The sequence below is a fragment of the Anaerolentibacter hominis genome, assembly GCF_032380675.1.
Taxonomy (GTDB): domain Bacteria; phylum Bacillota; class Clostridia; order Lachnospirales; family Lachnospiraceae; genus Anaerolentibacter; species Anaerolentibacter hominis.
Genome location: NZ_JAWDIX010000005.1, coordinates 115,343 through 173,013, shown reverse-complemented (window position 1 = coordinate 173,013; position 57,671 = coordinate 115,343). Strand labels below are relative to the sequence as shown.

The window sequence follows — 57,671 nt, the reverse complement described above, 5'->3', positions numbered from 1 at the left end:
TTTTCGTACCCACGTTCTGTGAAAACACCAGATTGGTTACATCAAACTTTAGTTCTTCCTTGGCGAGCCTGTAAAGATATTCCCCATGTTCATCCGGTCCAACCGTGGCGATCAGCCCGGCCTTCCCCCCTAGTCTGGCCAGCTGCGACGCCACATTGGACGGAGCTCCCCCCGGATTTCTTTCATAAGCCAGAATGCCCGGCTTGGTCTCTCCGATACAGGTAAAGTCCAGCATCAGGTCGCCGATGGAAACTAAATCCAAATATTTATCATCCGTCATCTGCTACTCCCTTTCCTATTATTATTCCAGATTGGCATGGTTTTTCCGAATGAGCCCGCCGGTGAGGCCATCCATCTCCATCCGGCAGGCAACCACACCGTCCAGAATCAGTGTTAAAGCGGCTTCTGAAAAATTGCCCTGCAAGTTCCCCTTCATAAATACCTCCGCCCGGTCTTCTGGATTATTCACCTCCGGAATCGGCGGGATCGCGACAACACAATCGCAGGCCCGGGGAATTCTGGCCTCCGGATGCATGGTAAGCACCGCGGTTCTGGCCCCATGCTGTTTTGCTTTATGTACCACGTCCAAAGTCACCTGGGTATTTCCAGAACCGGACCCCACAATCAGCAGATCCCCAGGCTGAATACTGGGCGTACAGACTTCCCCGACCAGATAAGTCTCATGGCCGGTCTGCATCAATCTCATGGCAAAGCCTTTCATGGACAGCAGGCTGCGGCCCGCCCCTCCGATAAAAATCCTTCCGGCCTTTTTTATCTCCTGTGCCAGGCTATCCGTCTCATTCGGGTCAATCCCCCCGATCATCTCACAAATTGCGTTCCACTCTGCCAGTGCGGCATCTCTTGCATTCATATTATCCCTCCATTCCCAGCATTGGAAAACAAGGCTCTCGTGAAGTCCCTTCCTATCCCTGCATGATCTGTTTCATTTCAAGTACCACCGCTCTGGGATCTTCTGCCTTCGCTATAGATGATCCAACAATCACAAGATCCGGCCGATGCAAAACGGCCTTTTTTAGTGTCTCACAGTTCAGGCCACCCGCCACTGCCACTTTGGTCCTGGAAACCGTTTCCCTCAGTATTCTAAGCGGTTCCTCCGGACTGGTGCTGGAAGCCACCGATACCGCCCGATGTATGCAGATATAATCGGCGCCCATCTCATCCAGCTCCGCCCCCCTCTGCGCAATCTTATCATCTGGTACCCCCATCATGTCCACCAGGATTTCTTTTCCGTAATCTCTGGCGGCTGAAATTGCCTGCCGGATCGTATCATCCCAGGTCCTGCCCGATACGGTGGTAAGATCAGCTCCGGCTTCATAAGCCATTTTCGCGATCCCATACCCGCCGTCCATTATTTTATAGTCCGCCAGAATCTTAACTCCCTGCAGGGCTTCCTTAAAGATACGGATTGCCCCGATGGGATTGGCGTAGCAGAATGGCGTTCCAAGCTCCAGTATATCAATCAGGTCTTTGACCTCTTCCGCGACTTTAAGCCCCTGTTCCATGGTAATATCGTCCAATGCCAGCTGTAATTTCATCTTAACTTACTCCCCTTCCTCTATACACTTGCTCTTTTTTTGGTTTTCAGAGAATCCACGTATACAACAACAATAATCAGAATTCCAAGTATTACCTGCTGCCAGAACGAATTAATCCCGTTCAGGTTTAAGCCATTGCGCAGAGTAGCTACAATCAGTGCCCCGACAATTGCTCCCAGGACGCTGCCCTCACCGCCTGCCATGCTGACTCCTCCCACAACAGCAGAAAAGATACCTTCAAATTCATATCCAGTCCCCGCAGAGGACTGTACCGATACCATTCTGGATGCCAGCAGTATTCCGGCAATTCCTGCCATAATGCCTGCCAGAATAAAGGTTTTGAGGGTGACCAGTTTTACATTGATTCCTGACATGGCCGCGGCCTCTTTGTTGCTCCCAATCGCATAAACACTTCTTCCGTATGTAGTTCTCTTAAGCAGGAAAGTCAGCAGTACGGCAAAGAATGCCACAACATAGACCGGCACTGGTATCCCCAGAAGCCGCCCGCTTCCCAAAAATGACACCTTGCTCACAGCCTCCTCCGGAGCAATATTCCGGATAGAAATCGTCCCGCCGTTATTTAACAGCTTTAATATTCCCCTGTATACCCACTGCCCGCCCAGCGTGGCAATAAAGGGAATCAGGCCCAGCTTTGTCACAGCGGCACCGTTCAGGAGGCCGCACAGGGCGCTGCAGAGCACGCCGATCAGCAGTGCCAGCCACAGATTCATCTTAAAGGTGGTTAATAATATAAATACGACTCCTCCGCTTAACCCTACGATGGAGCCCACCGAAAGATCTATGCCTCCCGCGATAATTACAAATGTCATGCCCATAGCCAGCATCATATAAACCGCCGCCGACAGCAGAATCTGTGTAAAATTAGCTGCACTCCGAAAGGATGGCGTAAACAGGGAAAGGAGTATAAATATCGCCGCAAATATGCCAATGGGTCCTAAATTTGACCAGGCACTGCTGTTTTTGATTTTTAGATAGAATTCCTTCATTTCATATCCAATGCATGCCATCTGCGGCCGGGCCGCTTACAGGTTCCCCTTGGCAGATGACAACCGCCCAGTTAAAAGGCTGAAGATGGGCAGTACGCAATCTCCTTCTTTTACAATTTCCAGCCCTTTTCTATTAATCCATATCTTCGCTTCCCGTTGCATAAGCCATAATCCGCTCTGAACTGATTTCCGTTTTGTTCAGTTCAGCAGCAACCCTGCCGTCCCGAAACACCAGCACCCGGTCGCTCATACCAAGGATCTCCGGAAGCTCAGAGGAAATCATAATAATGCCGATCCCTTCATCGGAGAGCTGATTCATCAGCTTATAAATCTCATATTTCGCTCCCACATCAATTCCCCGGGTAGGTTCGTCGAAAACAAGAACTTTCGCTCCCCGCAGAAGCCATTTGGCAAGAATTACTTTCTGCTGGTTCCCGCCGCTTAAATACTGCACCTTCTGCTTCATGCCGGGTGTTTTTACAGCCAGCTTCCCGCAGAATTCCTCCGCTTTTTTTCTGACTGCCCTGTCTTTCATGATGCCGTACCTGGAGAGTTCTTTAAGGGATGCCAGGCTGATGTTGTCCTCCACCGACAGGCCCAATGCCAGGCCATCCTTTTTCCGGTCTTCGGTCATATAGACAAATCCATTTTTGATTGCCTCCGCAGGCGTCCGGAAAAGTACCTCTTTTCCATTCATGAAAATCTCTTTGTGATCTACGGGATAAGCTCCAAATATTGCCTTCATGGCCTCCGAGCGCCCGGCTCCCACAAGTCCGGAAATCCCGAGAATCTCTCCCGCCCTCAGCTCAATATGCTCCACATTCAGTTTGGACTTATATCTGACCTGGTTTGCCTCGAATATTACATCCCCTATCTTCCGGCTGTACACCGGACAAATATTTGCCATGTCCCGGCCAACCATGAGCTTGATGATCTCGTCATTGCTGGTATCTTTATAGTCCATGGTTTTAATATGTCCTCCGTCCCGGAGCACAGTAACCCGGTCTGCAATCTGCTTCAGTTCTTCCAGCCGGTGGGAGATGTAAATAATTCCTGCTCCCCGCTCTTTCAAATCCCTGATAATTTCGAAAAGATGTTCAATCTCATTGTCGGTCAGGGAGGAAGTAGGTTCATCAAAGACAATAATCTCGCACCCGGAAGATACCACCTTGGCAATTTCAATCATCTGCCGTTCTGCGATGGACAGATTTTTAACTAGTGTGGTGGGCGCGATGTCCATCTTAATAACGTCCCTGAGGACTTTCTCCGCCTCCTTTACCGTCCATTTATCATCTATAATCCCTTTTTTGTTCCGAATCCGTCCCAGAAAAATATTATTAGCCACATCCAGGTGGGGGCACACGTTCAATTCCTGGAACACTACGCCGATCTTGTGCCCGATCGCATCCAGCGCTCCTGTGATTTTAACTTCCTTCCCGTCCAGCAGAATACTCCCCTCATCTGGCTGATAAACGCCGTATAATGTTTTGATCAGCGTCGATTTTCCGGCTCCGTTTTCCCCTACCAGGGCATGCACCTCACCTCTTCGCAGATCAAAGGACAGGTTCTTTAATGCTACCACTCCTGGAAACCGCTTGGTAATATTTCTCATCTCCAATAATTCCGCCATATGGTTCCCCCTTTTCTCAAATCCGGAAATGCCTCCAATCCGGCATTTCCGGATATACTATCCTGTTAAACCGGCTATTCAATATAGTCCAGGGGGAAGAGCAGCTTCTGCATTTCTTCTTCCTGCATCTTTTCTCTAAGCACTACCGTGGAACCGGTATCATTTGTCGTCCGCTCCAATTCCTCTCCCTGTATTGCTTTCAACGCCGCTCCAAATCCCAGATAGCCCATCTGATAGGGCTGCTGAACGGTAAGTGACTGGATGATCCCATCTTCCATCAGGGCAACAGTATCATTGTTCGCGTCGAATCCGCACAGCTTGATATCACTTCGATCCAGCTGAACCAAAGCATTGGCGCATCCGGCACTGCGTACCTCGTCTATGGCAAAGATGCCTTTTAAATCCGGGTTGGACTGGACGATATCAATCACCTGAGAAGTACATAAAGACATATCTGACTCAGAATAGAGAATTCCAAGAACCTCAACATCCGGATAGGCTTCCTCCATCCGCTCTGTAAATCCCTTTGCCCTGGCCGTGTTGCTGGTACTGGACGGACCGCCCGCAAAGATATGTACTTTGCCTTTCTTACCGATCAATTCAGCCAGTGTATCGGCTGTCTTTGCTCCCGCCACTTCATTATCTGTCGCAAAGGCGGTTACGTAATCCTCGGAGGAAATCAGAGTATCCACCAGAATAACCGGTATCCCCTGGGCCTTCGCTTCCTGGCACGGAGCAATCAATGCATCCTGATCAATCGGCGAAAGTACGATTGCGTCCGGTTTTGAGTTAATTACGTCATAAAGAGTATCAACCTGAACCGAAGCTTCCTCCTGAGAGGGATATATCACTTCATAATTAATGTCCGCTTCCTTTGCAGCCTGCTCAAACCCTCCAGATACAATAGTCCAGAAATCAGCGACTCCCTTTGGCACGAAAACAATTCTGTAATCCGCTTTATCCTCTCCCTCGTTCTGTGCATTTTCATCGTTCTGTCCTCCTGGATTATCTGTCTGAACCGGTTCCGTATCCTGAGAACTGCAGCCCACAGCTGTCAAAACCATACATACTGCCATAAACAGGGCAAATAACTTCTTTTTCATGTACAACCTCCTTATTTCTTCTCACTCTCACGAAAAAGGCTGCGGCCGCCAGCCATTTTGTGCATTTGTTAATCGTCTTCATCTATTAACCTGATTAATTGATTAATCCTATTATTTCATCATTTTTTATATTCGTCAATATTAATTTATTTTTTTGTTATGATTAACAATTATTTTATAAATTTCTGTACATATTGCATAATTTATAGACAATTATCAGGGGACCGAAGTGTTTCTTGACAGATATATGTGTTTACATTAGAATATAATTAACGCAGTTAATGAATTGACCAGAATGATAGAATTTTTTACCAGAAATGGAGATTAATATGAATGTTACGTCACAAGAACAAAGTTCGGGAAAGAATATGGGTGATATGCTGGATCTTAACCGTGCCCTTATTCTCCGCTACCTGCTGCAGAATGAAGGGTGTTCCCGGGCGGAGCTGGCTAAGTATACCGGCCTGAAACAGGCTTCCATTACAAAAATAATCAAAACCTTAATCGAAAATGGAGTTGTAAAGGAGACTGGATTTTCCGCGGGACAAAAAGGCAGGCGTTCCATCGGCCTCTCTCTCTCTTATTCCAGATATCATGTTATCGGTGTAAAGTTATCCTGGAGCTGTCTGAAGATATGTGTTTATGATTTTTTGGGAAATGCTGCGGAGGAAACGCTGTCGTTTCCCTTAGAGGAACGCTTCCATCTGCATCTGATGGATTATGTAGTGGATCTGATCGACCAGCATGTACACGCGCTGCTGAAAAAATATCCGACCATACTGGCCGCAGGCTTCTCCCTCCCCGGTCCTTTTGACCCCCGGGACGGGGTGATCCTCAACAACAGGACTCCGGGAAGCCATGAAATAATCACCATACCCATCTGTGAACGCATCATGGAGCGTCTGGAACTGCCCGTCTTTTTTGAACATGACGCGAACGCCGGGGCAATGGCATATTGGTGGTTTCATCTGGGCTGCGATCCCCAGAAGGTACTTCTGCATATATTGGCCAGCGAGGGTCTTGGAGGCGGCATCATTTCCAATGGTCATACTCTCACAAATTTCGGATCAAGAAAAACGGAATTCGGGCATATCTCTGTAGATTATAACGGACGGCTCTGTCCCTGCGGCAATCGCGGCTGCCTGTCGGAGTACTGCTGTTTCGAGGCAATACAGCGCCAGATCAAAGAGCAGCTATGCCGCTTCCCCGGCAGCGTCCTCGCCCAGTACAACGAAGTTACGCCGGACCAGTTTTTTCAGGCGGTTCACGGCCATGACCCTCTGGCTTCCGGCCTGATCACTGATATGGGCAGATATCTGGGGTATGGCTTGTGCAGCTTCATAACAGAATTTTGTCCTGACATTATTGTCATCAGCGATATCATGGCGGCGGGAGGAAATCTGCTATTAGACAGCATCCACAGCGTTATTAACGAACGGCTGTCTATTTTCTTTCAGAAACCAGAGATAGTGCTTTTGGACCCGCAATATGATCTTGTACTATTGGGAGCCGCTACAACAGCTATTCACAATGTGCTGTTAAATCCTACCCGTTATATGATTAACCGAAAAGCAGAATAAAAAGCAGAAGCACCGGAAAACTGTTGTTTCCCGGTGCTTCTGCTTTTTAAATACGTCATATTCTGTTATGTTTACTTACAGTTCCTGCAGCGCTTTTATAATACTGTCGATACTCTTCTTTGTAACTACAAAACTCCGGTTACCGTCTATCTCAAGGGTATAGAAGCTGTGATCATCATAAGGAAGAAAACTCCAGTTCATCTGTGCGCCCCCATCGAGGACAATCGTAATATGCAAAATAGGATCTTCGTCCTCAACCTTCTTTTTCATTTCGCTGTCAATTTTCAGATTCAGTACCTGATTGCGGACAGAATCAAACTTCTCCAGAGAAATTTTCTTACCGTTTAAATAGTAGTCTGCCTCGTCATCGTCCTTAATCTCAGCTTTCAGGTCATAGGTTTTTCCATTGTAATCCAGTCTGTAGCCGGATACACCTGCCAGATTTCCCCCGTAGAGCGCCTTGCTTACATAAGTATACGGGTCCATCTTCAAAAAGGCGCTGGCATCGGTATCGTTAAAGGTATTCACATTGTTGGAAAGACTGGTCTTCACATAATAATAGTGGTTCTCATCCTCCCCACCGAATTCTATCGTAAAGGATTTCTTTTCTCCGTTCTCCATATAATCCAGCGTCAAAACCAGTTCCGGATCGTCAAATCCGTACTTGGAAAAATCCTTGCAGTCGTAGGCGACGCACTCGGAAAAGACAATTTTGTTGAGCCGTCCGAAAAACAGTCCTAGTTTCAGCGTATCCGCATAGACAGTACCGGCGTAAGGCGCCTCGATACTCCACATATTAAAAAGCTGATCCGCGGAATCATTCTTTTCCAGTTCCAGGACAATGTCCCCCTTCTGGTGCCAGGACAGGGCAGTCACATTATCCTCGTCAAACTGAGGCAGTGTTTCCACTGTGGTCAGCTGTCCCGGGGAGCGGTTGACACTCTCATACAAGCCTTTGTCCATCAGATAAAGTGTATCATCGTCGCCGAACGTCCCATAGCAGCCCAGATCCGCGGGATTCTCATCCCCATAATTGATCCGGACCGTCTTGCCCTTCTTTAATGTCACCTCCAGAACCAGTCTCGGATCTGCCAGCCCGAACTGGCTGATGTCGGCATCCTCCACCTTCTTCTTGGCAATGACCTCCGTTAGTCCATTTAAAATCTCTGTAACCTTCTTTTGCTCCAGAACAGCGTCCGGGGTATTCTTATTCACCCACACATCCTGCTCTTTCTTGAGCTCAACCGGATCTTCCCCGGTCCGCCGGTAAGTTATCTGCTCTATATCTTCCGGAGCAATCCGGGCTAAAATAATTCCTTTCGCGGACTCCTCTTTCTTTGCTTTAAACACAGAAGCTCCGATATAGATGCCAACCACCGCTACCAGAACAACCAGCAGAAGAACCAGATTTCTCTTTCTCTTTTGCTTTAAGGTTGCCATTATCTTCTCCTCCTTTTAATCCAGATCACCAGACCAGAAGCAATAAAGATCAGCGGAATCACACCTACCACAATAATTGCCCAGGCCGTTACCTGGTTGCCGGTTGTGACAACATACTGCTGTTCCAGAGTTCTGACCGGGATAGAAAGACCTGCGCTGCCTCCCGTCATATAGGAAATGATACTGGTTGTAAATTCTGCATTGCCATACTGCCCGCCTGCCAGAATGGTATCAGAGAGGAAATAGCTGGTGGACATCACCCACATTTTCCCTGTCTTCCCATCCACGGTTTCTTCCGCGATAAAGGACAGCTTGAACGGGCCGTCCACATCGCCCTCTTCTTTGGCAGTCGTCTCAGATTTTGTATTCTTCTTTAAATATGCTTTGTCCGACGTGTAAAGCAATGTCTTTAAGGATACAGAAGAGCGCACCGTATCAAGCTCCTGCAGTCCTTCCGAGAACGGAACGATCATCGTCTGTCCGTCGGAAAACACCTTGGCAATCGACTCATGGAACCCTACCTTCGGTAGCAGATAAGTCGGATAGGAGCCCTGATAGTATTCCGGGTCCTCAATAATGACGCCCGGTTCAATTCGCATGCCATAATATTCTAACAGGCTGTCCAGATTCGGCGTTTCCTCTGTTGTATACTGAAGCAGGAAAATCACATTTCCGCCATTTTCCATATACTCTTTGATCCGGTCCGCCTCATCCTTGGATATATCATAGGAGATACCATTAAAGAGCAGAATGTCGCAGTCCTCCGGTATCGTGGAATCCACAAACATATTCAGGTTTGCCAGTTCAATATTCTGTTTGGATAATGTTGCCTTGATGGACTCGCCCAGAGCTGTCTCTCCATGGCCTCCCACATAGTACATTTTAGGAACATTGGTCGCCGTAACCCTCTGCAGCGCCGCCGTGATCTGTCCTTCTACATCCACACCGTTTACTTCAACATCCACGGTGGTATTTTTGTAGGTCAGCATATCATCATAGTCCACATATTTATATGCTCCCGTGTTTTCATTAACCACGATAACACTGTCGGATTTTACTTCTGCGTCGGTGTAATCTGACGCGAAATTAGGATACAGAACCGGGTCTTTCTGTACTACTTTGATTTTACTGGACAGGGAATTGTACTTGTCCACGATCTTCTTAATTGTATCCGCTTCCATTCCCTCCTGGGCGATATAATAGATCGTGATATCGTCTGTAATTCCCTTCGCCACCTCTTTTGTGGCATCGGTCAGAGTAAAGATGGAATTGGCACTGACATCCAGCTTCAAATCCAGTTTGCCCACCGCCAGATTTACAATGAGTACAATAACGATCACCGCAGCCATCATAATGGTACTGTAGGCACCGGAACGGAAATTCCGGCTCTTTACATTATACTGTCCGGAAGAAGTTGCTTTGGTATTTGGTGCTTCAATCTGCTCCCGGTCCTTCTGGTTCCCGGAGCCTTTTTTCTCAGATAACGCCATACTCTCTCCTCCCTCCTAATTCCATCTTCTCTTCTTGATGGTCTGAACCGTCAGGAACCAGAAGACGAACATAAGACTAATATAGTAAACGACAGATGCCAGATTCAAAATTCCAAGACCAAACTCACTGTAGCGCTCCAGCAGAGAAAACCAGTTTAAGAGCTTTACAACCAGGCCGTCATAAAAGCTTGGTTTAAATAAATACAAAGCGGTCAGAATCACCTCGCCCACACCGGCGATAATAATAGACACATTGATGTTCTTCATCAGCAGATAACTGATAATCGCTATCAGGATCAGAAGACCGCTCATAATCAGCCATCCGGCAAAATTGCCTGCCGGGATCATGCCGATAATAAACTGGATCAGATAAGTTACAAGAAAAACCAGGAACGAAACAACCGCCGCAATCACCTGGCTTTCCGTTGTGGACGAAATAAACATTCCGATTGCCAGATAGGCGCCGCCAAGCAAAGCAAAACCAAAAATATTCGCATAGGCCAGCGGGAAGTCCACATTGCCGAACTGGCTCAGTATAATCGGATACAGGCAAATCACACCGATAACAATTAAGTACAGAGTATAAACGGCGAAAAATTTACCGGTGATAATCTTCTCGATGGTAATAGGAGAAGTATATAACAGCTGATCTGTCTTGGATCTGGTTTCTTCCGCAATCATACGCATCGTAACAGTAGGAATTAATATAATAAACAGAAATGCCACCGACTGCAGAACATAGTCGAAATTGGCATAGCCGGCCCTCAGGTTGTAGGACACAAAGTAAATACCCACAACGATCAGAAAGAGTGCAATAAATACTACGCCGATCATAGAAGTAAAATAAGACCGAAGTTCCTTTTTATAGACCGCCCACATTTATGCTTCCTCCTTTTCCGGTTCATTTCCGGACTCTTCCGGATCTTTCAGATTTTTTGCTTCTGCTCCATCCATGGAAGTGGTCAGCTTAATGAAGACATCCTCCAGAGACATTTCCCGAAGATTCATCCCGTAAATCGGAACATTCGCGCCGGCAAAGGCATAAAATACCTTTTCCCTCACATCCGTATCTTCCTGGGCGTAAATATGGACATACAGCAGGCCCTCTTCCTCATCGGGCTCCGTCTCCACGCTGACAATCTCCGCGATGGAAGCCAGAATGTTTCTTACCGTCTCCTCATCCGCTTTCACGGAAACATCCAGGCTGTTCGTCCCGGACAAATGTCTCGCCAGATTCTTCGGTGTATCCCTGGCGATTAACTTGCCCTGATTAATAATCATAACCATGTCGCACACCGCGCTTATTTCCTGCATAATATGAGAGCTCAATATAACTGTATGGTTTTTACTTAAGTTTTTAATCAGATCCCTGACTTCAATAATCTGATTTGGGTCAAGGCCAACCGTGGGCTCATCCAAAATAATGATCTCCGGATTGCCTATCATGGCTCCGGCTATCCCCGTACGCTGCCGGTACCCCTTGGACAGATGCTTGATCAGACGGTTCTGGTAGCTGGTAATCTTGGTCAGCTCCATCGCCTCCGCCACGCTTCTGTTTTTCTCGGCCTTCGGCACGCGCTTTAAGTCCGCCACAAACAACAGGTATTCCTTCACCGTCATATCCACATAAAGAGGCGGTATTTCCGGCAGATACCCGATATTTTTCTTTGCTTCCTCCGGCTCGTCCAGAATATTGTGCCCATCTATCGTAACCGTTCCTTCTGTCGCCGATATATAGCCGGTAATAATATTCATTGTCGTGGATTTACCGGCTCCGTTCGGTCCCAGAAAGCCGAGAATCTGTCCCTTCTCTACGGTAAAGCTCAGATGGTCCACTGCATAATGATCTCCGTACTGCTTCACCAAATTCTCAACTTGAATCATTGTTATCCTCCATTCCGAAGCGTTTACGCCGCTTACAAACACCGGCACGCTCTGCGCACCGTCTTTCTGGCAAGGAATTTGTGACGCTTCGGCACAAATCCTTCATTTCTTTATTCGCTGTCAGATACCCGCTCCGCATCGTACCGGCACCTGAACCAATTCTATACTAGCAACATAATAAAGCATATTTGCGAAAAATTTGTGAACGCTTAACTTCTGCTATACTCTTTTGTGCGCTGATGCAGCATCGGTACCGAAAAACCGCCTAATTGCGGCCGAACTCGGAAAGCTCAAGCCCCTCGTTCCGCTCCAGCACCGTCCTGATACTCCAGGGATGCACAAATATCAACAGCGGATTTCCTTTCAGATCTCTTATCTTCTTCGTATCCGTCGTCACACTCAGACTGTCCACGTCAATTTCTTTATTCTCAATCCAGCGGATATGCTCATAGGGCAGCGGGTCCAGTCGGATCTCCACATTATATTCGGATTCCAGCCGGTATTTGAGCACATCAAATTGCAGGACACCCACAACTCCCACGATGATCTCTTCCATCCCAGTATTAAACTCCTGGAAAATCTGAATCGCACCTTCCTGGGCAATCTGGTTAATTCCCTTGATAAACTGCTTCCGCTTCATGGTATCCATCTGACGCACCCTTGCAAAATGCTCCGGCGCGAACGTAGGAATCCCTTCAAACTCTATGGTCTTTCCGGTACAGATCGTATCCCCGATAGAGAAAATACCTGGATCAAACACTCCGATAATATCCCCCGCATAAGCCTCTTCCACGTGCTTGCGCTCCTGGGCCATCATCTGCTGGGGCTGGGACAGACGGATCTTTTTGCCTCCCTGCACATGCTGCACTTCCATGCCCGCCTCAAACTTGCCGGAACAAATTCTCATAAACGTAATCCTGTCCCGGTGGGCTTTATTCATATTCGCCTGAATCTTAAATACAAACGCGGTAAAATCCTCCTGGAACGGATCTACCAGGCCTTCCTTTGACAATCTGGGCAGAGGAGTCGTCGTCATATCCAGAAAATGATTTAAAAATGTCTCCACGCCGAAATTGGTCAGAGCCGATCCAAAAAATACCGGAGACAGCTTTCCCCGCTGCACCTGTTCCAGATCAAACTCCTCACTGGCTCCATCCAGCAATTCAATTTCCTCCGCCAGCTTCGCATGCAGCTCTCCCGTAATCAGCTCATCAAGTCCCGGATCACCCAGCTCCGCCTCAATCGCCTCAATTTCCTTCTGTCCGTTATTGGCGGCCAGAAAACGGGTAATCTTCTTTGTCTGCCGGTCATAAACACCCTTAAAGCTCTTGCCGGAACCGATCGGCCAGTTAATCGGGCATGTCTTAATGCCTAAAATCTCTTCGATCTCATCCACCAGCTCAAATGGGTCGTTCGCTTCCCGATCCATCTTATTAATAAACGTAAAAATCGGAATGTGCCGCATCACACAGACTTTAAACAGCTTAATCGTCTGCGCCTCAACGCCCTTCGATCCGTCGATCACCATCACAGCGGAGTCTGCCGCCATCAGGGTACGGTACGTATCCTCGGAGAAATCCTGATGCCCCGGCGTATCCAGGATATTAATACAATAATCTTTATAGTTAAACTGCAAAACAGAAGAAGTAACCGAAATCCCCCTCTCCTTCTCTATCTCCATCCAGTCCGAAACCGCATGTCTGGCGGCCTTCCTGCCTTTCACCGAACCGGCCAGATTAATAGCGCCGCCGTAAAGCAAAAACTTCTCGGTCAGAGTCGTCTTACCTGCATCCGGATGAGAGATAATTGCAAATGTCCGTCTTCTCTTTATTTCTTCCTTTAAATTCCCCAAAATAAGTCCTCCTAGATATGAGTCAAAAATCGTCTGCGACGAGTGAAAATCTGCTGCGCAGAGTGAAAGTCGCTTCGCGAGTGTTTTTCTTCTATATTCAAGTATTTCCCTTTTTTAGCAACAAAGTGGGCAAACCCTCAACAACTCCGCATTTCACTCATGAGAAGTTTGCACACTTTGCGCGCCGAGCGTGGTCAGCTTAGCTGACATTCTCATATCACGCGAGTGCGCATCCCGCGGAGCGTTTCAATGATATAGGAAGCACAGCTGCCTATATCATGAAAAAAGGGCACCGTTTTGATTTTATTATAAAGTGCTGGGAATTGCAAGAAATAAGACAAAGGAATAATGAAGAGCGAAGAATGAAGAACGAATCAGGGCTATTACTTATATATTAATGTTACTCTTTTCTTCTTTATTGGATTTTGCTGTTTTGATAGATGCAATTAACAGCCTTTTAAGTTCCAGACATGAATTCTTGAGTTGATGATACTGATCGTATTCTTTCAGATATTTCTGCTTTTTCTAATAAAATAAGCCAGTATTCTGTCTCAGATGCTTCCTTTAAAGCAATATGCATCTTACTAATAAAATCTGCTCTGCTTATGGCGTACTTGGCTTCATAAATATTAGCACCAATACTCGTACCACTTCTAAGAAACTGTTTCGATAAAACAAATTCCTTCTTATCAATCAAAAACCTGTATAAATCAATCACCTGCTCCGCAAAAGCAAGTGATTTTTCACTAAGGTAATCTCTTCCAGCCCTCTCAATCACCTCCATTTATAGAGAACATTACAATTTAAATTCTTCCTTTCCGTTCTTCACTATTCACTATTCACTTTTCCTTGCCCTTCCGTTCTTCATTCTTCCCTAATCGCTGCCCTTCCGTTCTTCACTCTTCATTATTCATTCTTCCTTATCTCTCTACCTTCCCGCTGCCTTCCTATATTCTTCTTTCCACTTTGCGATTGTCTCGTCGATATTCTCATAGGAGGGCTCCTGGTTTTTAATATAGTCCGGGAGCACGTTATCCGCAAGTTTTACCGCTTCCTGATAAGCGCCCAGGGAGACCGGATCTTCGTTGTTCTGATAGGCTTCCTGGAATTCTTTCGCAGCCTGATGAAAGCTGCCGGTATAGAGATGAGCCACCGCCAGATTGTGTTTCAGGTTTCCATATTCTTTCAGACGCAGGGAGGCAGCCTCCTCACCTTTTAATATATTTTCATATTCCATGGCCGCCAGCGTATATTTTCCATGCGACAGATAGTTATCCCCTTTCATTTTCCGTTTTTCCATGGGGGTATAGTCTTCCATCTTCTGCATGAGATAGACCGTATTCTTCACTTCATTTTCCGTGTAATAATCACAGGCGCCGAGAATTGTACCGACCAGTTCCTCCAGAAGGTTTTCTTTTTCCTTCTGATCCTTCTGGTGACGCAGCCTGGCTGCCAGCTTATCTTCCTTCAATTCCCGTTCCAGCCAGGAAAACAAGGTCTCGTCGAAGGAGTCTGCCTCCATCACATAAATATTCTGATAAATACCGTAGCAAAGCTCTTCCAGCGTATAGACATTCCGGTTGATCGGCTTGAAAAAATATGGCTGCTTTGCGATTGGACCGCTGCACAGAATTACTTTGCCCATCAGGCTCCCTCCTTTCCTCTGATCCGTATTACCTCTGTCCACATCTGCTCGGTTGCCGGGTAAAATTCCCCGAAGCCCTGGTCTTCAATCAGAATCGCAAGTTCATCTTTTTCCGAGTAAGTAAGTTTGATCTGTACCCTTGTCATTTTCCGGGGCCTTTTTTCCAGTCCGGGAAGGGGTATTGCGACTGTTCTGCGCTCTCCGGTGAGTATGTTATTCAGGATAAATTCTACAGACTCCACGTCATCCAGAATCACACAGTACTCTTTCTCCACCTCAAACCAGTTCACGCCTGCGTCGCAGAGAATGACTTCTTCATTTTTCCCTTTATAGAATACAGAACACAGGATTTCATTCACGGTCATATCCTCTGTCAGATACAGGATATCATCCGAACCGGTTCCATTTTCCAGATCCAGGGCATAGTAACAGGCCCCGGCCGCAAATAAATTCTGCCCCAGAAATACTCTTCTGCCCACGCAGAGCTTCGTCAGACAATCCGCTGCCCACTCTCCCTCAAATCCGCTGCCCACCGCGTATACCGTGCTGATCATCTGCCGGTACATAGCCTGCTCCGCAAGATTGGGGAACGCATAAGAAATTTTATTTTTCTCAAGCCGCAGGCTGAAGGGAATCTGCCTGGAATAGTCGGCTGTCTCCAGAGCAGCCAGAATCGGCCTCCTCTTTCGGTTTATACTGGTCTGATAATAAAGCAGTCCTTCTTCCTTATATTCAAACATGGCCACGTTACCGGACCATAATTCTCGTTTCTGATGAAGGGCATAATACTGAAAGCTCTGCCCGTGGCTGCTGATTGTAACCCTGTCTTTGAGCAGTCCCATCTTAGCCAGCGCTCTGGTCACACACCGTACAAGAGGAAGCTTTAATTCCGGAATCGTGACAACAAGCTTCTCAATATACTCTTCCGGAAAACGCTGCTTTAACAGCAGAAGCAGGCGGCGCAGGTATTTCTCCATCAGTTCTTCCGGCTTAAATGCCACGTCATAGATCAGGGTATCTTCCTCCGACAGCGCCTTTTTTAGCATATCGGTGACAGCGATCCCCTCTTCTTCCTCCTGGCAGGTAAGCGCTGCCTGGCCGTAAAGCCACTCTTTTGTCTGCTCCTTCACTCCTACTGCGGTAGGTATAAGCAGCTCATCATCCGGCCCGATTGATTCCGGCTCATTTGTTTTTCGATTGTAATAACAAAGCTGGGAGCAGTGATAATCCAGATCCAGTCCCACCAGAAGAGTTCTCAATTCGCTCATATCCATACCCAACGAAACGCAGGTCTCCCCGCGATACCGCCCCATTCTCCAGGTGGAAAGAAAGGGCAGCGCCGATTTCCTTTCTCTTTCACTTCTTTCACACCCGCCGCCGGGTTTTAACCCTCGGCAGTTCTGTTTCCATCCGCTACAGCAATTTGAATTTCTCCCGGAGCAGCCGGCACATAGCGCTGTATTCCTTCATAAGTACCCGCACCTGCCCTTCTCCGGTATGTTCTCTTGCCCATGTAAGGCGATTTAATGCATGGTACAGGCTCAGTTCCGCGTCTTCCTCGTAACTGTCGGGAATCAGCTGCCATACTTCCCTGTCCTCAGGCTCCCGCCCCTCCTCCAGAATATAATAGGAAAGAACTTCATCCTGAAACAGCACAAACTCTTTAATGAAGATACCTTTATACATATGAGGAATTTCTTCTTCTGTAAATTCCTCCTGATCCCCGATCCTGTAATAAATCATCACATGTTTTCTGGGGTTCGCATGGTACTCCACATAATATTTCTGACAGATCGACGCAGGAATTTCCACCCTGCCCTTTAAATCCTTGAAAAACGGAAAAATGATTCCCTGATCAACAAACTCTTCAATCCATTTACCCACGGTCCTGGCATCCTCAATCGGGAGTATGTTCTGTCTGCCGAACCACTTAATCACCGCCAGCTTACCGATCTCATTTTCTTCGTAAAGCAGGGTATCCTTGATCATTTCGAACAGTTCCTTGCTTTCTCCCCGGTCGTAGTAGAGATACCGGAAGCTGTAATAGCAAAGGAATGATTTTACCAGCTTCGGATCTGGCTTGCCGCTGTGATACCGCAGAAAGAGAGGGACTATTTCATCGATTCCTTCCTCGGTAAACAGTGCCCGGACGATTCTGTCCTCCGCTGTCAGTTCCTTTTTAACCGCCGCCGCTCTTCGGGGCAGATTCAAGGTGAACTGCTCCCCTTCTTCCTCTGTTTCTACAGCCAGCTTCTTAATGTTCAGTACCTGTTGAAGCTGATACAGAGACGGGTCTGCAAACCGCTCGCCATTTTCATTTTCCAGCAAAATGTAAGTATCTTTTTCATTTTGTATCCAGGCCTCTCCCTTAATCAGCGATACCGCATTTTCGGAAGCCGGAGAAACCGTTATGACGTCCCTGAACTTTCTGCTTTTACAGGTTATTTCTACCCTGCGCTGCATCTGAGCCAGCTGATTGACAATCCGCCGGTTTCCCATATTTTCCTCATACAGCAGTTCATAGAGCAGAGGCATCTTCTCATGCATCACTTTTTTATCAAACTGTGTCTTCGTAAAGACCGTAATCTGCTTTTTATAATCGTCATAAGTAGCCGGCAGCAGCGCCCGGTTCTGAATAATATTGTCATACAGGCAGGCCTTCTTCCGGTCTGACAGCCGGCAGTCATAGGCAAAATAAGAATACACGGACGCGTCATAGGGAATTTTCCGGTCTTCGCTCACCGTATTCATATAGAATTCGTACAGTCCGTTGATTTTCAGTCCCTGTTCTACCGCCAGGTCAAACCAGCGAAAATATTTTCCTTCTGCCCGATTGCCCCAGATCAGCATCGTACAGATAGAAGTCAGGATATCCGGTTCCTCATATCTCTCATAAAGTTTCATCAGGTTAGAGAGAAGACGCTTATTAAATGTCTTGGTACGGCTGGCAATATAACAATACTGCATAGCCGTATCCCTGGATAGAAACTCATATTTCATAGCCCAGTTTATTACCTGCAGCTCAAAACGATCCGGTTTCATCAGCAAATATGGGTTCTCATTCAGCGTTTCGGCAGCTTCACAGTATAACATCGGGCTGGTACATCCGTCTTTGAAAATCTTCTGCACCTCGTGCAGCTTCAGTTCCGGCTTCTCCGTATACTTGGAGTCCAGCTGAAACAAAAACCACAGAAGCAGAGGGTGGGGCAGCTGAAAATGATAATAGCCGTCGATAATCTCCGCGGCCTCCGCGGAATTCGCCTCATCCTGCAGAAATACCGCTTTCAGATATAAGTAGGCACAATAGTGCAGCGGTTTGTACTTTTGCAGCACTTCATCATTTTTACCAAGGATGGAGAACATCTTTTCAACATAGGTTGTTCTTCCAGCCACCTGGTTCATATGGATCTCCAGCAGGTCAACCGTCTCGTCTTCCTGATAGCGACTCATCTCAGAAATCACGGACCGGAGACCCTCCACATAGGCCTCCCGGTCAATTCTGCCCATCCTGAAACTCAAGTACAATTTCTCCAGGGTAACAAAATACCGGTGCATCCTTCTCTCCGGCATCTTTTCCTGATCAGCCGTAATATGCACATTCACAGGCACACGTATCATTTTTTCCGCTGTAATAAAACGGAGGCAGCCGGTATGGCTCCCCGGCGAAAGCCTGCAAGGATCAATCACGAATTTAAAGGTATATTCGCTGCTGAAAAAATGTTCCGTCCTGATCTTATTCTGTGTTAACCGGAGGAAATCCCCCTCCGCTTCAACCCTCAGGCTCCCCAGTCCCCAGGTATTCCTGCTGATTGTAATACTCTCCTCAAAAGGGTCCCGGACATCTGTGTACTGCAGAATCTTATTCTCTATTTCAAATTTAAGCGGTTCCTTCAAATGCAGGGCGGTCAGGAATTCCTCCATCGCCCTTCCCTTCATCTTATTCTTCATCAGGCCGTCATAAAGGGGACGGTACTCCGGATGATCGTAAAAAAAGACTCTGGCAAATTCATCAGATGTAAAAATGGAAACCGCCTTTGCGTTATTTTCCTCCGCCAGCACGGCAAATTCTTCAAGGGTCCTGATTTCACTGCCCTCCCAGTTTAGAAAAGGCTTGCATACCATGATGCAAACCGGAAGGCTCAATATACCACAATTGGATACAATCCGGATCACACCCTTTTTTTCTCCGACCTGGCTGTCCAGATCTGCGGCGAAAGAAAAGGAAATCACATTGCTGATTCCCTGAAATCCGTCATAGGGAAAGGACAGGAGCGCATCCTCCGATTCCTGCTCCAGGAGTCCCTTCATCTCTATTCCGTCCTGATTATAGATAATGAAATTGCTTTTATACTTCTGTCCGGCCTGCACACGGAAGCTCAGCGAGTCTACCAGTTCACCGTTTTGTTTTACCAGTATCTTCGGCCGGTCATATTCAAATATCCCTCTGCGGTATCCCCTGATCTTTTTCTCCATGGCTGCTCCTTTGTGCTGCTTGCAATTTCAAGAAAAAACTTTATAATAATTATAGCACTGAATCGGCCTGTATTTCAACATTTCCTGTCGATTTGCCGGGCAATTGGTCGAACTGCAAGTCATAAATACAGGAATGCTCCGTCTATTTACAAAAATTGGATCTGGCAGACCTGTGCCAGGACTCGTGCACACAAATAATAGTCAGCTCTTTGTCTGCCGGCGGCAGCGGAAAGAAGGTTTAAGTATCATGGAACACAAAGACCATTTTCATGGAAGTGATTTAGAATTAATCGAGAAAACCTATGGAATCCCAAAGGAGGACATTACCAGCTTTTCTGCAAATGTGAATCCCCTGGGTGTTTCCTTCGCGCTCCGCAAAACGCTGGCGGAACGGATTGACGTGATTACCGGATATCCGGACAGGGAATATACCTCCCTGCGAAACTGTATCGCGGGCTATGCCGGGACAGTCCCGGGACGCGTTATCGTGGGAAACGGTTCTACAGAACTGATCTCCCTCTTCATTCAGATTAACGCTCCGAAAAAGGCATTGATTATCGGCCCCACCTATTCGGAATATGAAAGGGAGGTCTCGCTGGAAGGCGGACGTTCCCACTATTTCCCGCTGGACGAAAAAGATAACTTTGAATTGAATCTGGATGCCCTTAAGCAGGAATTAACATCGGATGTAGATCTGCTCATCATATGCAATCCCAATAATCCCACCTCCTCGCGTATCACCCGCTCGACGATGCGTAAGGTTCTGGACATCTGTAAAGTCAAAGGTATCTTTGTCATGGTGGATGAAACATATGTGGAATTTGCGGAAGATATGGCAGAAATCACCTCTGTACCTCTGACAAATTACTATAATAACATTTTGATTCTGAGAGGCGTGTCCAAATTCTTCGCAGCGCCCGGCCTCCGGCTCGGTTATGCCATCTGCGGCAACGAAGATCTGATCCGGGAAATCAACCGCCGGAAAAATCCCTGGACCATCAACAGTCTGGCCGTTGTGGCAGGGGAAATTATGTTCTTCGATCAGGATTATATCCGCCAGACCAAAGAACTCATTCACAAGGAGCGCTGCCGTATCCTGGAAAGGCTTCATTCCTGCCCGAATATAAAATGCTATCCCCCATCAGCCAACTTCGTGCTGGTGAGAATACTCAGAGACGACATAACAGCGATGGACTTATTCGAAGCAGCTATCCGGAAAGGGCTGATGATCCGCGACTGTTCTACCTTCCCGTTTCTGGACAGTCATTACTTCCGGTTCTGCTTTATGAGTCCGGAGAAGAACGACGAGCTGCTGGATGTAGTGCTGGGAGCACTGAAATAATGAAAAGGGAAGAGAGAAGAATGAAGAACGGAATTCTTCAAATTTTGAAAGCGGAGAAAGAATACATCTTTCTCCGCCTTCTTTTCACTATTCCTTATTCATTATTCCTTCATCTTAACGATCTCTTTCCGTTATTCATTCTTCATTATTCACTCTTCATTCTTCCCTGTTCACTCTTCCTTCATCTTAACGATCTCTTTCCGTTATTCATCCTTCCTTATTCACTCTTCATTATTCCCTCTTCACTCTTCCTTCATCTTAACGATCTCTTTCCGTTATTCATTCTTCATTATTCACTCTTCCTTCTTCATTACTCTCATTTTTCCCCAATCACACACATCTGCTTCTTATCGCTTATAATGGCCTCCGCCTTACTGTAACCGGCGGCCAGCAGATCCCGTTTCATGGACTCGTCTGTTGGAACGGTAAACCCGGCGATCCGCTCATAAGTTTCCCATTCTTCTGAGTTGTCCTCATCTTTGATTGAATTAAAGATCAGAAGAATTTTCCCGCCCGGTTTTAAGGTTCTGCGTATCTCAGCCAGGTCATTGATCTGATCGGGCCAGAAATAATAGGTTTCCACAGCGGTCACCACATCAAACATATCATCCGGGAACGGCAGTTCCGAGACGCTGCCCCACTGTATTTTCACCCGGCCTTCTTCTACAGAACGGGCATTAAATTTCTTCGATTCTTCTACCGATAATTCCGAATAATCCACACCATATATGGTTCCTTCGCTGACAATCGCTGCAAGCTTAGAAATCGTATTTCCGCCGCCGCACCCCACATCCAGCACAGTATCATTCGGCCGGAATTCCACCTTTGTAAGGCCCCATTCCGTCACCTCATTGTGATCCTGGTTCATGGCATCAATCATTTTCTTGCCCCATTCTCCCTGGGGTTTCGCAGCATTTAATACCAGTTCTTCTTCTCTCATTGCCCTTTTCTCTCCTGATTCTGATTTTTTCTGCAGATAAAAAATAGAACTCACTAACAGAAGGAAAATGCGCCTAACGGCGCATCTTCCTTCCGAATATCTATTATAATGATAGCGGTTACTGTTTTTAATGTCAAGCCACTATTGTTATGATTACTTAAACAGCCAGGATAACAAATTATATTTTCCAAAAATACACACCGCAATCAGAGAAACTGTTGCCATAATTTTAATCAGGATATCCAGGGACGGACCAACCGTATCTTTTAACGGATCACCAATGGTATCACCTACAACGGCTGCGCTGTGGGCTTCCCCACCCTTCTTTTCCCCTTTCAGGCTTCCAGACTCAATGAATTTCTTCGCATTATCCCAGGCGCCGCCTGCATTTGCGGTAAAGAGCGCCAGCATAATTGCTGAGATTGTCGCACCAATCAGGACGCCGCCCACAAAGTCGGCTCCAAATAGGAATCCACTGACCAGGGGAGTCGCAATTGAAACTACAACCGGCATTTTCATTTCCGCAAGAGCTCCCTTGCTGGATATCTCGATACAACGGTTATAGTCCGGTTTTACCGTTCCCTTCATAATTCCAGGTTTCTCTTTAAACTGTCTTCTGACTTCATCTACCATATGGCCTGCACTCTTTGCCACAGCCTTGATCAGCATGCCGGAGAACAGATAAGGCAAAACCGCACCCACGAAGGCACCCGCCAGAGTCAGGCTGTTGACGATATTCAGTTCCGGCTGGAGCGCGTTCGTCCCGGCTCCCTGGGTATGAATAAAGGATGCCAGCAGCGACAATGCCGCCAGGGCTGCAGAGCCAATAGCAAATCCCTTGCCTACCGCAGCCGTAGTATTGCCTACAGAATCCAGCTGGTCCGTAATGTGTCTGACATCTTCATCCAGTTCGCACATCTCACTGATTCCGCCCGCATTATCTGCAATCGGCCCATAGGTATCCACGGAAACGGTAGCCGCTACAAAGGAAAGCATGCCTACTGCCGCCATAGCCACACCGTACAGTCCGGCCAGGGCATTTGCAGCAATCGTAGTCGCCGCCAGAACCAGTACCGGGAAGAAAGCAGATTTCATGCCCAAGGCAAGACCGGAGGTAACAACCAGCGCAGTCCCTTCTTTCGCCGTATTGGCCACCTCTCTTGTGGACTTATAGTCATAGCTGGTATAGTACTCCGCCAGAAGTCCGATAACAATTCCGGCCACGATACCTACCACCGCACTGAACCAGGGTGACAGAAAACCGCATTGAAAGCCTATCGAACTAAGATCGCCCGCAGACATCTGCCTGAACACCAGCCAGGTTATAATGCCGCCTCCGGCAATGGTAAGAAACGCGCTGATGAACAGCGACGTATTTAACTCCTTATGGGGATTTTCACTCTGCTTTTTAAAGATTACGTATGCAATACCCAGCACACATGCCACCAGGCCGGCCGCCGCAAAGTAAACTGGATAGATAACCAGTTTTGATATCATCGCATCAGAGATAGGGGCGGCTCCCGCAGCCTCTCCGCTTCTGGTAAACATAAACGTATAAACGCAGAAAACAACGCCGGAAACAATAGCACCTACAAAGCTTTCCAGCAGATCACTTCCCAGACCGGCAACGTCGCCTACATTGTCGCCCACATTATCTGCAATGGTTGCCGGATTCCGGTAATCATCCTCCGGGATACCTACTTCCGTTTTTCCCACCAGATCAGCCCCCATGTCGGCAGCCTTGGTATAAATACCGCCGCCCACACGATTGAACATAGCCACAATGGAACAGCCCAGGGCATAGGATGTAACGCTCATGGCAAATGGAATAAAACTGATGCCCAGCCAGTTCGTCTTGTTTAACATAAGCATCTCCGGGCTCAGCTGATTCAGTCCCATTCCGAAGATAAGATACACCAGCAGCAGCCCCAGAAGGGCAAAACCGGCGACGCACAGGCCCATAACGCTGCCGCCCTGAAATGCCACCTTCAGTGTTCTCCCTATTTTCTTCGTCTCCCTGGCCTCGTTAGAAACGCGTACATTGGCTATCGTTGCGATCTTCATCCCAATATAGCCCGCAAGTGCACTCATGATGGTCCCGATCAGGAATGCACAACCCGCATACCAGCTGATCAGTATCATCAGCAAAGCTGTAATACCTGCAACGGCAAAAGCGATAATCCTGTACTCATTCCTCACAAAGGTTTGAGCCCCCTCGTGAATGATTCCCGCCACTTCCGCCATCTTTTCCGTACCTTCTTTTCTCTTTTTGACGGCAAAATAATTAAAGCAGGCAAACGACAGAGCCAGAATTATTGCTACGATCAGCAATGCAATCATAATGTTCATCTCCCTCCAAATAGTCCGGCATTTATCCCCATGCCGGTTAAACTTTGTGCAAGTTGCCAGACAAATGGCCATCTTGCCATAACCCTTTGGATATTATTATAGTACTAAATTGTTAATATTGCCATATCTTTTCAAATTGTCAGAATAAATATTTGTTATGAGATCATTATTCTTTCTTCTGGCTGTATCAGCGTATGGATAAAAAATCTGACATAAAAAAAACAGGATATCTTTCCGCTCTTTACAGCGTTATGATGATCCTGTTTCTTCTCATTCTATTATAGGTAATCAGCGTATTCTCTCTGGAAAACCAATTTTCTTCTGCACCTTGCGCAGTGTCTTATTGGCCAGATAGTTTGCTCTCTCAGCATTATTTTTAATGATACCGTCAAGATATGCCTTATCCGCTGCGATCTGTGCACAGCGCTCCTGCAATGGCTTAAGAACACTTACAACTGCCTCTCCAACCGCCAGCTTAAACTCTCCATAGCCTTTTCCGTCAAATTCCCGTTCAATTGAAGCAGAATCCTTGCCGGTTACAGCGCCGAAAATATTCATCAGATTCTGAATGCCCGGCTTGTCATCGGAATAAATCACTTCGCTGCCGGAATCGGTAACGGCACGTTTGAATTTCCGGATCACCGTATCCGGATCATCCATCAGATAAATACTTCCGTTCGGATTCTCATCTGATTTGGACATTTTCTTCTCAGGCTCCTGGAGACTCATAATTTTCGCTCCTACCTTGCCGATATATGGCTCCGGTATGGTAAACACATCCCCATAAATTCCGTTAAAACGAGCCGCAATATCTCTGGTCAGCTCCAGATGCTGCTTCTGGTCCACACCCACCGGCACCACATCGGCCTGATAGAGCAGGATGTCCGCCGCCATTAAAACCGGATAGGTAAAAAGCCCGGCATTGATATTGTCAGCATGCTTTGCAGACTTATCTTTAAACTGTGTCATACGGCTCAGCTCGCCCATATAGGTGAAGCAGCTTAAAATCCAGCTCAGTTCCGCATGGGCAGGAACGTGCGACTGATAATAAATTATATTTTTCTCTGGGTCCAGACCCGCGGCAATATAAAGTCCCAGCAGAGCTCTCGCTCTCTTGCGCAGTGTTGCAGGGTCCTGTCTGACCGTGATGGAGTGTTCATCTACAACACAAAATAAGCAGTTATATTCTTCATTCAGGCCCACCCAGTTTTTCAGCGCCCCCAGATAATTTCCAAGAGTCAGATTTCCGGTCGCCTGCATTCCGCTGAACAGCATTTTTTCTCCGTTTAACATTCCAAATCCCAAACCTTTCTTAACCAGGCCTGCCGCCCGGCTTTTCTGTCATATCCTGATCTTCTCGTAGTTTATCACAGAAAAGAAGGCAAGTAAAGTAGATTCCCGGCGCCGGTACTGCACCGATTTAGAAGGCCAGCTTTTCGGCTTTGCTGCTGCAATGGAACTTCCATTATGAACTTCCTCTCCTGACGGCATACTAAGAGCTGCTGCAAGCATGCAGCAGCTCTGATACAGTATTGTCTTAATATTTATCCCAGTGCAGTAAATCCTCTTCATACTGGGTTCTCGGTTCTTTCTCTTCTGCCGGATAGCCCACATAGCACATTCCTACCGGCACCACGTCCTCCGGAAGGTGTACGGCATTTCGTATCACTTCAATTTTTTCCTGGTCCGCGTGAACACCAATCCACACAGTGCCCAGATCATAAGCCAGAGCTCCCAGCAGGATATTTTCCATGGCTGCGCTGCAGTCCTGAATCCAGTATGTCTCACCCTCCGCAAATGCCTTTTTGTTACCGCAGACAATGATCGCCGCCGGAGCATTCATCTTTGCATACTGCAGATTTTTACGGAACTGATCAATAACCGCCTCGTCCGTTACCACCACGAATTCCCAGGGTCTGGCATTTCTTGCAGACGGCGCTGCTGTGGCAAGTTTGATCAATTCAGTCAGAGTTTCCCTGTCAACCTTCTGTTCCGTATATTTACGGATACTTCTTCTGCCATAAATTGCGTCAGTTACTGATATCATGTGCATTACCTCCCTTTTATTTCACAGAAGCCGTTTAAGTTCCAGCTTCTATCATTTCTTTCCGGTCTCATGTTCGGCTTTTCTATACATCCCTTTTTACTCACTTCGTCGTATTTTTAAATTAAGTATAGCATAAATTTTACATGTAAACGCAAAAAGATTCCATCCCGGTATACCAAGATGGAATCCCCCTTTTATATTAAAAGCAGGGTTCTGGATAGAACACTTGCTTGAAATATAGAATTTATTCTTTTGTCTTAGGCTGAAAAATAACAGAGGCCAGATAGCCAAAGATCAGGGCTGCCGATATGCCCACAGCCGATGCGGTGAATCCGCCCTTAAACAATCCGATAAAGCCTTCTTTATCAATTGCTTCTTTTACCCCTTTAAATAAGGTATTGCCAAATCCCAGCAGCGGTACACTGGCTCCGGCTCCGGCAAAGTCCACAAGCGGCTGATAGACTCCAATCAATCCAAGCAGTCCGCCGAGACACACCAGAATCACCATGATCCTTCCGGGCATCAGCTTTGTATTATCCATAAGGATCTGGACCAGAAAACAGATTAATCCGCCCACCCAGAACGCATTGAGATATTCCATATGATATACCATCCTTTCACTTTTTATACCCATCACAGGCTTACAATTTTTTACCTGACCCGGCAAATCAATCTATAACTTCCAGCATGACACCATGGGCGATGCCAGGTACCGAATTTCCTTCATTAAAGCTGGTAGGAGACAGCAATGCTCCTGTGGGTACAAAGAGAACTCTCTTCCATTCGCCAGCCTGCATTTTCTTTGTTACCAGGCCGGTCAGAGTAATCGCACTGCACGCACAGCCGCTGCCGCCGGCGTGCGTATCCTGGTTTTCTTTATCGTAGATCTCCACCCCGCAGTCCATATGCACTGCACGGATATCATGTCCCTTTGCTTCCATCATATCGCCCAGAATATCTTTGCCGATATATCCCAGATCACCCGTAATGATACGGTCATAATAATCCGCTTCCACACCGAAATCTTCCAGATTCTGATAGATTACATCCGCTGCCGCCGGAGCCATACAGGCTCCCATATTCATGGAATCCTTTACTCCATAATCCCGAATCTTGCCGGTGGTTATACCAGTTATTCTAATATTAAATTTTCCCTTTTCCCGGCCGATTACGACAGCGCCGCTTCCGGTAACCGTCCATGTAGAGGAAAGCGGACGCTGGTTTCCGTATCCCAGCGGAAAACGGAACTGTTTCTCGGCACTGGCAAAATGACTGGATGTCAGGGCCACGAGTTTATCGGCATAACCGCCTTCCACCAGCATGGCTCCTAACGCCATTGATTCGCCCATGGTGGAGCAGGCGCCATAAACGCCGAACATGGGAATATCCAGACTCATTATTCCAAAAGAAGTCGCAATCAGCTGTCCCAGCAGGTCGCCGGCTATAATATAATTCATATCTTCCGGTTTAAGCCCTGCCCGGTCTATTGCCATCTCGGCAGCCAGACGCTGCATATTGCTTTCCGCTGCCTCCCAGCTGTCTGTCCCTACAGTTGGATCATTATCAATATAATCAAAGTATTTCCCCAGAGGTCCCTCTCCCTCTTTTTTTCCTGCGACAGAGGACCAGCCTATTAAATACGGCGGTTTCTGGAATGCGATACTTTGCTGCCCTTTTCGTTTCGACTGTACCATAGATGTCTACCTATGCATCGCTGCGGTTTATCACATTCACAGCGCCTGCATGAATCCTTTCTTTCTATATTCTTATAAAATACCAAAACTTTTTAAAATCATATAAATGATTCCATAAAGCCAGGAAGAAAAAATACCATATAAAATAACTGGTCCGGCTATGGTAAAGATTTTACAGCCAATACCAAAAACCTGGCCCTCTTTCTGATATTCAATCGCAGGCGCTACCACGGAATTGGCAAATCCGGTAATTGGCACAACCGTACCCGCCCCGCCGAATTTAGCCAGCTTCGGATAAATGTTAAATCCGGTCAGCGTCACACTCAAAAAGATCAATACCAGCATGTTATAGGCAGCCGCCAGATCTTTGTCCGCTCCCATTGCCATAAAACGATTGATAATAAATTGTCCGATTGTACAAATAATTCCTCCGATCAGGAATGCTTTGCAGGCATTTAGAAACCAGTTGTGAGTAGGAGTTTTTTCTTTGACATATTGGTTATATTTTTTGTCCCTTTCCAGCTCATCCTGCTCATTTAAAACTTCTTTGATATCTGTCATCTTATCGTCTTACCTTTCTTCTATGGATTTATAATTAATTGATAGATGGAACCCAGCATTTTACCTATCGCTATACTGATCAATACCATAGGCAGCCCGTACCGCAGCTTCACCCGGGTAATCAATACCGGTATCACTCTCAGCACCTCTGCCAGCGCAACAGCCAGGCATCCCACAAAAACTCCGGAAAAAAATCCGTAACAAATCAGTCCCGGAATTCCAATCGGCACTTTAAATTGAAAGATGCTTACAATATTGCCGATTGTTCCGCCGAGAATAATCATATCCTCGTAAAGCATCCCCCGGTTCGCTGTCTTCGTTTTTGCCGCCAGACGCGGAATTATTCCGATCATGGTAATAAAGGAAAATACTCCCGCGGAAACCGCTGTCCCGGCGGCCAGGCCCACAACTCCCAGCAAAAGATTTTTAAACATCAATCTTTTTCCCCTCTCTTTCCGCGCGGTTGATCAGGGCTTTATTGGTATCCTCTTCATAATTGCACATTTCAATCTGTATCGGCGTAGGATCGTTGTGCAGCCTGATTTTGGAAAAGTGGTTAAAGAAAACAATGATTCCCAGTGCAAGGCCGATACTGTAGGTAATTTCCATAATATAGTAGTCGCTGCCCGCAGTGCCGGTAACGAGTTCATAAAATTTCTGAAATACGTCCGCCACACTGACATCAGCATTAAATGTCATGATTGTAAATGCGGCTCCGAAGAATACCGTCAGGCAAACGAACGTTGTTTTTAAGTATTCTTTCCATTTTTTATGTTTACCCGGTACCTTGTAGCTTAAAACAAAGTCTGTTTCTCCCATATTGATAACTTCAGCATTGGGATAAGCTTTCGTAATCATCTCCACTATCTTCATCACGGAATACATATGTTTTACGTCTTCCTGGGACTTGATAACGGCGACTACAAGCTTATTCAAATCGTTTACCATTTTGGTATTCGCGCTATACAGTGTGGCAATGTCCTGCAAAAATACCTTTTTGTTGGTGACTTCGATATTTTGTTCTATTTTTATATAAACGAGATCGTCTTTCATGATGGTTCCCCGCTCCTTTCTTATTTAGAATTCGACAGGTCTGACCTCCCTTGTTTCCTTATATTGAATAAATGTTTGATCCCTTTTCTGAGCCAGGTAAGCTCGCTTGGGGCTTCGCCCCATATAACCAATACAAAAACCTTTTCGAAAAGCAAGCTTTTGAATGTTTTACTTCCTGAACCACGCAAGCTCGCTTCCCTTCAGTCAGCTCGCTTGAGGCTTCGCCTCATATAAGTCAATAAGAAAGCATCTCGAAAAGTAAACTTTTCGAATCTGTTTTCTTACTGACTTATGCGTGGTTCAGGGTAACAATAAAGGAAGGCATTGTTTTATGCCTTCCTAGTATTTGCACTTATTTCCTAAATCATACTTTGCCGCATGGTTTCCAGTATTTTTTTCTCCAGCCGCGATACCTGAACCTGCGAGATTCCCATCTCTCTGGCAATATCTGTCTGGGTTTTGTTCATAAAATATCTCATTTTTATAAGTCTCTGTTCTTTCTCTCCCATTTTTTCCAACATTTCTTTTAACGCCAGATGATTTAACACTCTCTCATTTTCATCTTTTGTTTCTCTTATTTTATCCATTAAATAAATTGGATTGCCATCTCCCTGATAAACCGTTTTGTTCAAAGATTCTACTTCCGCGCCGGCTTCTAGGGCCAGCACTATATTTTCCTGTGGTTCCTGCATTTCTTCGCTTATCTCATCCAGAGTCGGTTCTCTGCCTAACTTGCGTTCCAATGTTTCCTGCATAATCCGCACCCTGGTTGCCGTCTCCTTAAGAGTACGGCTTACTTTAATCATACCATCATCTCTGAGAAATCGTTTGATCTCCCCTGTTATCATAGGAATTGCGTAGGTCGAAAAGCGAACATCAAAGCTCAGATCGAATTTATCAATTGCTTTGATCAGCCCGATTACACCAATTTGAAATAAGTCTTCCGGATCATAACCACGGCCTGTAAATCTTCTGACCGTACTCCAGACCAATCCTACATTTTCTGTGATAACCTGATTTCTGGCCTCTTTATCTCCCTGTTTGGAACGGCGAATAAGTTCTATTGTATCCATACTTTCCTCCATTCATCAGAACTTAATGAGACCCTATTTTTTTATTCATTTTTACCGTGGTTCCTTCACCTGGAACCGAGATAACCTCCAGTTCATCCATAAAGGCCTCCATAAAGGCAAATCCCATGCCTGACCGCTCCATTTCCGGCCGGGTTGTATAAAGTGGTTCCATCGCCTTTTCGATGTCCGATATCCCCACTCCATGATCTGTTACCTCTATGTAAAGTACGTTATCATCCAATTTACATTTCATCTGGATGTTTCCCGGCGCATCCGGATAACCATGGATCACACAGTTCGTCACTGCTTCCGAAACAGCTGTTTTCACATCTGCCAGTTCCTCTATCGTGGGATCTAATCGAGTCATATAAGCAGAAACCACCACTCTGGCCAAACTTTCGTTTTCCGACTGGCTGCCAAACTCCAAAATTATTTCGTTATTTTCTTTCATTCCTGTTTCCTCCCGTTTATTCTTTTCTCCCATATTTCCTGCATCTGCTGCCATTGTTTATTCCTCCAGATTTTCTAAGGCATCTTCAATGGTGTCATATTTATCCAGTATTTTGTAAAGACCCGACAATTTAAAGATTCGGTCAACCTGCGGACGTATACCCGTTACAGCCGTTTTACCGCCTGTAAAAATAACTTGTTTGTACCGTCCCATAATCACCCCTATACCTGAACTGTCCATAAAATCAACCTGCGAGAAATCAAAAATAAGATTTTTGAGGTTTTTATTTTCGATCAGCCGGTCCGCCTCCTGACGAATGGTAACTGCGTTATGATGGTCCAGATCCTCCAGCAGCCGTATAACCAGGCATTTTCCAACAATTTCGAATCCTGCTCCCATGTTAGTTCCTCCTTCTATTTGTAAACTCCCCTTTGATAAAGAGTTAAAAAGCTAATTTTGTAAAACTTCGCCCCATATAAGCAATACAAAAACCTTTTCGAAAAGCAAGCTTTTGTATGGTTTACTTCTTGAGCCAGGCAAGCTCGCTTCCCAATCGTTACTTCCTGAACCACGCAAGCTCACTTCTCGATCGTTACCTCCTGAACCACGCAAGCTCGCTTTTCCTTCGGAGCCGCTCGCTTGGGGCTTCGCCCCATATTTACAAGATAGAAAACAGTCTTGGAAGCAAGCTTCCCGATCTGCTTTCTATCTTGCAAATGCCTGACTCAGAAAACAAAAGAGAGACGTCCCCTTTTTCTGGTTTTCGTCTCTTTTGTGTGTTTTATTATTCCGTTTTTATCATTGCGGTATCTGATTCAGCCACCGCTGTGCTTCCGCCACCCTTGTTGATTCCGGATAGTCGGCTATGATCTTCTCAAAGTAATTCTTTGCTTTCTCGTTTTCCCCCATACGCTGATAGGATCTCGCCAGATAGAACATGGCATCCACATGATCCGGCTGCAAATCCAGAATCTGGGAAAAGGTTTCGGACGCCGCAGAGAAATTACCCATATTATACTGCCTGTCCCTGCCATAGGCGAACAGTTCTGCTACCGCCTGTTCCAGCAGGTTGTCCTTCATATAATTGTATAGGTTCTTCGCCGTCTCATTGGTTATCTTGTCCGCATCCGTCTCAGCCAGTTTCTTTACCACATCGGTTTTGGACTTGCCTTCCATATACATCTGTACGGCTTCCAGCATAGCTTCCATGCTCTCAGCGGCAGATGCTGTTTCTTTCTCATCCTTTTTATAGGCTTCCAATTCTTCTTCCAGCTTGGTAATATCGTCCTGCAGCTCCTGCTTTTCGTTTTCAAAATTCTGAGCCTCTGCATTCAGCAGGGCAATCTCTTCGCCCAGAGTTGTGATGGTACTGTTGGACTCCTTGGTAGCCGCCTTTTTTATCGTTGGTACGACCAGTATCCAGCATACAGCCAGTCCGATCGCAATTCCGATTAACAGATTCAGATACAGGAATACGCTTGGCTTACGGTCTTCCCGGTATCTGCCCACAGACTGAACATTGTCCATATTTTCTGTGGGGTCTTTTTGATTCTTCCTGTCCGTGTCCAGCTGCTCCATCTCCCGGATCTGGGAAATATAATACAGAACGGTAGTATTATTTACATCCACCTTGAGCAGTTTTTTCAGAACCTTTTTCGCCTTTTCCAGCTCTCCCGTTTTAATAAACAGCAGAGCCAGCAGTTGACCGGATCTGATAAATTTCGGGTTGCTGGCATGTATTTTACGCAGCTGGATGATCGCCAGATCATCACTGCCGGACCTGGCATAATTTAATGCTGTATTATACTTTTTACAATACTGGTTTACTTCGTTTAAATATGCCGGGCTGGCCTGAATCTCCCTGATGTACTCATCGGCCAGATTGTCCTCTTCCTGGATATTTTTGCTGATTATCCACTGGCTTAATGCCTGTGCAATCTCATCCATCTCAAAGTAGATCAGACCCAGGAGGTTTCTGGCCATAATATTATTTTTATCAAATTCCAGGCTCCGCTTCAGGGCAATCACCGCCCCGGACAGATCCCTGACTCTGGCTCTGGCAACACCATCATTATAAAAAGCGATAGAATTATTGATAATTCTGCGGTAAATAGACACATCCATTCCGCAGTGCACGCATCGGTTCTGGCCTGCTGCCAGAGGACTGCTACATCTTGGACAATTCATGACATCTCTCCTGCTATAAACCGGCACAGTCTGCTCATCAGACCGCACGAGTGTTACTGAACTTCATTCGTCTTATATTCTTTCATCATCTGTTTAATCAGGTCGGTCATATCTGTCTTATCGTTCTCATATATTACTTCTTCTATCTTGTCCACACCGGGAATAAGCTGATATTTCTTTAATTCTTCCTCAAAATCAATCATATGGCACTCATCCTTCCGCAATCATTCGCTGTAACGCTTCCGTTACATCGTAAACCGGCAGTTTCTCGACTTTATTCTTCCATTATAGTATGAGCCCAAAAGCTTTTGCAAGAGCGAAATATCGCAGGAAATGACATATTATACCCGTGCATATCCCAGGTTCACCTGTGATATTGCCTTAATAAATCGTTTGAAACTGTCTTTGTTTCAAATTTACCGGTGCATATCGCAGGTCCGCCCGCGATACTGCTTTCATAAATGGTTTGAAACTATTTTTGTTTCAAACTTCTGCCCTTCCCTGCGTATTTCTCTCTGTATCCTCTTATTTTTTCAGCTGGGACAGCCGCTCTTTTACCTGTTCCATCATATTTGTATATTTTTCCAGCTTTTCCTTCTCCTCCGCAATCTTGGCTTCCGGAGCCTTGCTGATAAAACGTTCGTTGGAAAGCATGCCGGTAACTCGCTTCAACTCGCCGTCCAGTCTGGCTCTTTCTTTCTCAAGCCTCTCTATTTCCTTCTCAATATCCACCAGTTCAGCAAACGGTATATAGATTGTAGCACCTGGAATTACAGTGGAAACCGCATCCTCCGGAATGCCATTTTTATCCGACTGAACCTTCACTTCACTTGCATAGCCAAGTGTTGCAAAGAAAATCTTGCTGGTCTCGAAAATACCGCGGAGTTTTTCTTCCTCGGAAACAACAATAACCTGCGCTTTTTTGCTTGGCGGTACATTCATATCACTGCGCACGGTACGGATGCCCTTTACGGCTGCCTTAATCGTCTCCACCGCCTCTTCATCTGCGGCGAAGTGATACTCTTCTTGATACTCCGGCCAGGAAGAAATCATAATAGATTCTTCCTCCTGCTGTATCGTACAGAAGATTTCCTCCGTTACAAACGGCATATAGGGATGAAGCAGCTTTAATGAGGTAGTTAAAACGGTGCGAAGCGTCCAGATAGCCGCCGCCTTTGTCGTATCTTCTTCCCCGTAGAAACGGGGTTTTACCATCTCAATATACCAGTCGCAGAATTCTTCCCAGATAAAATCATAGATCTTCTGTACCGCAATGCCAAGCTCATAGCTTTCCATATTATCGGTAACATCCCGTACCAGGTCATTGCACTTGGACAATATCCATTTGTCCGCCTGGGTAAGCTCAGAAAGCTTCACATCCTGCCCGCACAGCGCTTCGCCCGCCTGCTCCATATTCATTATAATAAACCGTGAAGCATTCCATACCTTATTGGCGAAGTTCCGGCTGGCTTCCACTCTCTCCCAATAAAAGCGCATATCATTTCCAGGAGCATTTCCGGTAATCAGGGTAAGACGCAGGGCATCCGCGCCGTATTTATCAATCACTTCAAGAGGGTCAATTCCGTTGCCCAGCGATTTGCTCATCTTACGCCCCTGGGAATCTCTCACAAGGCCGTGGATCAGCACTGTATGGAACGGCGTTGTTCCCATATGCTCCAGCCCGGAAAATACCATACGGATAACCCAGAAGAAAATGATATCATAGCCTGTTACCAGTACGTCCGTGGGGTAGAAATAATCCAGATCCTCTGTTTTATCCGGCCAGCCCAATGTGGAAAATGGCCACAGCGCCGAGCTGAACCAGGTATCTAGTGTGTCCTCATCCTGCGTCAAATGAACGGAACCGCACTTCGGACATACAGCGGGCGCTTCTTTTGCTACTACGATCTCCCCACATTCGTCACAATAGTATGCAGGAATCCGGTGTCCCCACCACAGCTGTCTGGAAATACACCAGTCGCGGATATTTTCCAGCCAGTGAAGATAGATCTTGTCAAACCGCTCCGGCACAAATTTCAAATCCTGATTTTTCAGAGCTTCAATCGCCGGTTTTGCCAATTCTTCCATTTTAACAAACCACTGCTGTTTTACCATAGGTTCAATGGTCGTCTTGCAGCGGTCATGGGTACCGACATTGTGAACGTGTTCTTCTACACGAACCAGCAGGCCCAATTCTTCCAGTTCTTTTACAATGGCCCTGCGGGCCTCATAGCGGTCCATTCCCTTGAATTTGCCGCCATTGCCGTTGATGGTTCCATCGTCGTTTAAAATATTGATCTCCGGCAGATTATGACGCTTCCCTACCTCAAAGTCATTGGGGTCATGAGCCGGCGTAATCTTTACGACACCCGTTCCAAACTCACGGTCTACATAGGAATCGGCCACAATCGGGATCTCACGGTTCATCAGGGGCAGCATTACGCTCTTTCCAACCAGATGGGTGTAGCGCTCATCCTCCGGATTAACCGCCAGAGCCGTATCACCCAGCATCGTTTCCGGACGGGTTGTGGCTATTTCCACAAATTCATCGCTGCCTACAATCGGATATTGAATATGCCAGAAATGCCCGCTCTGCTCCTCGTGCTCTACCTCCGCATCCGAGATAGAAGTCTGGCATATCGGACACCAGTTGATAATCCGGGAGCCTTTATAGATATAGCCTTTGTTATACAGATTAACGAATACTTCCGTAACAGCCCTGGAACATCCTTCATCCATGGTAAAACGTTCCCTGTCCCAGTCACAGGATGAGCCCAGTTTTTTCAGCTGGCTGATGATACGTCCGCCGTACTCTTCCTTCCACTCCCAGGCGCGCTCAAGAAAGCCATCACGGCCCAGATCCTCTTTCTCGATTCCTTCTTCTTTCAGCTGTTGGATAATCTTGACCTCGGTCGCTATGCTGGCGTGATCCGTGCCCGGCTGCCAGAGTGCATTATAGCCCTGCATCCGTTTAAAACGAATCAGAATATCCTGCATGGTGTTGTCCAGTGCATGGCCCATATGGAGCTGCCCGGTAATATTTGGAGGCGGAATCACAATCGTAAATGGTTTTTTACTTCTGTCTACTTCAGCGTGAAAATATTTTTTATTCATCCACTTTTCATAGAGGCGGTCTTCAATCGCCTGTGGATTGTACGTCTTTTCAAGATTTTTCATCCTGTTTCTCCTTCCTTAGCGTAAATAACTTTTTTGGTTTAAAATCCCACAGCACAGCCTGCTAGTATGGGATGGCCGGTTCTGATGTAAGATTTTAGAATAGGTATGGCTCGCTTGATTTACTCTTCCTGCGCCGGACTCGCTTGCTTATGTCCGGCTCAGGGTAACAAGAAAGGTGGTACCGCGTTTCGAAAGGACGAAAACCGTGGTACCACCTTTATTCATACTGCAAACAGGTTTCTGCACCTGTAACATACAATATCTCAGCCGTCATTAACGGAACGACCCGTTATTTCTTACTCTGTTCGGAAATACTGTTCCGGAGCTACCTTCGGCAGATACTTCTTTGAACCTTCTTTCAGCCAGCGAAAGATTCTCTCTGAAAAGGTTATCCGCTTACTCCTCTCCTTCACTACATTTATGCTATTTGATTGCCTTTCGGCTCTTGGTTATTCACTATAGTATGCGAATCCGTACGATCTGTCAAGGGGGTCTGTACATTTAAGCTGCACAGGCAGATTCGGACAGCCGCTTTTCTGCTTCGTGAATCTGCCATCTAATTAGAACGGCAGTTTGCCATCCGGCTGCAGACCTGACCAACCTGTCTGCTCCATGTTCATAATTGCTTCCATATCTTCGTTTGAAATTTCAAAGTCAAATACTTCCGTATTCTGAATAATTCTATCTTTATGAACAGATTTCGGCATCGGCAGTACGCCGTACTGAAGACAGAACCGGATACACAGCTGTGCAACGGATTTGTTGTATTTCTGTGCAATGCCTTTTAAGAATTCATTGTTCAGGACTGCGCCGCTGCCAAGCGGACTCCATGCCTCCACTACAATGTCATTTGCCTTGCAGTATTCTACCAGTTCTTTCTGAATATATCCAGGATGGATTTCAATCTGATTCACCATCGGTTTTACCGTATAATTCAATGCATCAATATGATGAACGTAGAAGTTGCTCAGTCCGATCGCACGCAGAACGCCTTCTTTATATAAATCTTCCATGGCTCTCCATGCGTCCCTGTTCTTCTCCTGCCAGCAGTCTTTATGAGGGGTGGAAATCGGCCAGTGGATTAACAGTAAATCCAGATATTCACAACCCAGTTTTTCAATGGATTCACGGACAGCTGCTTTTGTATCTTCATAGTCTTTTCTGTCACACCATAATTTTGTCGTAATGAAAATATCTTCTCTCTTCAGTCCAGCCGCTGCAAGACCTTCCTTGATACCATCGCCTACGCTCTGCTCGTTGTGATAAGCCTGCGCCGTATCAATATGACGGTATCCGGCAATAATTGCTTCTTTCGTTGACTCACGCGCCACATCCCCGTCCGGAGTCTGCCAAGTACCATATCCCACACAGGGAATAGTCACACCGTTATACATTGTGTACACATCTGTTAACCCTTTCATAATTACCTCCATGTCTGAGCTGATTTTAGTGAAGACACGCACATGGGAAACCGCGCAGGCGATATCCCATGCAGCGTCAAAGCTGTTTGAGGCTCCGGCTCAAACAGCCGATCGAAAAATCATCACAACTGTGGAATTTTTCAATCTTAACCTTCCGTGCTAACTACAGTTTGGCTGCAGTTATTTGTTTCGTTCTGTACTCTCCCTACAGGCCGGTCTAAAACCGGCATCTCTGCCCTGAACCCCACCCTCATCCGGAGCCATGCACCGCGCATCCGCAAACTTGCGTTGTGATACTGCGGTCATGGGCACAGCTATCCGCTGTCCGATACCGGGATCAGGGACTGCATGTCCATATCATATGGCCAAATGGCAAAACCAACTTGTCATACAACACCATGCATAAATTATGATACACCAAATATTAGCATTTGACAAGCTTGCTTCAACCTTTTCACCGCTATTTTACGTCCACTTGGTATTTTCATTTTTCTTTCCACATAAGCTAATAAAAAAACGAGGATATCAATAAATATGCCAGGTATTTTTGGACGTGGTTCCGAATTTTTAAAAGCAGCTCTGCCCTATGTTGATCCGGCCACCGGGGAACGGCTGAGCCTTATCTTAAAAGTAGCTGAATTATCCGACTCGATACATAATGCGGGTCAGACACCGGATCTTTCGGCAGCTTCCATAGGGAATGAACAGCCACTTGATATGGAGGGTCTGCTTTCTTCTGTACGCCCCCTCTGTATGGGGAGAGAGCTGGAAATGGTGGATATGATGTTAAACTTTGTCAAAGTCCGCAAGATGTACTCCACCTATTCCAGTTTTTCCGGCAAGAGACCGGGACTTGGAGCCGGTAACCCTCTGTTCGACATGCTTATGCAGCAGATGTCACCGGAACAGAGACAAAACTTTGATGCGATGCAGTCTATGTTGTGAACGCCTGCCTACAACCTGCAGACCGCAGAAATTCGCGATGAAAACAGAAAGGAGGCTTTTATGCCGATGAACTGGTCGGACAATCCCGCATTTCGGAATATGGACCCCAGAAAAATGGAGCTGCTGAACAATTTAGCTGCCGCGGGGAAAGGAAAGTCTACTGAACAGATGGTTCCTCTTATCATGCAGACTATGGATCAGCTGAAACGGGAAAACATAGCTTTTACCAGAGAAGAGTCCCAGATGATGATGGATATTTTATCCGAGGATCTTCCGCCAAAGGACAAAGCCAGATTTCAGATGGTGAAAAATATGATGGGCTGGAGCTAAACAACAGTCCGATTCACGCTCCCTTCTTGCATTCCATCTGAAACAGGACTACAATATTTCTAACCCGTTGGTTTCCGGGAGGAAGGGCCTCTGTACGTTCAGAGGTCTAGTCAGAGTTCAAGCTCAAACACAGGATTATTCTTGATTACTCCTGACTGCCGGCGGGGTTTTTTACAGATGTGCTGTAACGAAAAAATATAAGGATGCCGCAGACAGATACTGTTTCTGAACAGAGTGTCTGTCTGATGGTGTCCTTTTTTTATTACATCGGAAAGTTCTCCACTCTGACCAAAGACAGGCTGCTTTATTCCGGATACATTTCGGATACATTCCAATTTTATCATGGAAGTAGATAAGACTCCCCCCTCTATAGGTGGTGAGTAAATAACAAATTCGTCTTGGTGGAAGCCCAGTCTCCTTCCAAGATAAAGCCTCCGGCGGATTGCAGAGCCGCACAGATGTATTATGTCATGCAAAGCATGACGTGCGGCTCGCAACAAGTACGCCGAGGTGTACTTGAATATACAGTTAAGTAATATAGGAATGAGGGGGCACAGAATGATTCAAATACTAATTGTAGAGGATGAGCCGAATATAGCAGAATTGATACAGATTGCCCTTCAGAAAGCTGAGTATGGCTGGGATTATGCCCCGGATGGCAAAGTCGCAGCGGATAAGCTGGAAGAAACCGATTATGACCTGGTCCTGCTGGATATCATGCTGCCGGAATTTGATGGATATGAGTTAATGGAATACATTGAGCCTCTGGGAATTCCGGTTATCTTTATTACCGCTAAGGGCTCTCTTAAGGATAAGATCCGGGGACTTACAATGGGTGCGGACGACTATATCGTCAAGCCTTTTGAGATGGACGAGCTGCTGGCCCGGATTGCGTCCGTTCTGCGGCGCTATCATAAAAATCAGTCCAGTCTGCAGGTTCTGGATATACAAATTGATTTAAAAGCGCACCGGATTGTTCAGAATGGAACCGTGATTTCGCTGACGCCAAAGGAATACGAGCTGCTGCTTTTCCTGATTCAAAACAAGAATGTGGCGCTGTACCGGGATTCCCTGTTTGAGCGGGTATGGCAGGAAGAACTTCCGGAGTCTTCCCGTACGCTGGATCTGCACATTCAGCGTCTGCGGAAAAAACTGGACTGGTATGACAAGATTAAGACGATCCACCGGATCGGCTATATGCTCGAGACTTAGGCCTGCACGGAGAAAGGATTACTATGAAATTTTCTACAAAACTTACCCTCTGCATGACCCTGCTGATCTCTGTGGTTTTTACCTGTGGAGGTATGCTGCTGATCAGCCGCAATTTCAGTCATGCCAGGGATAATGCATTAAATCAGTCTTCCTCCCAGCATATGCTGCAAAGCTATGCTCTTGAGTCCAATATGCTGGGATATCTTATGGTTGGCAATGAATTTACCACTGAGCGTCTTGTCCAGTATATGGAAGACCTCTCCGGCTACAGCAGCGAACGGGGACAGACGGCTGCACTCTGCTCTGTTTCCGCAGATTATATTTATAACACGCTGCCGGAAATTTCTGAAGCCGATCTCGCTTTGCTGCAGAATGAGGCAGGTGAAAATTATCTGATCCGGCAAGTATCGGCATCCTACTATATGCTGCTGTCATCGCCCCTGAAAATAGGGACAAATCAGTTTTACTTCATCACCGCTCACGATATTACTTCTGTTTTTGAAGAGCGGGACAGGCAGTTAAAGGAATTTCTGCTTCTGGATTCCCTTATCATCCTTATATCTGCAGTTGCAGTTGGAATCCTCTCCAGGCTGCTTACCAAGCCCATTGAAAAATTGACCGGAATCAGCATGCAGATTGCCGGCGGAGCATATCAGGAGCGCACCGGCTTTACAGGCAGAGACGAGATCGGCCAGCTTGGCAGAAATTTTGACCAGATGGCGGATGCGATAGAGCAGCAGATTCTGCTGCTGCGGGAATCTCTGCAGCAGAGAGATGACTTTGTCTCATCCTTCTCCCATGAATTAAAGACTCCTATGACAGCTATCCTGGGATATTCCGATATACTCCGTACTGCCGTCTCCGATCCGAATAAGCAATATCAGTATGCAGACAAAATATTCCGGGAAAGCAAGCGGCTGAACATTCTCTCCCGCAAGCTGCTGGATCTGATGGAACTGTCCGACGAACAGGTTGTATTTACGGGCATTGACATGCCCCGTTTTCTGGAGCGCATGTCCCACCGGGCCGCAGAGCTGATCCGGCCTGTTACACTTAATATAACAGCTGAACCGGCAATGGTAACCGGCGATCCGGCCCTGCTGGAGTGTCTGATCACAAATCTTATTACAAATGCGTCTAAAGCAGGTCCAAAGGATGGTACAGTGTCCATATCCGGGGAACACTTTCGTTCCCGCTATGTCATTCAAGTTATTGATACAGGCTGCGGGATATCCAAAGAAGATCTTGCCCGCATCACAGAGCCTTTTTATATGGTGGATAAATCTCGTGCAAGAGCCGCAGGCGGCTCCGGCCTTGGACTCTTTCTCAGTCAAAAAATAGCCGGGCTCCATGACACAGAGCTCTCCTTTGCCAGCCGGCCGGGGGAAGGCACCACAGTTTCATTTTCATTGGAGGTGACAGCAGATGAAGCAGCCCGGGCTTAAGCGGGGAATTTTGACAAAACTATGGTTTCTTTTGTATTTTGCAGCTGCCGCTGCAGCTCTCTGGACGCTGCCATTTCTCTATTTTCAGACCCGGGATGCGCACCTCCTGTCCGGTACCTTTACAAGAGAACCTTATAAAGTGAGCCTTTCTCCCGAGGTAGAAGAAATCTACCTGGTGACAGCTGTCAACCGGTATTTTTCCTCTGAAACGAAACTATCCAATCTGGAAAGCACCGTAGTTCAGGCTGATCTGTCTGCTCTTCTGGCCGAACAGGCGCAACACCTCTCCGGTATTCCCTTTATCCAGGATCTTGTTATAAAAATGATTACAGATGCTCACTATTTCGGTACACATCAGATTGTCTATATGAAACAGGATGAGAGAAAGCCAAGGCTCCGCCTGAATCAGTACACCCTCTATCCTGGCGTTCCGGAGGAATTGATAGCAGAAGACTCCGAACCCACAGATTCCTCCCTTATCGTCAACTTCTATCCGGATTCTCAGACAGACAGGCTGATATATCTGTCCATACTTCCGCGCAGCAGTCTTACGCCTTACTTTACCGCAGACCGAAAGCCTGTAACGGATCGGGAAATGGCAGAAGCCTATCTGCAGTATCTTGGTTTTGACGTACTGGATGACTGGACAGAAAATGGCCTGGGGCTGGTATCCCGAAAAGCAAAGCTTCAGATTGTTTCCCTGAGGGATGAAGAGGCCCTTCAGCTCTATGTGGTTCCTCTGGATTTTCTGGGTGATGAGGATAGTTCGCCAATCCAGTTTGAGCAGTTCGAAACCTATACTTATCAGTGACGTTGACAGTTCAGATACAACCCTGTGCTACTCTTCTTGAGAAGGCACAGGGTTTTTTGCTGCAATATGCGTAGTGTTTGCTGCAATAAGCATGGCGGTTGCTGCAATGGAAAGCCCTGAATAAACATATTTGGAGGTCAGCATGAAAAAAGTATCTTATCTTCTTATTCTGTCACTTATTTTAATATTAACCGGCTGTTCCAAGGCGGCTACGGCCCCCGCGCCGGATCACAGCGCTTCCGATTCTTCTGACGGCAGTTCTTCCGGGTCGGATATGGAAAACACGGCTGCGGATCAGGGGCTTCGTCTTATTCATGCTATGAATATCAATTACGGAGCTCCTTCTTCCAGCGGATTTTATCATACGCTTGTTAACCTGAATGGCGAGGAGGGCCAACACCAGTATGATAATATCCTCTACATTGACTATGAGACAAAGCAGGAAATCTATCTGTGCAATAAACCGGAGTGCAGCCATGACAATGAATCCTGCACCTCTTATCTGGAGGCCACGATGCCTGGCAGCTTTCAATTAATCTGTCAGGAGCCTTATCTGTATCTGATCTACGCTCAGCCGGACAGCTTTGCCGAAACTCCACAGGCGCCTGCCGTCTATCGCATGAATCTGGACGGCTCTGAAAAGAGAAAAATAGTTGAACTCAATAGCAGCATGTTTCTGACCGGTTCTTATGCGCTGGGAAATGGCCTGCTGTATGCTGCTGCCGTTACCACCGAAGTACAGGAGAATGAGGCGGATGGCTTCTCTGTTACTGCAGATGTGAAACAGGAGCTGGTCGAACTGGACCTGACGCAGGGGACATGGCGTACCTTGTGTTCACTGGAAAACACTACGCTGGAAGGGGTATATGAAGATAAACTGATATTCACCCGCATGGTTTATCCAAAAGATCCCAATAGCTTTGTAGACAACGATGCCGGTTATTTTGACAATCTGAAAAATTCTACAATGGAAATACTGACGTTTTCTCCTGGTACCGCAAAAGAAAAGGTGCATAAGAGCTTTCAATACGCTGAGGTTGAAAACTATGCTGTAGACGGGAGCTGTGTGTACTATTCCGGATTAACAGATACCGAGATCAACTGCCTGGACCTTTCGTCCGGCACAGTTAAGACCTGTGTTAAAAAGCTGCCGAAAGGAAGCCACACGTTCAGCCATATAACGGATGGTAAGCTCCTTATCAATTATTATACCGGTAAAAATGAAACCTATCAGTCAGCCGGCACTTATCTGGCCGACTTATCAAGCGGAAAAAGCAAGCCATTTACCCTTCTGATCGGACAATATGATACTCCGGCTCCCGTGCTGGGAAGTTATAACGACTCCTATTTCATCATTTCAGATTTTATAGAAAAGGAAGAATTCATTGCCTGGGCAAATGTAACCCAGTCCAGTCTGACAGGCTATGAATATTCTCTCATTTCGAAAGAAGACTATTTTAGCTCGAAGGCAAACTATACTCCCTTGATTACCCTTTACCCGGACGGCGGGGAACACGGGAAATGATAATGAAATTATGAATGTTTCAGAATGGAGGAATCTATGCTGGAAATAGAAAATCTGACAAAAAAGTACAGGGATAAAACTGCGCTGAACTCCGTCAGTCTCACCCTGGAAAAGGGTGTCTATGGTCTTCTGGGGCCCAACGGCGCCGGCAAATCGACCTTGATGAAGCTTATTACCGACAATCTCCTTCCAGATGCAGGCTCCATCAGCTGGGACGGGCAGCCAGTCCGGCAGATGGGTAAAAAGTATCGTAAACTGCTGGGATTTACGCCCCAGCAGCAGGGACTCTATGATGAATTTACCGGTCTGCGCTTTCTCACCTATATGGCGCTCCTGAAGGAAATCCCCGGCTCAGAGGTCCGGGAGGAGGTACTTCGGTGTGCTGGTCTAGTAAACATGACTTCCCACCTTGACAAACGTATCGCAGCGTATTCCGGCGGAATGAAACAGCGGATTCTGATTGCACAGGCAGTCCTTGGCAGTCCCTGCCTTTTGGTTTTTGACGAACCCACCGCAGGACTTGACCCTCTGGAGCGTATCCGAATCCGCAATCTTCTGGCCGGTCTTGCAAAGGAACGGACTGTACTCATCGCAACCCATGTCGTGTCTGACATCGAGACCATCGCCGATTCGATCCTGCTTCTAAAAGATGGTCATTTGCTGGCCCAGGGGCCGCCCGCAGAGCTGATCCGGGAATTTGCTCCGGATAGCACGCTGGAGGATGTGTATCTGAAACTGTTCGGAGACAAGGAGATCCTATGAGAAATTTGACTGGTTGTGAATTACACAAAATCTGGCATAAAAAGGCGTTTTTACTTCTTCTGGGTATTCTTCTCTTTCTCAATCTGTTCTTTTTCTGGTATGAAAGCCGGGAGCAGACAAGCGGCTTCTCCGCCTCCGCCTATAGGCTGCTGGCAGCAGATCTGAAAGGAAAGACAGAAGAAGAAAAGGCAGACTTCCTTTTTGAGAGCTGGGAACGCTCCTCCGCCTACTATCTGATTGAGCAGATTGCCGCGATAAGTCAGCAGGCCGGACCCTACACCCAGACGCAGATCGATATGCTCAAGGAGGAACATCCCGGTCTCTATGAAAAATACGCAGACGACTACAGAAAGGGCTACTCCTGCCGGTATACCCCCAACCTTCGCGAGGAGGCCGCCTTTCTTACCGAAATCTGGCAGGAGGCCGGTATGGCCGCCGATTATTCCGGTTATCTGGAACGAATCAGGGAAAAAGCGGGCGTCCTGTCCTCCATTGGCCTGTTCTCTGCGGAAAATGGCAATTCGTCCTACTCAGCCAGAAATATCGAAAAAACCGTACGGGATTATGCCGGAATGGAGAATCGGGTTATTACAATTGATGTCAATAAAGGGTTCATGCATGCCACCGGATTTTTCCTGTCCGATCTGGTGCTTCTTGCCCTGCTCTTTGCCATTTCCTGCGTTCTGGTCTATGAAGAGAAACAGAAAAACCTGTTTTCCCTGATCCGGCAGACAGGCAGAGGCAGAAGCCCGCTTATGCTGGCAAAAATCCTGGCGCTCTTTCTCAGCGGCGGCCTGATCGTCCTGCTTCTCTATGGGTCCGTCCTGGCTGCTTCTGCTGCGATTTACGGCCTGGGAGACCTGACCCGGTCAATCCAGTCTGTCGGGCCCTTTATCGGAAGCACCCTCCCCCTGTCAGCAGGCTCTTATCTTTTTTTATATCTGCTGACAAAGTGGCTGTCTGCCATGTTCACAGGTCTGGTTATACTGCTGCTCTCTCTGCTTTTCTCCAGGCCCGCGGTTTCCCTTGCAGGCTCGGCCCTGCTTTATGGCGGAGGATTCCTGCTTCACCGCCTCATTCCATTTTCTTCTGTATTTAGTCCTTTGAAATACCTGAATTTTTTTGCGCTGCTTAAGACAAATGAGCTGTACCGTCAGTACCGGAACTTTAATTTCTTTGGCTGTCCGGTCAATCTGCTTGTCCTTCTGGCCTGCTTTTTGGCAGCAGTCGGTATACTATTAATACTTACTTTGATCATCTGCTTTTCCAGAAAGAGGGAGTATCGGAGCTCTGCCGGGATATCCCTTCCGGGGATGAAACGAAGCAGAATTCCCGGGCCCGGGTCACTCTTTACCCAGGAATGTTACAAGCTGCTGACAGCAAGAAAAGTTCTCCCCGTTCTTGCCGGTTTTCTGCTGATCTTCGGACTGCGCTGTATGCAGCAGACCGATTATTTATCCTACGAAGAAATGCTTTACCGGCAATATATGATAGCTTATCAGGGAGACTACACCCAGGACAAATACAGTCAGCTGATAAAACAGCAGGAAAGTTTCCAGGAGGCTGCTGATCAGCTGAAGGCTATTGATGCTCTGGAACAGGACGGAATAATTACAAAAGCACAGGCAGACCAGGAAAGTGCCAGGTTTCATAATATACTCTATCAGCAGCCTGTATTCGACCGGGCATGTGAACAGATTTCTTATGTCAACCATACCCGCGGAGCTAAAATACTGTATGACACAGGCTACAGGAAGCTCTTTGAAGAACAGGGCGGCAGTCTGGACGGCCTGCTGATGATTACAGCATGTATATTATGTCTTACGTCGCTCTTTCTCCCGGAATATAAGAACAATGCCATGCACCTGCTGGCCTCCACTGCCGCAGGCCGAAGAAAGACAGCAGAGGTAAAACTGTTTTTGGCCCTCCTTATGGCCTTTCTCATTACATTGGCCGGATCTCTCCCGGTAATCGTCCAGGTCTGCCGCAGTTATGGCCTCCACGGCCTGTTTTATCCGCTCAACAGCCTGCGCTTTTATGGGGACGCGCCGGCCGGTCTGCCGATTGCAATACTGTTTGTCGTAACGTTTTTCTGTCAGTTTATATCAATCGCCTCCGCCTCCCTGGTTGTCTGCTTTCTCTCGAACCGGATTCGGGACGGCATCCTTGCTCCCCTTATCAGCATTTTGCTTTTAGCTGTTCCTGTATTTCTGACGGAACTGGGGCTGGATGTTTTCTATTACCTGAGTATTCTTCCTGCTCTGAGCCCTGCTTTTTACCTGATGGAAGGGGCAAATTTTACGCTTTTCTGCCTGTTTAGCTGTCTCTGGTTTGGCATTGGTCTCTTTTGCGCCATTTCCCTGTATAAGAATTTCGGGCAGCCGGAAAGAACAAAAAAATTAAATTCAAGATGATGCTACTTTGATACACATTCGTTGCTAAAATGATCAAATCCCTTCTTATGATTGATTTATCGGAACAGGGTGTTAACAGCACTATTTTCACACCCTGTTCTTTATCAAAAATAAGGAAGGGGTTTATATGTATAAGAAAGGAAAAACGTCTATTGCAAAACAGTTCAGAAGAGAACACCCTCATCTGAATATCATCATACATCTTCTGCTGATGATCATGGTTTTAATAACCTGTACGTTTATCATAGGAAACCGTCTGCTTCAGAATCAAAATGGATTTCCTCAGAAATCTTCGGCCAGTGAAGTTACTGTCAAGGAAAAAAAGGACGCCGTACAGCTGGGACAGCTGTCCAACTCAGAGGATGACTGGAAACTGCTCCTGGTTAATCCCTGGAACTATGTCCCGGAAGATCTTTCCATCACACTAACACAGTTAAGAAATGGACAAGCTGTGGACGAACGCTGCTATCCCGATCTTCAGGACATGATGGACGACTGCAGGGCGGCAGGGTTAAATCCCCTCATCTGTTCTTCCTACCGCTCCATAGAGAAACAGGAACGCCTTTATCAAAATAAAGTAAACAAGCTGATCTCTCAGGGTTACAGCAGAAAGAAAGCAGAAACGGAAGCGGCGAAATCTGTCGCTCTTCCAGGCACCAGCGAGCATCAGCTTGGCCTGGCCGTCGATATTGTGGACAAGTCCTATCAGCATCTGGATACCAGGCAGGAAAAAACCGAAGTTCAGAAATGGCTAATGAAAAACAGCTGGAAATATGGCTTTATCCTCCGCTACCCCAATAACAAAAGCGATATTACCGGCATCATCTATGAGCCCTGGCACTACCGTTACGTAGGAAAAGAAGCAGCTCAGGAAATCTATGAGCAGGATATCTGCCTGGAAGAATACCTGGAACAGATGGCAGAAGATATATAAACAAACGCCATCACGCTTCGCGAACCGCCTTATTGCAACAAACACCGGTACGCTACGCGAACCGCCTTATTGTAACGAGAGAAAAAGGAATGCTGGCAAAAAGCTGCATTCCTTTTTAATTACCCGATTTACTGTTTTTTCCAGATCAGATTGCGGGGAATAATCCTCATCAGGCAAATATCATCCCCGGTTTTTATACTTTTCAGCAATTCCACATCCACCTCACAGCCAAAGGCCTTCTCAAAGAGCACCTTGCTATAGCCGGCTGTACACTGGCACCATGTATTTGTCTCAAGCCTTTCTACCTCTGCTATCATAGGACAGGGACAGAACAAAAACTGAAGATACAGTTCACCGTCCCGGCAGAATAGGCCGGCAGCTTTTGCCTTATCTGAATTTACCATGTCTTCCAGGCTTCCGGCAGATTCCATTAATTCTTTCAGGAGCGCCAGCTTTTCATCCATTCCATATCCACACTGGCAGTTCATGCGGATACGTCTTACTGCTTCGGGATCAAACTTGCTTTCTAATCGGTGCATTGTTGAATTCACCCAGGCGGCGTCATCTTCTTCCAGGGCCTGTTTACACTCTCCGTATACAACCTCTTTCGCAGTATCCGCATCACTTTCCGCCTTGACAGCCTCGTAAATAACAGTTGCCTGAATTTTTCTTATGTCAAACATATTTGTCCTCCCTCTGACTTAGTACTCTCCAATTGACCAGTTATTCATTTCAGCTTTTATTATAGCGAAACCTTCCGGCTAATACTTCTGAATTCCTGCTCTATCGGATAGGGATACACAAATCCATGACAACTAAATTATGCTCGAAATCTGTTTTTCTGTAGATATTTAACCCATATCTTTCGCTCATCTCATAGCCGCTCCTGGGCAGCCAGATACTGAAAACTCCTTGTACCGCACGAAATATATCCGATATGTTCCCCTCAAAACGGTATATGGCAAATTTTCCTCCTTTTATTACCGCCACATTCTCCAGTTCACAATCCTCGTCTGCCGACAGGCATAGATCGCAGATACAGCCGCTGTTGGATGCAATGGATGGATCATCGTAAAACTTCTCAAGCATCCATGTGCTGGCATGAATATAGCTTTTATAGTCATCCAGCATCTTGATCCACGCATCCTTTATATCAGAATAATTCCCGATCAGTCTTCGATAGAGTACACGTATCTGCTCCATTTCATCTATTCTTATTTTATCGTTATAGAATCCAAAAGCTTCAAAGACATCAACCCTCGCAGGACAAAAGGGGTTAACAACACTCCCCACATTGGCGGATTTACGAAACTGCGCCGGGGAAGCAGCGTGATGTTTTTTAAACGCAGAACTGTAATTGGAAGGGGAATATCCATAGTACAAACCGATATTTGTAATGCTCTCATCGTATTTTAATTTCATATCTATGGCGCTCTGATCCATTTTAAGCCGTTTCATAAAAGCATACACGGTCTCTCCAGTTTCGTCTTTAAAAATTCTCCCAAAATAGTATTCTGAATAGTGGAAATGGTCCGCTACATTTTTTACCGTTAAGTTTTCCGTTATATTTTGGAGAATATAATCAATGCTTTGATTTATCAATTCTCTTCTTGACTGGGACATAAATATCACCTCACTTTAGTCTCGCGCCGATACACATGGGCACACCACGGTTGAATATGAAGGGACAGGCAACTCCTCTTGCAGAGCTGTGTAATGCAGAGCTTAATTAATAAGCCAAAACTACATTGTATGACAGTCAAAACCCAGCGTGGGGCAATGAAAAACGCCCACGCTGGGTTTGTTTATTTCCTCTATTACGATTATAGTGCTTTTGACGCCCTAATCCTATTACTTCATTACAATATTCACAATTCTGCCCGGCACATAGATTTCTTTCACCACATTACCGGTAAGCTTATCCGCGATTGCCTCTTTTGCAGCAGCCAGAACAGCATCCTTGGCAGCATCCGCAGCCACGGAGATAACGCCCTTGGTCTTTCCGTTGATCTGAACAGCGATTTCAATCTCATCGTCCTTCATCATCTCTTCATCGTGCTCCGGCCAGCGCTGTGTAAATACACTTGTGCTGTGGCCCAGTCTCTCCCAGAGTTCCTCACTCACGTGAGGGGCAAATGGAGCCAGAAGGATCACCGCGGTTTCCAGTGTCTCCTGATCAATCCCGCCCTCTTTCTTGGCCAGATCAATCATCTTGTTATTGTACTCCATAAAACCGCTGACTACCGTGTTCAGGCTGAAGTTATCCAGACGGCTCGTGATATCGTTAATCATTCTGTGGCGTACCTTTAACATTTCCTTGGAAGCAGGAATATTCTTGCCCAGGTTGTCATTAACCAGATTCCAGAACCGGTTCAGGAAACGGTTCACACCCTCGATTCCCCGTTCATCCCACTCGGAATCCAGTTCCGGCGGACCTACAAACAGTTCATACATACGCAGTGAGTCACAGCCATAATCCCTTACCAGATCATCCGGGGACACAACATTTCCCTTGGACTTGCTCATCTTGATACCGTTTTTGCCGGTGATCATACCCTGATTGAACAGTTTGACAAATGGCTCGTCAAAATCAATGGCGCCGATATCGCACAGGAACTTGGTATAGAACCGGGAATAAAGCAGATGGAGTACGGCATGTTCCACACCGCCGATATACATATCTACCGGAAGCAGCTTGTCTGCTTTTTCTCTGGAAACCAGCTCCTCCTTATTTTTACTGTCCACATAGCGCAGGAAATACCAGGAGGAACCCGCCCACTGAGGCATGGTATTTGTCTCCCGTTTTGCAGGTGCGCCGCAGACAGGACAGGTGGTATTTACCCAGTCTTCAATATCTGCTAACGGCGATTCCCCTGTTCCTGTAGGCTGGTAGGAATCCACCTCAGGAAGAAGTAACGGCAGTTCTTCCTCCGGTACAGGCACAGCACCGCAGTGAGGACAATGAATAATCGGGATCGGCTCGCCCCAGTAGCGCTGTCTGGAGAAGACCCAGTCACGCAGTTTGTAGTTTGTGGTCGCCTTGCCGATTCCCCTCTCTTCCATGATGAAAGGAGCCTCTTTTTTCAGTTCCTCCGAGTTTCTTCCGGTCCAGTCACCTGAATTCACCATCACACCCGCACCGGTATAAGCTTCCGTCAGCGTTTCGTTCTCTTTTCCCTCTTCGGCAATTACCTGGATAATCGGAATATTAAATTTCGTGGCAAATTCAAAGTCACGGTCGTCGTGTGCCGGAACGCACATGATCGCACCGGTACCATAATCAGCCAGTACATAGTCGGAAAGCCAGATCGGGATCAGCTCATTGTTCATCGGGTTAACCGCATAGCTTCCGGTGAACACACCGGTCTTTTCTTTATCCTGAAGACGGTCCACGCTGGACTTCATGGAAGCCTTATAAATATAATCTTCCACAGCCGCTCTGTTGTCATCCGTTGCCAGGCCTTTGGCCATGGCATGCTCCGGAGCCAGAACCATAAAGGTTGCGCCGTACAAGGTATCCGGTCTGGTGGTGTAAACGCGGATCTTCTCCTCACGGCCCTTCACTTCAAAGTCAATTTCCGCGCCGTGGCTCTTGCCGATCCAGTCGGTCTGCATTTTCTTAACCTTCTCCGGCCAGTCCAGCTTGTCCAGATCTGCCAGCAGACGGTCTGCATAGGCTGTAATCTTTAACATCCACTGTCTTAAATTCTTTTTGGTAACCGGAGCACCGCAGCGCTCACAGCAGCCGTTCACAACTTCCTCATTGGCAAGTCCTGTCTTACAGGACGGACACCAGTTGATCGGCATCTCTTTCTCATAAGCGAGGCCGGCTTTGAACATCTTTACAAAGATCCACTGTGTCCATTTATAGAAATCGGGGTCTGTCGTATTCACTTCCATATCCCAGTCATAGATTGCCGCGATTTCCTGAATCTGTCTCTTGATATTGGCAATATTGTCTGCCGTGGATTTGGCCGGATGTACACCCATCTTGATCGCATAGTTTTCCGCCGGAAGACCGAATGCGTCCCAGCCCATTGGATGAATGATATAATAGCCGTTTAACAATTTGTAACGGCTCCACACATCGCTGATGACATATCCTCTCCAGTGTCCTACATGCAGGCCGCTGCCGGACGGATACGGAAACATATCCAGGCAGTAATACTTCGGTTTCTTTCCATCGTTCACATTAATCGGGTCATTTTCCCATTTTTCCCGCCACTTTTTCTCTACCTCTTTGTGGTTGTATGTCTTAGCCATTTTTTCCTCCATTTCAACGTATGAAAACAAAAAAATCCCCCATCTCTATCCGATAGAGACGAAGGTTTTACTTCGCGGTACCACTCTACTTCACAGTACATGCCGCACAAAAGCACCTGTACTGTACGCTCACGCCCTTAACGCGGGATACGTCCAGACTTAATAACCCTGCATACCAGCTTTAATCACTGATAAAACATACTGTCACGTTCAGTCCGGAGGTTCGAAGGCCAGTTGGGAGTCAAACGATCTGCTGCCTCACACCGTCCGGCAGCTCTCTGAAAGTGCCTGTCTCTTACTCTTCCTTCTCGTTACCTTTTTCTTTTGGAATAGTAACGCCCATATGCCGAAGGCACATGGGCGCCGTTTTTGCTGATGTTTATTCTATCATAGATCTTGTTTTTGTCAAGACCCCTGAGCCGTTTCTATGACTCCGGCTGCTTTTCTTTTCCGCCCGGCTGTTCTTCGGGAGACTTATCTGCGTCCGCCCGTTCCTCCGCCCCGTCCAGATAAATCCGGCAGGTTGCCTCCGTAGTATTCCCGGCATCATCGGAAACAGTATAGGTACACAGAATAATGTCATCTGCTTCGTAGGACCATTCCGGGAAAATCCTTGCAGGAGACATCTTGGAGAGGTTATCTTCGGCAGTGATACCCTCCATCATGAACTCTTCCAGATTTCCGTCCTTCAGATACTGCTTCAGTTCCTTGGAGCCCATGTACAGATCCATAACTCCAAAGAGCTCCGGCGCCTCCCGGTCAATGTAGAACGTGGATGTTTTCTTTGTCACCTGGCCTTTGGGCCCCGTCACAGAATAAGTGACCGTATATATATCTTCCTTCTTCTCTTTAATGGTCACCTTAATCTTGGATGCGGCCACCTTCTTGCCGTCAATCGTTGCGGTAACGCCCTCCAGCGCCACATCCTTCGTCAGCTCTGTATCTCCGTCAATATAGGCCTTAGCCCCAACCCCGCTGATTACCGGGATATACCGGTTGTCCTCTACCGTCCAGGTTACGGTTTTCTTCGCCGTCCGGCCCAGCAAATCGGTCACTGAATAGGTAATCTTATATTTTCCCGGCGACTTGGTATCTACTTTACCTTTAACCTTGATGTCTGAAGTGATGCCAAACCCAGTCGTGGATTTGGCTGTCACTCCCTTTTTCAGGTCAACTTTGGCTCCGTACTTCACTGTCGTATTTTTCGCGCCTGAAATCGTGGGCTTCTTATCATTCCAAGGATTACTCTTATTTGTCGTATCGGTTGGGTCCCAGCCGGTCGACAGCGGCAGCTTGATCGCCTCAGGTCTTCCCAGAGGGCCGTCGATGCTGGAATTATAGATTATGACTTTAGTTCCCAGCGGACAGTTGTCATAAATCCACTTGGCATCCTCGCAGGTCAGCCGGATACACCCGTGTGAAACCGTTTTCCCCAGATTATTGTACTGCCTGGCTGACAGCGTGGAAGGGTCTCTGTAATAATACCAGACAGAATGAAACAGAATACTTCCCGTAATTCTGGTGGCATACTGTGACCACACGTCCTCCACCATCAGCTGCCATCTGTATTTATTCAGTGTGTTGAATGTCCCCACCGGAGTGTCGCTGCCCCCGGAACAGATCATGGCCTTCACCGGTACCGTATATTTCCCTTTTTCATCTTTTTCGTAGACTGTGACACAATTCTTTTGCTTATTTACTTTAATCATATACGGTTTCTCTGCTGCCTCACTTACCGCAGGACGGCCGAATAAAAAGCCGAGCGTGAGAAGAAACGCCGCGATTAAAATTGCTTTCGTAACTGGTCTCTTTGTCTTAGTCATTGTGATCTCCTAATTTCCAATTCCCTGCAATATCCTCCGGTCAAAAACTGCCGGTCCATTTCAGGGCCTCCGCCTGCAGGAAAGTCTCTCCCGCAGATGGGCATACGCTTGTTTCTATTTTTATGTACTTTTATACAGTATCAATATGTTAATTCTATGTCAAGTCTGTAAAATAGCACGTCCCTGGGCTATGTATATACATAACTTCCCGGATTATTCATAAAATGGAACATAAAATCAGTGTGGGGTAAATCGTCTATGAGCTTTTTCACGACTTTTTTCTTTCAGTACGGCCTGACTGCCATTTTTCTCTTAATACTCCTGGAATATGCCTGTTTCCCGGTATCCAGCGAGATTGTCCTGCCGTTAGCCGGAGCAGTAGCCGCGACGCGCAACCTCTCCTTCTTTCTTATACTTCCGGTCAGCGTGGTCGCCGGTCTTCTGGGTACAACCATCTGTTTTGCAATCGGCCGTTTCGGAGGTCAGAAACTCCTGAATAAACTCCAGGAAAAGTTTCCCGCTTCCAGGAAAGGGATCGAATCTTCCTTCGCGAAATTTGAAAAACATGGTTCCAAGGCTGTCTGTTTCGGCCGTGTCATTCCGATATGCCGTACTTACATAGCCTTTGTGGCCGGAGCATTAAAGCAGCCCTATCCGGTTTTTCTCTTTTCTTCCTTCATTGGCATTACGGTCTGGAACACCATCCTTATGGGGCTTGGCTATTATCTGAAAGCCAACTGGAAGATTGTGCAGAGCTACTATGAAAAATACAGCCATATTTTTCTTCTTGTCCTGCTGTTATTTCTCCTGCTATTTTTTCTGTATACAGCGTTAAAAAAATCCAGACAGAAAGCCTGATACACAGGCATAAAAACGAGTAGCTGCATACATATGAAAAATGTTTACGGTATGACCAGGAAATGTTAACATAGAACTAAAGAAATGGTTACGCACGGATCATTCCGGCTGTTCTCCCCATAAGCAGCCGGGATACCATAAACAGAAAGCATTGCTGCCAGACTGTTTATCAATGCGGTATAAGGAGGATTTAAAAAGTGAAGAAAAATATTATGGTTTTTGGAAGTTTTGTCGTGGATCTGATGGGACGTGCCCCTCATCTTCCCGTTCCTGGAGAAACCGTAAAGGGAAGCATGTTTAAAATGGGCCCGGGCGGAAAAGGGTTCAATCAGGGCGTGGCGGCCCATAAGGCAGGCGGCCTGGTAACCATGGTGACAAAACTGGGGCAGGATACGTTCGCCGGTGTAGCCCTGGACGCCATGAACGAATTACATATGGATACCACCCATATCCTGAGCACACCGGACTCGGAAACAGGAGCCGCACTTATCATGGTGGATGAAACTACCAGTCAGAACGAAATCGTCGTACTCCCCGGCGCCTGCAGCACCATCACGGACAGGGAAGTAGACTCTCTCGCTCCGCTTCTTGACGATACGGGATATCTTCTCACACAGCTGGAAACCAATGTCTCCGCTACGGAGCGTATCATCCGTATGGCCCATGAAAAGGGTGTGACCGTCATCTTAAATACTGCGCCGGTGCAGCCGGTATCCGATGAACTGCTGTCGAAAATCGACCTGATTACTCCCAACGAGGTGGAAGCCGAAATCTTGACAGGCATACCTATTGAAAATGAAGAAAAAGCCGATGAGGCGGCAGACTGGTTTATGTCACGGGGTGTAAAAGAAGTAGTGATTACGCTTGGAAGCCGGGGTGTCTATCTAAATGACGGAAAACGCCGGGGGATTCTTCCTGCCTTTCGTGTGAATGCCATTGATACCACAGGCGCCGGAGACGCTTTTAACGGCGGTCTTGTTGCCGGCCTTGCCGAAGGGATGGATCTGTGGGAAGCAGCTCGTTTTGCCAACGCTCTGGCCGCTTTATCCGTACAGAAATTAGGGACAACTCCATCCATGCCGGACAGGGAAGACATAGACCGGTTCCTGGAAGCTCACAGGGAATAAAAAGTCTGCCCTATCATAAAAAGAAAAAGCGCCGAAACGGCGCTTTTTCCAGTTAATACAATATCATTCCTAATTCGGGCCGATGTAATAGCGATGTACACCGTCCATATAATAACGGCTCAGATAACTGTTCTCAAGCTCAATATATTCACCGTCCGGACCCGCGGCTTCGTAATCATAATCGTACTCGATCAGGTTCCCTGCTTTCTGTTCCGATACATCCTCCGTATACGCCAGCACCATTTTCAGCAGTTCATCCGCCTGCTCTTTATCTTCCAGACTGATCATGACGTAGATCAGCTCATCCGTAACGGAATCTCTGGCCACCGTTACATATTCCGTATCGCTGATCCACCAGTCCGCATAATTATAGAAAAATGTAAATCCCTCTTCCCCGGTTTTTTTCACAGATTTATAATTATCCATCTCCGTGCTCATTTCACATGTGAAATCCATTTTCCCAAGGGCTTTATCCATCTTTGCAGCCAGTCCGGCTCCATCTGCACGGATATGGCCCGTTCCGGTTCCCGCCTCTCCCAGCTCCAGAATCTCGTCATAGTCCAGATCCACATAATCCCACTCTGACGCATCATCACTCCATGGATCTTCTTCTGCCTCATCTCCCCAGAGCTTTTCCTCCGTTTCATCTAAACCGGTGACGGGAGCATTAATTTCCATAGACTCCTTTTTTATACTGGAGGTAATTCCGATAATAATCGGAATCAGAAATTGAATCAGCACCAGTATGACTATGATAACGACAATCGGATTCGTCTTCTTTTTCTTCGGTGTTCCAGGCATCCCTCCTGTATAAACCGTATTCCTCTGGGGGGAATTGGCATAGGGATGACCCGAAGGCCCCGGCTGATAGGTGTAAACAGGGTCAGGATTATGGTTCCCTGTCTGAGGTCCGGCGGCCTGTGCCTTCTGACTCAGGCTTTTCTGCCGTTCCTCCTGCCTGATTTTATCATTTTCTAACTGTATCTCAAAATAATTATCCGGCGTACACTGTTCATTCAGATGAATATGAGCGTCCAGTTCCACAGGATCTACAAACTTATGGCAGTTACGGCAATACCTTCCCTTTACCGGCTGATCACAGACCGGACATATTCTTGTCTTCAAAGCTCTCCTCCTCTTTCTGACGCACATTCCCTGCATCCATGTCAGTCCGATGTGCTGTTGCTTCCCTTACTCTTCTGTCTGCTTATACCGTATCTCCTGCAAAAACAGCCCCTGCGGCTCAGCGGCTTCTCCGGCCTTCCTT

The 57,671-nt window shown here is 46.8% G+C and carries 50 protein-coding genes and 2 other annotated features (2 of these 52 running past the window's edge); of the genes, 13 read left to right on the top strand and 37 right to left on the bottom strand.

Going from position 1 to position 57,671, the window contains the following annotated elements:
• The 6 genes from ABCW47_RS14185 to ABCW47_RS14160 form a co-directional block, all read right to left on the bottom strand.
• On the bottom strand, positions 1-280 hold the 5' end (the start) of the coding sequence (locus tag ABCW47_RS14185) for a carbohydrate kinase family protein (RefSeq protein ID WP_343210596.1). 743 nt of this gene lie to the left of the window's left edge; the window shows 280 of its 1,023 coding nt (coding positions 1-280); it begins with the start codon at positions 278-280; the stop codon falls past the left edge of the window.
• A 21-nt stretch (positions 281-301) separates the two neighbouring features.
• The gene (locus ABCW47_RS14180; RefSeq protein ID WP_343210595.1) at positions 302-871 is read right to left on the bottom strand and encodes an SIS domain-containing protein; all 570 of its coding nucleotides are present in this window, start codon (positions 869-871) and stop codon (positions 302-304) included.
• Positions 872-923: 52 nt separating this feature from the next.
• A complete protein-coding gene (locus ABCW47_RS14175) occupies positions 924-1,556 on the bottom strand; it encodes an orotidine 5'-phosphate decarboxylase / HUMPS family protein (RefSeq protein ID WP_343210594.1) in 633 nt (210 codons plus the stop codon).
• Positions 1,557-1,576: 20 nt separating this feature from the next.
• Positions 1,577-2,584 (bottom strand): ABC transporter permease, encoded by a 1,008-nt coding sequence (locus ABCW47_RS14170; protein ID WP_343210593.1) that lies wholly within the window; start codon positions 2,582-2,584, stop codon positions 1,577-1,579.
• A 112-nt stretch (positions 2,585-2,696) separates the two neighbouring features.
• A complete protein-coding gene (locus ABCW47_RS14165) occupies positions 2,697-4,193 on the bottom strand; it encodes a sugar ABC transporter ATP-binding protein (protein WP_343210592.1) in 1,497 nt (498 codons plus the stop codon).
• A 74-nt stretch (positions 4,194-4,267) separates the two neighbouring features.
• Entirely contained in the window at positions 4,268-5,296 is a 1,029-nt protein-coding gene (locus tag ABCW47_RS14160; protein WP_343210591.1) for an ABC transporter substrate-binding protein, read from the bottom strand.
• A 329-nt stretch (positions 5,297-5,625) separates the two neighbouring features.
• Between ABCW47_RS14160 and ABCW47_RS14155 the strand changes: the two genes are divergently transcribed.
• Positions 5,626-6,876: an ROK family transcriptional regulator gene (locus ABCW47_RS14155; protein WP_343210590.1), complete on the top strand. Its 1,251-nt coding sequence runs from the start codon at positions 5,626-5,628 to the stop codon at positions 6,874-6,876.
• A gap of 75 nt (positions 6,877-6,951) precedes the next feature.
• Here ABCW47_RS14155 and ABCW47_RS14150 read toward each other — a convergent pair whose 3' ends face one another.
• The 9 genes from ABCW47_RS14150 to ABCW47_RS14110 form a co-directional block, all read right to left on the bottom strand.
• Positions 6,952-8,316: a DUF4340 domain-containing protein gene (locus tag ABCW47_RS14150; protein WP_343210589.1), complete on the bottom strand. Its 1,365-nt coding sequence runs from the start codon at positions 8,314-8,316 to the stop codon at positions 6,952-6,954.
• Positions 8,316-9,806 carry a Gldg family protein gene (locus ABCW47_RS14145; protein ID WP_343210588.1) on the bottom strand — a complete coding sequence of 497 codons (1,491 nt, stop codon included), beginning with the start codon at positions 9,804-9,806 and terminating at the stop codon, positions 8,316-8,318. The genes ABCW47_RS14150 and ABCW47_RS14145 overlap by 1 nt, the downstream gene beginning before the upstream one ends.
• 15 nt (positions 9,807-9,821) lie before the next feature.
• Positions 9,822-10,685 (bottom strand): ABC transporter permease subunit, encoded by an 864-nt coding sequence (locus tag ABCW47_RS14140; protein WP_343210587.1) that lies wholly within the window; start codon positions 10,683-10,685, stop codon positions 9,822-9,824.
• Positions 10,686-11,690, bottom strand: coding sequence for an ABC transporter ATP-binding protein (locus ABCW47_RS14135; protein ID WP_343210586.1), 1,005 nt, complete (start codon positions 11,688-11,690; stop codon positions 10,686-10,688).
• 265 nt (positions 11,691-11,955) lie between these two features.
• The gene (locus ABCW47_RS14130; protein ID WP_343210585.1) at positions 11,956-13,542 is read right to left on the bottom strand and encodes a peptide chain release factor 3; all 1,587 of its coding nucleotides are present in this window, start codon (positions 13,540-13,542) and stop codon (positions 11,956-11,958) included.
• A 457-nt stretch (positions 13,543-13,999) separates the two neighbouring features.
• Entirely contained in the window at positions 14,000-14,326 is a 327-nt protein-coding gene (locus ABCW47_RS14125) for a four helix bundle protein (protein WP_343210584.1), read from the bottom strand.
• Positions 14,327-14,470: 144 nt separating this feature from the next.
• On the bottom strand, positions 14,471-15,187 hold the full coding sequence (locus ABCW47_RS14120) for a hypothetical protein (protein WP_343210583.1): 717 nt from the start codon (positions 15,185-15,187) through the stop codon (positions 14,471-14,473).
• Positions 15,187-16,455, bottom strand: a complete 1,269-nt coding sequence (locus ABCW47_RS14115; protein WP_343210582.1) for a DUF5716 family protein — start codon at positions 16,453-16,455, stop codon at positions 15,187-15,189. The genes ABCW47_RS14120 and ABCW47_RS14115 overlap by 1 nt, the downstream gene beginning before the upstream one ends.
• Positions 16,456-16,600: 145 nt before the next feature.
• The gene (locus ABCW47_RS14110; protein WP_343210581.1) at positions 16,601-19,660 is read right to left on the bottom strand and encodes a DUF5717 family protein; all 3,060 of its coding nucleotides are present in this window, start codon (positions 19,658-19,660) and stop codon (positions 16,601-16,603) included.
• A 244-nt stretch (positions 19,661-19,904) separates the two neighbouring features.
• Here ABCW47_RS14110 and ABCW47_RS14105 point away from each other — a divergent pair, with 244 nt between their 5' ends.
• Positions 19,905-21,002 (top strand): pyridoxal phosphate-dependent aminotransferase, encoded by a 1,098-nt coding sequence (locus ABCW47_RS14105; RefSeq protein ID WP_343210608.1) that lies wholly within the window; start codon positions 19,905-19,907, stop codon positions 21,000-21,002.
• A gap of 316 nt (positions 21,003-21,318) precedes the next feature.
• On the opposite strand, the gene ABCW47_RS14100 is transcribed toward ABCW47_RS14105, so the two are convergent.
• From ABCW47_RS14100 to ABCW47_RS14025, 16 genes are all read right to left on the bottom strand, one after another.
• The gene (locus ABCW47_RS14100; RefSeq protein WP_343210580.1) at positions 21,319-21,942 is read right to left on the bottom strand and encodes a class I SAM-dependent methyltransferase; all 624 of its coding nucleotides are present in this window, start codon (positions 21,940-21,942) and stop codon (positions 21,319-21,321) included.
• A 153-nt stretch (positions 21,943-22,095) separates the two neighbouring features.
• Positions 22,096-24,282: a sodium-translocating pyrophosphatase gene (locus ABCW47_RS14095; RefSeq protein WP_343210579.1), complete on the bottom strand. Its 2,187-nt coding sequence runs from the start codon at positions 24,280-24,282 to the stop codon at positions 22,096-22,098.
• A gap of 297 nt (positions 24,283-24,579) precedes the next feature.
• Positions 24,580-25,584, bottom strand: a complete 1,005-nt coding sequence (gene trpS / locus ABCW47_RS14090) for a tryptophan--tRNA ligase (protein WP_343210578.1) — start codon at positions 25,582-25,584, stop codon at positions 24,580-24,582.
• Between the two features lie 244 nt (positions 25,585-25,828).
• A complete protein-coding gene (locus ABCW47_RS14085; protein ID WP_343210577.1) occupies positions 25,829-26,338 on the bottom strand; it encodes a nitroreductase family protein in 510 nt (169 codons plus the stop codon).
• 244 nt (positions 26,339-26,582) lie between these two features.
• Positions 26,583-26,939 carry a stage V sporulation protein AE gene (spoVAE, locus tag ABCW47_RS14080; protein ID WP_343210576.1) on the bottom strand — a complete coding sequence of 119 codons (357 nt, stop codon included), beginning with the start codon at positions 26,937-26,939 and terminating at the stop codon, positions 26,583-26,585.
• 67 nt (positions 26,940-27,006) lie between these two features.
• Positions 27,007-28,032 (bottom strand): stage V sporulation protein AD, encoded by a 1,026-nt coding sequence (gene spoVAD, locus ABCW47_RS14075; RefSeq protein WP_343210575.1) that lies wholly within the window; start codon positions 28,030-28,032, stop codon positions 27,007-27,009.
• A 72-nt stretch (positions 28,033-28,104) separates the two neighbouring features.
• Positions 28,105-28,593, bottom strand: coding sequence for a SpoVA/SpoVAEb family sporulation membrane protein (locus tag ABCW47_RS14070; protein WP_343210574.1), 489 nt, complete (start codon positions 28,591-28,593; stop codon positions 28,105-28,107).
• A 20-nt stretch (positions 28,594-28,613) separates the two neighbouring features.
• Positions 28,614-29,027 carry a stage V sporulation protein AB gene (locus tag ABCW47_RS14065; protein WP_343210573.1) on the bottom strand — a complete coding sequence of 138 codons (414 nt, stop codon included), beginning with the start codon at positions 29,025-29,027 and terminating at the stop codon, positions 28,614-28,616.
• On the bottom strand, positions 29,020-29,646 hold the full coding sequence (locus ABCW47_RS14060; RefSeq protein WP_343210572.1) for a stage V sporulation protein AA: 627 nt from the start codon (positions 29,644-29,646) through the stop codon (positions 29,020-29,022). The genes ABCW47_RS14065 and ABCW47_RS14060 overlap by 8 nt, the downstream gene beginning before the upstream one ends.
• Before the next feature lie 359 nt (positions 29,647-30,005).
• Positions 30,006-30,719, bottom strand: coding sequence for an RNA polymerase sporulation sigma factor SigF (gene sigF / locus ABCW47_RS14055; RefSeq protein ID WP_343210571.1), 714 nt, complete (start codon positions 30,717-30,719; stop codon positions 30,006-30,008).
• 22 nt (positions 30,720-30,741) lie between these two features.
• Positions 30,742-31,170, bottom strand: a complete 429-nt coding sequence (gene spoIIAB, locus ABCW47_RS14050; protein WP_343210607.1) for an anti-sigma F factor — start codon at positions 31,168-31,170, stop codon at positions 30,742-30,744.
• Between the two features lie 57 nt (positions 31,171-31,227).
• Positions 31,228-31,569: an anti-sigma F factor antagonist gene (gene spoIIAA, locus ABCW47_RS14045; protein WP_343210570.1), complete on the bottom strand. Its 342-nt coding sequence runs from the start codon at positions 31,567-31,569 to the stop codon at positions 31,228-31,230.
• A gap of 399 nt (positions 31,570-31,968) precedes the next feature.
• The gene (locus ABCW47_RS14040) at positions 31,969-33,357 is read right to left on the bottom strand and encodes a tetratricopeptide repeat protein (protein WP_343210569.1); all 1,389 of its coding nucleotides are present in this window, start codon (positions 33,355-33,357) and stop codon (positions 31,969-31,971) included.
• A gap of 53 nt (positions 33,358-33,410) precedes the next feature.
• On the bottom strand, positions 33,411-33,560 hold the full coding sequence (locus tag ABCW47_RS14035) for a hypothetical protein (protein ID WP_343210568.1): 150 nt from the start codon (positions 33,558-33,560) through the stop codon (positions 33,411-33,413).
• Between the two features lie 322 nt (positions 33,561-33,882).
• Positions 33,883-36,534, bottom strand: coding sequence for a valine--tRNA ligase (locus ABCW47_RS14030; RefSeq protein ID WP_343210567.1), 2,652 nt, complete (start codon positions 36,532-36,534; stop codon positions 33,883-33,885).
• A 189-nt stretch (positions 36,535-36,723) separates the two neighbouring features.
• Positions 36,724-36,956, bottom strand: a binding site (T-box leader).
• 138 nt (positions 36,957-37,094) lie between these two features.
• Positions 37,095-37,955 carry an aldo/keto reductase gene (locus tag ABCW47_RS14025; RefSeq protein WP_343210566.1) on the bottom strand — a complete coding sequence of 287 codons (861 nt, stop codon included), beginning with the start codon at positions 37,953-37,955 and terminating at the stop codon, positions 37,095-37,097.
• A 534-nt stretch (positions 37,956-38,489) separates the two neighbouring features.
• Between ABCW47_RS14025 and ABCW47_RS14020 the strand changes: the two genes are divergently transcribed.
• The 9 genes from ABCW47_RS14020 (at position 38,490) to ABCW47_RS13980 (ending at position 48,333) form a co-directional block, all read left to right on the top strand.
• Complete coding sequence (locus tag ABCW47_RS14020; protein WP_343210565.1) at positions 38,490-38,900, top strand: hypothetical protein; 411 nt, start codon at positions 38,490-38,492, stop codon at positions 38,898-38,900.
• A 60-nt stretch (positions 38,901-38,960) separates the two neighbouring features.
• Positions 38,961-39,230: a hypothetical protein gene (locus ABCW47_RS14015; protein WP_343210564.1), complete on the top strand. Its 270-nt coding sequence runs from the start codon at positions 38,961-38,963 to the stop codon at positions 39,228-39,230.
• Positions 39,231-39,788: 558 nt separating this feature from the next.
• The gene (locus ABCW47_RS14010; RefSeq protein ID WP_343210563.1) at positions 39,789-40,442 is read left to right on the top strand and encodes a response regulator transcription factor; all 654 of its coding nucleotides are present in this window, start codon (positions 39,789-39,791) and stop codon (positions 40,440-40,442) included.
• Between the two features lie 23 nt (positions 40,443-40,465).
• A complete protein-coding gene (locus ABCW47_RS14005; RefSeq protein WP_343210562.1) occupies positions 40,466-41,887 on the top strand; it encodes a sensor histidine kinase in 1,422 nt (473 codons plus the stop codon).
• Complete coding sequence (locus tag ABCW47_RS14000) at positions 41,868-42,698, top strand: hypothetical protein (RefSeq protein ID WP_343210561.1); 831 nt, start codon at positions 41,868-41,870, stop codon at positions 42,696-42,698. The genes ABCW47_RS14005 and ABCW47_RS14000 overlap by 20 nt, the downstream gene beginning before the upstream one ends.
• A 142-nt stretch (positions 42,699-42,840) precedes the next feature.
• A complete protein-coding gene (locus ABCW47_RS13995) occupies positions 42,841-44,223 on the top strand; it encodes a hypothetical protein (RefSeq protein ID WP_343210560.1) in 1,383 nt (460 codons plus the stop codon).
• 36 nt (positions 44,224-44,259) lie between these two features.
• Positions 44,260-44,985: an ATP-binding cassette domain-containing protein gene (locus tag ABCW47_RS13990; protein ID WP_343210559.1), complete on the top strand. Its 726-nt coding sequence runs from the start codon at positions 44,260-44,262 to the stop codon at positions 44,983-44,985.
• Positions 44,982-47,399 (top strand): hypothetical protein, encoded by a 2,418-nt coding sequence (locus ABCW47_RS13985; RefSeq protein ID WP_343210558.1) that lies wholly within the window; start codon positions 44,982-44,984, stop codon positions 47,397-47,399. The genes ABCW47_RS13990 and ABCW47_RS13985 overlap by 4 nt, the downstream gene beginning before the upstream one ends.
• 127 nt (positions 47,400-47,526) lie before the next feature.
• Complete coding sequence (locus tag ABCW47_RS13980) at positions 47,527-48,333, top strand: M15 family metallopeptidase (RefSeq protein WP_343210557.1); 807 nt, start codon at positions 47,527-47,529, stop codon at positions 48,331-48,333.
• 128 nt (positions 48,334-48,461) lie between these two features.
• Here ABCW47_RS13980 and ABCW47_RS13975 read toward each other — a convergent pair whose 3' ends face one another.
• The 4 genes from ABCW47_RS13975 to ABCW47_RS13960 form a co-directional block, all read right to left on the bottom strand.
• On the bottom strand, positions 48,462-49,016 hold the full coding sequence (locus tag ABCW47_RS13975) for a DUF6144 family protein (RefSeq protein ID WP_343210556.1): 555 nt from the start codon (positions 49,014-49,016) through the stop codon (positions 48,462-48,464).
• A 100-nt stretch (positions 49,017-49,116) separates the two neighbouring features.
• Positions 49,117-49,956, bottom strand: a complete 840-nt coding sequence (locus ABCW47_RS13970) for an AraC family transcriptional regulator (RefSeq protein ID WP_343210555.1) — start codon at positions 49,954-49,956, stop codon at positions 49,117-49,119.
• Positions 49,957-50,184: 228 nt separating this feature from the next.
• A complete protein-coding gene (leuS, locus tag ABCW47_RS13965) occupies positions 50,185-52,596 on the bottom strand; it encodes a leucine--tRNA ligase (protein WP_343210554.1) in 2,412 nt (803 codons plus the stop codon).
• A gap of 51 nt (positions 52,597-52,647) precedes the next feature.
• Positions 52,648-52,917: a binding site (T-box leader), on the bottom strand.
• 104 nt (positions 52,918-53,021) lie between these two features.
• Complete coding sequence (locus ABCW47_RS13960) at positions 53,022-54,419, bottom strand: L,D-transpeptidase family protein (RefSeq protein WP_343210553.1); 1,398 nt, start codon at positions 54,417-54,419, stop codon at positions 53,022-53,024.
• Positions 54,420-54,677: 258 nt separating this feature from the next.
• Between ABCW47_RS13960 and ABCW47_RS13955 the strand changes: the two genes are divergently transcribed.
• On the top strand, positions 54,678-55,277 hold the full coding sequence (locus tag ABCW47_RS13955; RefSeq protein WP_343210552.1) for a DedA family protein: 600 nt from the start codon (positions 54,678-54,680) through the stop codon (positions 55,275-55,277).
• Positions 55,278-55,489: 212 nt separating this feature from the next.
• Positions 55,490-56,404, top strand: a complete 915-nt coding sequence (gene rbsK, locus ABCW47_RS13950; protein WP_343210606.1) for a ribokinase — start codon at positions 55,490-55,492, stop codon at positions 56,402-56,404.
• Between the two features lie 69 nt (positions 56,405-56,473).
• Here the strand turns inward: rbsK and ABCW47_RS13945 are convergent, their stop codons facing one another.
• Positions 56,474-57,529 (bottom strand): hypothetical protein, encoded by a 1,056-nt coding sequence (locus tag ABCW47_RS13945; RefSeq protein WP_343210551.1) that lies wholly within the window; start codon positions 57,527-57,529, stop codon positions 56,474-56,476.
• A 66-nt stretch (positions 57,530-57,595) separates the two neighbouring features.
• Positions 57,596-57,671: the end of a tRNA pseudouridine(38-40) synthase TruA gene (gene truA / locus ABCW47_RS13940; RefSeq protein WP_343210550.1), read on the bottom strand. 683 nt of this gene lie beyond the right edge of the window; only the last 76 of its 759 coding nucleotides appear in the window; its start codon lies beyond the right edge, outside the window; the stop codon is at positions 57,596-57,598.

Excerpts from the sequence above, each read along its gene's own strand:
- ABCW47_RS14180 (WP_343210595.1), bottom strand. The coding sequence starts at position 871 with ATGAATGCAAGAGATGCCGCACTGGCAGAGTGGAACGCAATTTGTGAG.
- ABCW47_RS14175 (WP_343210594.1), bottom strand. The coding sequence starts at position 1,556 with ATGAAATTACAGCTGGCATTGGACGATATTACCATGGAACAGGGGCTT.
- ABCW47_RS14170 (WP_343210593.1), bottom strand. The coding sequence starts at position 2,584 with ATGGCATGCATTGGATATGAAATGAAGGAATTCTATCTAAAAATCAAA.
- ABCW47_RS14165 (WP_343210592.1), bottom strand. The coding sequence starts at position 4,193 with ATGGCGGAATTATTGGAGATGAGAAATATTACCAAGCGGTTTCCAGGA.
- ABCW47_RS14160 (WP_343210591.1), bottom strand. The coding sequence starts at position 5,296 with ATGAAAAAGAAGTTATTTGCCCTGTTTATGGCAGTATGTATGGTTTTG.
- ABCW47_RS14155 (WP_343210590.1), top strand. The coding sequence starts at position 5,626 with ATGAATGTTACGTCACAAGAACAAAGTTCGGGAAAGAATATGGGTGAT.
- ABCW47_RS14150 (WP_343210589.1), bottom strand. The coding sequence starts at position 8,316 with ATGGCAACCTTAAAGCAAAAGAGAAAGAGAAATCTGGTTCTTCTGCTG.
- ABCW47_RS14145 (WP_343210588.1), bottom strand. The coding sequence starts at position 9,806 with ATGGCGTTATCTGAGAAAAAAGGCTCCGGGAACCAGAAGGACCGGGAG.
- ABCW47_RS14140 (WP_343210587.1), bottom strand. The coding sequence starts at position 10,685 with ATGTGGGCGGTCTATAAAAAGGAACTTCGGTCTTATTTTACTTCTATG.
- ABCW47_RS14135 (WP_343210586.1), bottom strand. The coding sequence starts at position 11,690 with ATGATTCAAGTTGAGAATTTGGTGAAGCAGTACGGAGATCATTATGCA.
- ABCW47_RS14125 (WP_343210584.1), bottom strand. The coding sequence starts at position 14,326 with ATGGAGGTGATTGAGAGGGCTGGAAGAGATTACCTTAGTGAAAAATCA.
- ABCW47_RS14120 (WP_343210583.1), bottom strand. The coding sequence starts at position 15,187 with ATGGGCAAAGTAATTCTGTGCAGCGGTCCAATCGCAAAGCAGCCATAT.
- ABCW47_RS14115 (WP_343210582.1), bottom strand. The coding sequence starts at position 16,455 with ATGAGCGAATTGAGAACTCTTCTGGTGGGACTGGATCTGGATTATCAC.
- ABCW47_RS14110 (WP_343210581.1), bottom strand. The coding sequence starts at position 19,660 with ATGGAGAAAAAGATCAGGGGATACCGCAGAGGGATATTTGAATATGAC.
- ABCW47_RS14100 (WP_343210580.1), bottom strand. The coding sequence starts at position 21,942 with ATGAGAGAAGAAGAACTGGTATTAAATGCTGCGAAACCCCAGGGAGAA.
- ABCW47_RS14095 (WP_343210579.1), bottom strand. The coding sequence starts at position 24,282 with ATGATTGCATTGCTGATCGTAGCAATAATTCTGGCTCTGTCGTTTGCC.
- trpS (WP_343210578.1), bottom strand. The coding sequence starts at position 25,584 with ATGTTAAACGGAGAAAAAATGCTGTTCAGCGGAATGCAGGCGACCGGA.
- ABCW47_RS14085 (WP_343210577.1), bottom strand. The coding sequence starts at position 26,338 with ATGATATCAGTAACTGACGCAATTTATGGCAGAAGAAGTATCCGTAAA.
- spoVAE (WP_343210576.1), bottom strand. The coding sequence starts at position 26,939 with ATGGAATATCTCAATGCGTTCTGGGTGGGCGGATTAATCTGTTTTCTG.
- spoVAD (WP_343210575.1), bottom strand. The coding sequence starts at position 28,032 with ATGGTACAGTCGAAACGAAAAGGGCAGCAAAGTATCGCATTCCAGAAA.
- ABCW47_RS14070 (WP_343210574.1), bottom strand. The coding sequence starts at position 28,593 with ATGACAGATATCAAAGAAGTTTTAAATGAGCAGGATGAGCTGGAAAGG.
- ABCW47_RS14065 (WP_343210573.1), bottom strand. The coding sequence starts at position 29,027 with ATGTTTAAAAATCTTTTGCTGGGAGTTGTGGGCCTGGCCGCCGGGACA.
- ABCW47_RS14060 (WP_343210572.1), bottom strand. The coding sequence starts at position 29,646 with ATGAAAGACGATCTCGTTTATATAAAAATAGAACAAAATATCGAAGTC.
- sigF (WP_343210571.1), bottom strand. The coding sequence starts at position 30,719 with ATGGATACAATAGAACTTATTCGCCGTTCCAAACAGGGAGATAAAGAG.
- spoIIAB (WP_343210607.1), bottom strand. The coding sequence starts at position 31,170 with ATGAAAGAAAATAACGAAATAATTTTGGAGTTTGGCAGCCAGTCGGAA.
- spoIIAA (WP_343210570.1), bottom strand. The coding sequence starts at position 31,569 with ATGGGAGCAGGATTCGAAATTGTTGGAAAATGCCTGGTTATACGGCTG.
- ABCW47_RS14040 (WP_343210569.1), bottom strand. The coding sequence starts at position 33,357 with ATGAATTGTCCAAGATGTAGCAGTCCTCTGGCAGCAGGCCAGAACCGA.
- ABCW47_RS14035 (WP_343210568.1), bottom strand. The coding sequence starts at position 33,560 with ATGATTGATTTTGAGGAAGAATTAAAGAAATATCAGCTTATTCCCGGT.
- ABCW47_RS14030 (WP_343210567.1), bottom strand. The coding sequence starts at position 36,534 with ATGAAAAATCTTGAAAAGACGTACAATCCACAGGCGATTGAAGACCGC.
- ABCW47_RS14025 (WP_343210566.1), bottom strand. The coding sequence starts at position 37,955 with ATGAAAGGGTTAACAGATGTGTACACAATGTATAACGGTGTGACTATT.
- ABCW47_RS14020 (WP_343210565.1), top strand. The coding sequence starts at position 38,490 with ATGCCAGGTATTTTTGGACGTGGTTCCGAATTTTTAAAAGCAGCTCTG.
- ABCW47_RS14015 (WP_343210564.1), top strand. The coding sequence starts at position 38,961 with ATGCCGATGAACTGGTCGGACAATCCCGCATTTCGGAATATGGACCCC.
- ABCW47_RS14010 (WP_343210563.1), top strand. The coding sequence starts at position 39,789 with ATGATTCAAATACTAATTGTAGAGGATGAGCCGAATATAGCAGAATTG.
- ABCW47_RS14005 (WP_343210562.1), top strand. The coding sequence starts at position 40,466 with ATGAAATTTTCTACAAAACTTACCCTCTGCATGACCCTGCTGATCTCT.
- ABCW47_RS14000 (WP_343210561.1), top strand. The coding sequence starts at position 41,868 with ATGAAGCAGCCCGGGCTTAAGCGGGGAATTTTGACAAAACTATGGTTT.
- ABCW47_RS13995 (WP_343210560.1), top strand. The coding sequence starts at position 42,841 with ATGAAAAAAGTATCTTATCTTCTTATTCTGTCACTTATTTTAATATTA.
- ABCW47_RS13990 (WP_343210559.1), top strand. The coding sequence starts at position 44,260 with ATGCTGGAAATAGAAAATCTGACAAAAAAGTACAGGGATAAAACTGCG.
- ABCW47_RS13985 (WP_343210558.1), top strand. The coding sequence starts at position 44,982 with ATGAGAAATTTGACTGGTTGTGAATTACACAAAATCTGGCATAAAAAG.
- ABCW47_RS13980 (WP_343210557.1), top strand. The coding sequence starts at position 47,527 with ATGTATAAGAAAGGAAAAACGTCTATTGCAAAACAGTTCAGAAGAGAA.
- ABCW47_RS13975 (WP_343210556.1), bottom strand. The coding sequence starts at position 49,016 with ATGTTTGACATAAGAAAAATTCAGGCAACTGTTATTTACGAGGCTGTC.
- ABCW47_RS13970 (WP_343210555.1), bottom strand. The coding sequence starts at position 49,956 with ATGTCCCAGTCAAGAAGAGAATTGATAAATCAAAGCATTGATTATATT.
- leuS (WP_343210554.1), bottom strand. The coding sequence starts at position 52,596 with ATGGCTAAGACATACAACCACAAAGAGGTAGAGAAAAAGTGGCGGGAA.
- ABCW47_RS13960 (WP_343210553.1), bottom strand. The coding sequence starts at position 54,419 with ATGACTAAGACAAAGAGACCAGTTACGAAAGCAATTTTAATCGCGGCG.
- ABCW47_RS13955 (WP_343210552.1), top strand. The coding sequence starts at position 54,678 with ATGAGCTTTTTCACGACTTTTTTCTTTCAGTACGGCCTGACTGCCATT.
- rbsK (WP_343210606.1), top strand. The coding sequence starts at position 55,490 with ATGGTTTTTGGAAGTTTTGTCGTGGATCTGATGGGACGTGCCCCTCAT.